Below are 57,671 nucleotides of genomic sequence, written 5' to 3'. Positions count from 1 at the left end.
GCGTTGCCACAGCGCCAGCGATACCCGCTGTTGCAGGGTATACAGGCTGTCGGCACCGGCCTTGGCGGACAGGTGATAATACTGCTGGCTGCAGGTACGCAGTATGCGTTGATTAAAATGGTTATCCAGCGCCAGCCAACGGTGGAAGTCATCGCGGGTGAGCTCCAGTAGACGCGTCTCGCGGGTGGCTTCGACCGAGCAAATATAGGGGCGCTGTTCAAATATTTCCAGCTCCCCCAAGATGTCTCCCTGGTGGTAGCGAGCCTGCTGATAACGGCGTCCGTCGTCAGCTTCAAAAAAGATGTCGGCCTCTCCCCGTAGTATCAGTCGGAAATGCTGGCAGATATCGCCCTGCCGGCAGATCAGTTCGTTCTGCGCGACGGTGCGCGCGGACCAGCGGCGCATGACGCTCAGCGGACAGTGTTTTACCCAATCGTAGAGGGCGGCGTTGGCGGTGACCTGCGCAATGATGGCCTGCCACGCTTCGCTGTGCATGCCGCAGTTAGCTTTGAACACTATAGATATTCCTTCGGTTACGGGACAGGACGGGCGTCCGGTGCGGCAGCGACGGGGGCGTAAAAACTGCCGACGGGCTCTGATATTACACACCCGCCCGGGACAAATGTCCCGGGCGGGTGTGTTGTGGCGGGATATGTGACGACGATCTCGTTTGGATGCGCCGCGGACGGACTCAGATCAGGACGATCAGCAGCAGCAGTCCCACCAGCATCACCGGCGCGGTGCGCTTGACCAGATCGAGCGGCGAGACGCCGACCATGCCGGCGACCACGATGGCGGCGGCGGAGAGCGGCGAGGCGGTGCGCCCCAGGTAGCTGGCGAAGGCGGCGGCGGTCCCCAGGCTGGTGCCATCCATGCCAAAGGCAGCGGCGTGGGGGGTTATGGCCTCGTTGAAGGCGTAGGCCGCTGCGTCGCCGGAGCCTATCACGATGGCCATCAGGAATGGGCCGACGGTGCCGCCGAAGCGGGCGGCCTGCGGGTAGTCGATCAGCAGCGTTTTGGCGGCATCGATAAGCCCTATGGCGCTCAGACCGGCCACGAAGACCCCGGCGCAGATGATAATGCCGAACACGTCGCTGTAGGCTTTGCCCATGCCGTCGAAGAAGGCCGGAATCGCTTTGCCCGGGTGGGTCCGAGTGACCAGCAGGGTGGCGAGGATCCCCCACATGACCGCCTGCGGCACCCCCATCTTCAGCCAACTGACGCCGCCGAAGGCGCCGAGCATCAGCAGGGTGACCGGCAGCAGCGGCATCAGCGCGGCCAGCAGGTTGATCGGCTGGTGGTCGGCCTGCATCTCGCTTTCCAGCGTTGAATGATAGCCGCGATGCTCACGGCGCAGCAGGGCGGTCAGCGTCATGCCGACCATGATCAGCAGCCCCAGCCACACCACGGTCATGGCGCGTGAACCGATGATGGTCATCACGTCGCCGCCGACGATTTTGGCCACCAGGGCCATGTGCGGACTGCCCGGATTGAGCAGGCTGGCGCCGAAGGTGCCCGCCAGCACCGCAGCGCCGGCCATTACCGGGTGGATACCCGCCGCCAGCTGCAGCGGAATCATGGTGATACCGGCGGCGGCGGCGGCCCCGGCGGCGCTGGGCAGCGCCAGCTGGACGAAGGTGGTCAGCAGAATGGTGCCGGGGATCAGCAGCAGGCCGACGCGCCGCAGCGGTACGCTCAGCAGGCGTACCAGGTGGCGGTCACAGCCGGTAAACTTCATCACGGTGGCGAAGCCGATGGCCGACAGAATCGCCTGGATCAGCCCCTCGGAGACCATCTTCTGGGCAAAGCTGTTCATCGCCGCCATCGGGTCGGCGGCCAGCAGGCACATCAGCAGGCCGGAGAACAGCAGCACGGTGCGGGTATCCTGGCGTTTGATCAGCAGGATCACCGTCAGGATCAGGATCACAATACCGGCAATAACTAACATGGTTTAGTCTCCCGAGACAGGGCGTTGGTAGATGACATGGCGCTGCGCATCGCAGGGCGGCTCCTGTGCCAGCCGAGCGCGCAGGGCATCGAATTCGGCCAGCCACTGGCTGCGCCAGCGCGCCTTGAGCGGCGCCGGCTGCCAGCAGGCATCGATGGCGTTGGCCAGCATGATTCGCACCCCGTCGAGATCGAAGCCGAACTCCTCCACCATGACCCGATAGCATTCGGCGCCGTTGGTGTCGTGCATATGCCAGTCGTCGGTGGCCGGGATCAGGTTGATGCCCGCCGCCGCCATGCGGCGGATCGGGTGGTGCTGGCGCCACGCGTCGCGATCGGGCCAGCGCGTGAGGAAGAAGGTGTTGCTGGGCACCACGGTAAAGGGAACGCCGTCGCGGGCGCAGCGCGCCATCAGCTCGGGGTTATCGACGATGCTGTAGCCGTGATCGATGCGATCGAGGTGCAGCAGATCCAGTCCACTCTCCACGTTACGCCAGTGCAGACCAAACTCGCTGCAGTGGCCGGTCAGGCGCAGCCCGCCCTGGCGCGCCAGGCGGTAGGCTTTCCAGAAGTGCTCTATCGGCGCATCGTGTTCGCGGTAGTCGATGCCGATGCCGGGCACCAGCGGGTGCGGGTGCGCTAGCACCGTCTCCACCATGCGCACGGCCTCTTCGGGGCTCTTTTCGCGGTTGATGGCCGGCAGGAACAGCGCGTGGATATCCCAGCGTTGGGCGGCGCAGGCCAGCCCCTCCGCCAGCGCGGCGGTGACCTCGGCATAGGGCAGCGCGGTGTCAGACGGGTTCCAGAACAGCTCCAGGTGGCGTACGCCAGTCGCCGCGGCGTCCTCGGCCACCTCCTGCATTACCCGGCAGTAATCCTGGGGGCGCGTCAGCAGCGGGTAGAGGAAGTTAAGGGCGGCGATGCCGCCTTTGACCTGACCGGTCTGAGCCTGATAGCGGCGGTAGAAGCTCTTGGCATCGCGTTCAGTGAGGGGCACGCCCGCCTGCTTCGCCAGGTCGCGCATCGTCTCCAGGCGAACGCCGCCCAGCAGGTGGTAGTGCAGATCCAGTTTGGGGAATTGGGCCAGAAAGTCCGGCCAGGTAATCGTTTGCGTCGCTGACATTGACGTATCCCGCGGCAGAAAAAGGGAAAGGCGCATCATAGGGGAGCGCACGTCGGGCGTGAAATGCTATTCCGGCATGGCTCAGGCCGATTCGGCACCGGGGCCGGTTTTCCGCCGGCGTGCGAAGCGCTTAGCGCGCCGGGGCGGGGGGCGGCCAGAAGGCGTGGCCGGCGTCGATGCGCTGCGCCAGTCGCTGCCAGAAGGCCTCGGCGCGCTGGTGCAGGCGGGCGCGGTTGCGATAGAGGCGGATCTGATAGGGGACGCGCCAGCGCTGGCGATCCACGGCCACCAGCCGGCCCTCCGCCAGCTCCGCGCCGATCTGGCAGTCGGCGAGCCAGGTCAGACCGTGGCCGCGCAGCGCCATCTGACGGTGCAGATCGCACAGCGAGGCCTCAAACAGCGGCTGGGCGGGGAAGGGATACTGGGGCATCAGACGCTCTACCATGCGGGCGCTGTAGGAGTCCGGGGTGTAGCGCAGCACTGGTACCGGGTGCTCCCCCGGCTGAAAGCGGGCCTGGCCGTTGGCATCGGGGGCGCTGACCAGCAGCAGATCGCCGCGTCCGAGCAGCAGGTTGTCAAACGGCGGCTGCAGCAGGGCATGGTTATCAAAGGCCAGCAGGAAGTCGCTCTCTCCCTCCATCAGCGCCTCGACGGCGAAGTCCACCCGCAGAATATCGACGCCGAAGGGTAAAGGCGCCGGGTCGTCCGCGGTGACCGCGGCGATCAGGTCGAGCAGAAAAGGGGAGGAGAGGCTGTGGGGGGCGCTGAAACGCACCGGGTGGAGTAGGGCCTGCGGGCGTCCGTTGATGTTGTTCAGCCCCTCGCGCCATTGGTTGGTCATCGCGTGGGCCAGCAGGCGAAACTGATAGCCGGCGGGGGTCAGGGTCACCGGCGTGGTGCTGCGATCGACCAGCTGCTGGCCGACGCTCTGCTCCAGCGCCCGGATATGGCGGCCAAAGGCCGGCTGAGTGATATTGCGGCTGGCGGCGGCGCGAGAAAAGTTACGCAGCTCTGCCAGTGCCAGAAAGTCTTCAAGCCAGCCTATCTCCATCTCTGCTCCCCTTCCGCGGTTTTCCGGATGCTCCCCCGCTATCCTGCCCTCTCGGCCAGTGGTATGACAACCCCGCCGCGCGATTCTCGGCGAATAATATATTTTTCCCGAACATATATGTAGGAAAAATAATTTGAGTGATAAATATGGAGATTAAATCATCGGTATTTACGATGTTATTAAGCTGTTCAATTCGAATTATTTGGTGATCGAAAGCGCAGAATTGTATCTCTGATAAGGGAATTACCGGAAATGTGAGGCATGTACTGCCTACTTATCCGATAGCTAAAATAAGATGTCATACAGAAATTGGCGTAATCACTTATTTGTTCAGACCAAAAGTAACACATATTCAACCAATATCAGGGAGCCTTGCTATATGAAACTGAAAACTTTTTCCCGTCATATCCTCTGCGCAGCCGTGCTTTCTCTGATCGCTGGCGGCGCACAGGCAGCAGAGAAAGTCACGCTGAAACTGGCTCATAACCTTGAGCGCAGCCACGTTGTGCACCAGGCCTTCGAGCAGATGGCGAAAGAGGTACAACAACTTTCTAACGGCAATATGCGCATCCGCATTTACCCCAGCAGCCAGATGGGCAGCGCCCGCGAAACCCTCGAACTGCTGCAGAACGGCGCGCTGGATATGACGAAAGGCTCCGCCAGCGATCTGGAATCATTCGATAACGTCTACGCCATTTATAATATGCCGTACCTGTTTAAGGATCAGCAGCACTTTGATAACGTCGTGTATGGTCCGGTCGGCAAAGAGATTATGGACTCCACCAAGGATAAGGGCTTCTTCGCCATGTCCGCCTACGTCGCCGGTACCCGCAGCTTCTATGCCAAGAAGCCGATCACCTCGCCTGCCGATCTGAAAGGGATGAAAATCCGCGTACAGGCCAGCCCGACCACCATCAAGATGGTGGAGCTGATGGGCGGCTCTCCGACGCCGATCTCCTTCGGTGAAGTGTATACCGCCATGCAGCAGGGCGTGGTGGATGGCGCGGAGAATAACGTGCCGTCCTGGGTGCAGACCCGCCACATCGAAATCGCCAACGTCCTGTCTGAAGATGAGCACGCCTCGATTCCGGACTACCTGGTCATCGCCACCAAAACCTGGGAGAAGCTGACCCCGGAGCAGCAGGACATCCTGACCAAAGCCGCCCGTAATTCTGAGGCCTACCAGCAGAAGCTGTGGGATCAGGTCGATGCCGAGTCCCGTGCGCAGGCCAAAGCGATGGGCGCTAGCATCGTCAGCGTAGACAAGGCACCGTTCCGCGCCGCCGTACAGCCGCTGTATGACGAGTTCCGTAAGGATCCGAAGCAGGCCGCGCTGCTGGACAAGTTTGAAGCCGCTGCGCAGTAATGCCGTTATGCGCGGGCGAGAGATACGCCCGCGCCGTTTCATCCCGCTATTTGGATAGACCGTATGATTCTCGATCGGATCAAAAAAATCGTCGACCGCAGTATCGCCTCGTTTGCGGTGGTGGTGATGGTGGCGCTGGTGGCCTGCGTCGTCTGGCAGGTGTTCAGCCGTTATGTGCTCAGTCAGCCCAGTACCCTGACCGATGAACTGGCGCGTTTTCTGATGATTTGGGTCGGCCTGCTGGGTGCCGCCTATACCGTGGGCGCCCAGCGCCACCTCTCTATCGATCTGCTGGCGATGTCGGTCAATGCCCGCACCCAGGCTGCGCTGAGCGTACTGGTCAATCTGCTGGTGATGGTGTTCTCGTTCCTGGTGATGATCGTCGGCGGACGGATGCTGATCGAAAAGACCCTGGAGACGGCGCAGCTGTCGGCGGCGATGCAGATCCCGATGGGGTATGTCTATTTTATTCTGCCGCTGAGCGGCGCCATCATCATTTTTTATAGTCTGTATTTTGTGATCAGCGGAATGAAGAAACTGGCCGGTCCGCAAGGAGTGAATAACTAATGGATAGCTATATCGCCCTGACCCTGTTTGGCAGCTTCTTCTTTCTGGTGTTTGTCGGCGTGCCGATCTCATTTTCTATCGGTATCGCCACCTTTGCCTCCATGCTGCTGATGTTCCCGTGGGAAATCGCCACCATTACCGTCGCACAGCGCCTGGCCAACGGGCTGGATAACTTTGCGCTGCTGGCGATCCCGTTCTTTATCTTTGCCGGCACCCTGATGAACAGCGGCGGCATCGCTATCCGGCTGATCAACCTGGCCCAGGTGATGGTGGGGCGCGTTCCCGGCTCGCTGGGGCACGTTAACGTGCTGGCCAACATGATGTTCGGCTCCATCTCCGGTTCGGCGGTGGCGGCGGCGGCGGCGGTGGGGGGCACCCTGCACCCGATCCAGACCCGCGAAGGCTATGATCCGGCCTTCTGTACGGCGGTGAACGTGTCGTCCTGTATCACCGGGCTGTTGATCCCGCCGTCCAACGTGCTGATCGTCTTCTCCCTGACCGCCGGCGGCGTGTCCGTGGCATCGCTGTTCCTGGCCGGCTATCTGCCGGGGATCTTGATGGGGTTGTCGATCATGGTGGTGTGTGCCTTTATCGCCAAGGCGCGTAATTACCCGGTCAGCGCGCGTCCGACCCTGCGTCAGGCGGGTAAAGCCCTGTGGGATGCCTGGCCCAGCCTGCTGCTGGTGTTCATCGTGATGGGCGGGATCCTCGGCGGCGTATTTACCGCGACCGAGGCCTCGGCGATCGCCGTGGTGTACACCTTTGTGCTGTCGGTGCTGATTTATCGCGAGGTGAAGTGGCGCGATCTGCCGCGGCTGATCCTGGAGTCGGTGGTGACGACCTCGATCGTCCTGCTGCTGATCGGCTTCTCCGTCGGCATGTCCTGGGCGATGACCAACGCGGATATCCCTTACATGATCAGCGATGCGCTGATGGGGATTTCGGAAAACCCGATCGTCATCCTGCTGCTGATCAACATTGTGCTGCTGATCGTCGGCATCTTTATGGACATGACCCCGGCGGTCCTGATCTTTACCCCGATCTTCCTGCCGATTGCGCAGGAGCTGGGGATGGATCCGGTACACTTCGGTATCATGATGGTCGCCAACCTGTGTATCGGTCTGCTGACGCCGCCGGTCGGGAGCGCGCTGTTCGTCGGCTGCTCTATCTCCGGCGTGAAGATCCAGCAGCTGATTAAGCCGCTGCTGCCCTTCTACCTGGCGCTGATTGTCGCGCTGATGATGATCACCTATATCCCGCAGATCTCCCTGTTTGTGCCGCGGTTGTTCGGCCTGATGTAAGCGGAGTCACCCCCCAAAAAGGCAGAGTTTATCTCTGCCTTTTTGCGTTCTGTCACCCGCCGTCGGATAGAAACATCCCGCGCGTCACGGAACAACGTGGGATAACGGGTCTGAGCGCCGACGCCACGCACGGTTACGGAGCACGCCCTCGTACCCTATAACGCCGGTATGTCAGCGAAATGACACGGCAGCGCGGTCGGGGGGCGAGGGGGGAAACGGACATGGTGATAGCCGGTTGGCGCGACCTGACGGGATGCTTCAGCAAAACCAGCGGGGGGCTTCGTTATCACCGAATTATCTGGTCTAGCAGCTCACAAAAAGTAGATTTAGCGACGCGGAGAATTGCGCCGTCGGCTGCCTGTGAGATAATGAGCCGGTTCGCGGGATTCGGCTAAAATTCCGCTGAACGACTCCCGATTCTGACAGATCGGGTTCAGAAAGCAGAGAGGCTCTCCCCCCTCTGCTTTCGCCTTTCTATCCCCTGTCGTCTTCCTCGCCGTCGCCCGTGCGTCGCGTATACATTCCACGTTTCTGCTCCGATGAACGTTCTCGTCCACCTCTGCGTTTATATCCGCCTCTCCCCCCACCTCCGCGCTCAACCCACCTCCGCGGCCTCTACCTTTACCTCTGCGCCTGCGTTATACGCGTGCGGGCATCGCCGATAGGGGACAGGCGCGTCGCGCCGCCGCCGCCCTGCGGTGTGGCGGCGATCACGTAGACTGCAACCGGTTTCTGAAACCGGTTGCAGGCTTTTTTTGTCACAGACTATACTGCGGATCGGGGCGCCCGCGGGGCGCAGAGCAAGCGATGGCGTGACGCCGAGGAGTAATGGTCATGGGATTTCCCGAGGGGTTTTTGTGGGGGCGGCGACGGCGGCTTATCAGGTTGAAGGGGCGCATGACGCCGACGGCAAGGGACTGTCCGTGTGGGACGTTTACTCGCATCAGCCCGGCACGACCTACCAGGGCAGCAACGGTGATGTGGCGGCCGACCACTATCACCGCTTTCGTGAGGATATCGCCCTGATGGCCGAGCTGGGGATGACCTCATACCGCTTCTCGCTCTCGTGGTCGCGGCTGCTGCCGGAGGGAACCGGGCGGGTCAATGAGGCGGGCGTGCGCTTTTACAGCGAGCTTATCGATGCGCTGCTGCAGCACAATATCCGCCCGATGATCACGCTATACCACTGGGATCTGCCGCAGGCGCTGCAGGATCGCTTCGGCGGCTGGGCCGATCGTCGTATCGTGGATGCCTTTGAGGAGTACGCCAGCCTGTGTTACGCCCGCTTCGGCGATCGGGTCGATCTGTGGTCGACCTTTAACGAAACCATTGTCTTTATCGGTATGGGGTACTTTACCGGCCAGCATCCTCCGGGGCTGAAGGATCCGCGCGTCGGTATTCAGGCCTGTCACCATGTATTTCTGGCCAACGCGCGGGCGGTAAAGCGTTTTCGCGAGATGGGCGTGGCTGGGCAGATCGGCTTCGTTAACGTGATGCAGCCGAACGATCCCATCAGCCAGCGTCCCGAGGATCTGCGCGCCTGCGCACTGGCCGAGGGGATCCACACCCACTGGCTGTTCGATCCGGTGCTGAAGGGCAGCTATCCGTCGGAGCTGCTGGCGATGGCGCAGCAGGCGTTTGGCGTACCGCAGTTTGCCCCGGGCGATGCGGCGCTGCTGCGGGAGAACACCGTCGATTTTATTGGGCTGAACTACTACAAACGCGAGATGATCGCCGCCAATGAGGATATACAGGGCTTTGATCTCAATACCAGCGGAGAGAAGGGCAGCGGTGGCGGCATGGGGTTTAAGGGGCTGTTTAAGATCGTACGCAACCCCGATGGCGTTTACTCCGACTGGGACTGGGAGATCTATCCGCAGGGGCTGACGGAGGCGATTGCGCGCATCCGTCGGCGCTACGGCGAGATCCCCATTTACATCACCGAAAACGGGCTGGGGGCCAAAGATCCCATCATCGACGATGAGATAGCCGACCAGCCCCGTATCGACTACCTGCGCGACCATATCGCCGCCGTCGAGCAGGCCATCGCCGAAGGCGCCGACGTGCGCGGCTACTACCCTTGGTCGTTTATCGATCTGCTCTCGTGGCTAAACGGTTACCAGAAGCAGTATGGCTTCGTGTATGTCGATCGGCAGCGGGATCTGGCACGGCGCAAGAAGCGCAGCTTCTACTGGTATCAGCAGGTGATCCGCAGCAACGGCGCTCAGCGTTAAATCCTGGCCTCCTGACGGCAGCGCCCGGCTGGTTTTTCCCGCCTCAGCGTTTATGATAAAGGGATAGGGCCGCCGTTGGCGGCAGACAGAGACGGTCGCGTTGCCGTCGCAGTGCAGGAGTGGTCTCTCAGTAACGATGAACGGACGGAGCAGAGGTTTCTTTGGCCTGATCCTGGCCCTGAGTGTCATGATCGCGGGCGGCGTGGCGCTGGCGCAGCACCCTGCGCGCGGGGTCAGCGATGAGCCGACGCAACAGACGGAAGCGTCGATCGAGCAGCTGACGCGCCAGGCACGGGTGGTGGCCTATCTTCAGGCGAACCAGCGGCTGCCTGACTACTATATTACCAAGCGTCAGGCGCGAGCGGCGGGCTGGGATCCCGCTCGCGGCAACCTGTGCCAGGTGGTGCCCGGGCGGGCCATCGGCGGCGATCGTTTCGCCAACCGCGAGGGGCGTCTGCCGCAGCAGGCGCACCGGATCTGGCGTGAAGCCGATATAAACTATCGCTGTGGCCGTCGTCAGGCGGATCGTGTACTGTACTCTAACGACGGTCTGATTTATGTCACCCGTGATCACTATCGACACTTTACCCGTATGGAGTGATCGCCATGCAAAAAGTCCAGTTTGATTTTAACCAGATAGCTGATTTAGCGGCGTTCTATCGCCAGTTTTCCCAGGCCTTTACGCTGGCGCCGAGGTTTGGCAATAACCTTGATGCGCTGTGGGATGTGCTGACCGGCGATATCGGGATGCCGCTGGAGATTACGTTCGTCAACTTCGACGCCGCGAAGAAGCGACGCTTTGCGGCGCTGGTGCTGCTGTTTGAAGCCGCCGAAGAGGAGCTGGAGGGCGAGCTGCGCTTTAACACCTACGATAGGGCGGCCTAGCGCGGTGGAAAACGGCGCTACCGGCCAAGCGGCCGGCAGGCGCGTTGTATCAGTCGTTCGTTTCTGCCAGCGTGCGCAGATATTGGAAGATCTGACGTGCGGATTTGGGGGGCTTGTTACCGTCCCGCTCTTTTTTGGCGTTGCGGATCAGGGCACGCAGCTGCTGGCGGTCGGCGTGGGGATAGAGGTTCAGAACCTCGGTGATCGTCTCATCGCCATCGTTGATCAGACGGTCGCGCAGCTGCTCCAGCTTATGGAACAGAGCAACCTGCTGATTGTGGCGGTTTTTCAGCTTATCCAGCGCCGTTTGGATCGGCTCGGGATCGCGCTGGCGCAGCAGTTTACCGATCAGCTGCAGCTGGCGACGACGCCCCTCTTTCTTGATGCGCTGCGCCAGTTCAATTGCGGCGCGCAGATCTTCATCCAGCGGGATGCGATCCAGCGCATTTTTCCCGAGGTCTACCAGTTCGGCCCCCAGGGCTTTCAGGGCTTCGGCATCGCGTTTGATTTCGCTTTTGCTGACCCAGATGATTTCATCATCATCTTCGTTCTCTTGTTGGCCTGGGATCTCGTCCAGCCACTCTTCGTCTGGATGTTTGTGCATGGCAGTTTCCTTAAAAAATGGCGCACATCCTAACAGGTGTACGCGCGCGTGTCGCGCAATTATCGGCCCGCGCCGACGCCGCGGCCGATGGATGACCCGTAAGACGGTTTCCCGTGCAGAAGTATATACCCGGCGCCCGTTTTACGGCAGGGAATGTTCGCCATCGTCCCCCGTGCGCCGCGCTGTGGCGACGAAAAAGAGCGCGTTACGCGTGGTCTGTCGCGCGACGACGAGGACGGCTCGACGCAGTGCGTTGAAATTAATTCTCTGATTAATAATACATATTAATATTTAATTGGCGGATTGTGATCTGATTGGGGATATATAATATTTTGCTAAATCGTTTTTTTTGATCTGTTAACGGTGGCGGAAAGAGGGACCGAACACGGAACGTCGGTCAGGGAAAATTAATTTGTCATAGGTTTTGACTCGAAAGACAATATAATTATAATGCCGCGGTCTAAATTAATATAGGTTAGTTATGTCAGATTTGTTGAAGTCACTGAATAATATTCGTACGCTGCGTGCCTATGCACGCGAAACCCAGATTTCCGTTCTGGAAGAGATGCTGGATAAGCTGCGCGCCGTGGTAAGCGAGCGCCGTGAAGAGATCGAGCAGGCTGAGAGCAGCCGCCGCGAGCGTGAAGAGAAGCTGAAGTCCTACCGCGAAATGCTGATGGCCGAAGGGATCTCTCTGGATGATTTGCTGGAGATGGAAAAGGTCACCGAGCGTAAAGCTAAGCGTGCGCCGCGTCCGGCTAAATATGAATATCTGGATGAGAACGGCGAAATTAAGCAGTGGACCGGTCAGGGCCGCATGCCGAAAATGATCAAGATTGAAGTTGATGCCGGTAAATCCCTGGATGATTTCCTGATCAAATAAATTCTCCGACCGTCATGATGCTCCCCGTTAGCGCAGGGGCATGACGGTCGCGCCGTTATTTGCGGCGGCTCCGCACGTCCCGTCTTTTCTTATCTCATCCTTTCGCCGGGTCGCGCTGCGCCTTCGGCACGGCGCCCGCACCGCGGTGGGTCTGCGCCGGGGCATGCGCTGGCAACGAAATTCGCTGCGCTTCCTGTTACACTCTTAGCTGCTGTTCCCTCATTGGGCGCCGTTGTCCCTGGGCGGTTGTCGGCGATCGCGCCGGCCTGTACCGCTGCCGGCTGTCCGCGGGAGATACGGCCCTGTATTACTCAGGCTGCGGCCTGTTGTCATAGCCGACGGCGCGGTGTCGTCCGGTTTAACCGTTTTGCAATCATGGCGGATTAATGAAAGTCATCAATCAGGTAGCAGAGCAGCGCAAGGCGCTGGAAGAGGCCGTGGCGCAGGCGCTGACGCTGGCGCAGGCCGGAGCGGATGCGGCAGAGGTGGCGGTGACCCGGACCACCGGCATCAGCGTCAGCACCCGCTTTGGTGAGGTCGAGAACGTCGAGTTTAACAGCGACGGCGCGCTGGGGATCACCGTCTACCATCAGCAGTGTAAAGGCAGCGCCTCCTCGACCGATCTCAGCCCGCAGGCCATCGCGCGTACGGTGCAGGCGGCGTTGGACATTGCGCGCTACACCTCTCCGGACCCCTGCGCCGGGCCGGCGCCGCGCGATCTGCTGGCGTTTGAGGCGCCGGATCTGGATCTGTTTCACCCGGCGGAGCTGAACGCTGAGCAGGCGATTGCGCTGGCGGCGGAGGCCGAGCAGGCGGCCCTGAGCGCCGATGCACGCATCACCAATACCGAGGGCGGTAGCTTCAACAGCCACTATGGCATCCGCGTCTTCGGCAACAGCCACGGCATGCTGCAGAGCTACTGCTCCAGCCGTCACTCTCTTTCCAGCTGCGTGATTGCCGAGCAGAACGGCGATATGGAGCGTGATTACGCCTATACCATCGCCCGAGATATGGACGATCTGCGCTCCGCGCGCTGGGTCGGCGAGGAGTGCGCCCGCCGAACGCTTGCGCGCCTGGCGCCGCGTCGTCTGCCCACCATGCAGGCGCCGGTGATGTTCGCCGCAGAGGCCGCTACCGGGCTGTTCGGCCATCTGGTCGGGGCCATTAGCGGCAGCAGCGTGTACCGCAAGTCCACCTTTTTACTCGACAGCCTGGGCCAGCAGATCCTGCCATCCTGGCTGACCATCGATGAGCAGCCGCACCTGCTGCGCGGTCTGGCGTCGACCCCGTTCGACAGCGAAGGGGTACGCACCACGCCGCGCCGCATTGTACAGGACGGCGTGCTGCAGACCTGGCTGCTGACCAGCTATTCGGCGCGTAAGCTGGGGCTGCATAGCACCGGTCACGCCGGCGGCATTCATAACTGGCGTATCGCCGGCCGCGGGCTGGGATTTGAACAGATGCTGCGGGAGATGGGGCGCGGATTCCTGGTCACCGAACTGATGGGGCAGGGGGTGAGCGCGGTGACCGGCGACTATTCGCGCGGCGCATCCGGTTTCTGGGTGGAGAACGGCGAGATCCAGTACCCGGTGAGCGAGGTCACCATCGCCGGCAATCTGCGCGATATGTGGGCCAACATGGTCACGATAGGCGACGATATTGAGACGCGTAGCAACATTCAGTGCGGCTCGGTGCTGCTGGACAGCATGCAGATCGCCGGGGAGTAAGGGGGATCTCATCGCCCCCGACGCTGCCGGGGGTTTGCCTCGCTGCGGACAAAAAAAACCGCATGGCAGGCGCCATGCGGTAGCGTGGGGCGACGTGTTTAGCGCGAGCCGATGTTGCGCAGCGATTTGCCGGCCATCAGATTACGCTCGATGTGCTCCAGGGAGATATTCTTGGTCTCCGGGATCAGCGCCAGGGTAATGAAGATGAAGATCAGGTTCAGGGCGGCGTAGACCCAGAAGGTGTGGGCGCTGCCCAGATTGTTCAGCATGGTCAGGAAGGTTGCCCCGACGATCATGTTGGCGATCCAGTTGGTGGCGGTGGAGCAGGTGATGCCGAAGTCACGCCCTTTCAGCGGCTGGATTTCGGAGCACAGTACCCAGATCAGCGGGCCGGCGCTCATGGCGAAGCCGACGATAAACAGCAGCAGCATAAAGATGGCGAAGTACTGCACCACGCTAGAGGTAATGCCGATGTGCATCATGGTGCCCAGTGTGCCCATCCCGATGGCCATGACGATAAAGCCCAGGATCAGCGTCGGCTTACGGCCCCAGCGGTCCACCAGGCCGATGGCGATGAAGGTGGCCAATACGTTGACCAGGCCGACGATCACCGTTCCCCACATCTGCTGTTCGGTGCTGGCAAAGCCGGCCAGATCGAAGATTTTCGGTGCGTAGTACATGATGACGTTCATCCCGGTAAACTGCTGCATTACCTGCAGCAGAATCCCCAGATAGACCGCCCGGCGAAAGTTGCTGTTCTGCAGGAACAGCGCCCAGCCGCTCTGCTTTAACTTCAGACTGTCACGAATATCGTTCAGCTCATCCTGGGCCTGCTGGCTGCTGTCGCGCAGCTTTTCCAGCACCTGACGCGCCTGCTCGTGGCGGTTACGGGAGGCCAGCCAGCGCGGGCTATCCGGCAGGAAGAAGACCCCCAGCAGCAGCACGATGGCCGGGATGGTGATCACCCCCAGCATCCAGCGCCAGGAGCCGGTATAGCTAAAGGCGGTGTCGGACAGATAGGCACCGAGGATCCCGATGGTGATCATCAGCTGGTACATCGAGATCATGCTGCCGCGGATGCGCTCCGGGGCGATCTCGGACAGGTAGATCGGCGCGGTGTAGGAGGCGATGCCGACGGCCAGCCCCAGCAGGATACGCGACAGGATCAGAATATCGACGTTAGGGGCGAAGGCGGAGCACAGGGAGCCGACGACGAACAGAATCGCCCCGATCATCAGGCTGTATTTACGCCCCATACGGTGGTTCATCCAGCCGCTGCCGACGGCGCCGACGGCGGCCCCGAACATCATCGAGCTGACGACCCACTCCTGCTGCGAGCTGGTGATGTTAAAGGTATCGGTAATAAACGGCAGTGCGCCGGCGATCACCCCGATATCCAGACCAAACAGCAGACCCGCTAGCGCGGCCAGAAAGCAGACAAAGAACGTCATGCCGGCGTTGGAACGGGCATGGGGTACGGCGGATGTATTGACGGTAGTACTCATACTGCCTCCAAACAGGATCATTTCTCTGATGTCGCCATGGTAAGAATTGCCCGCTGACTATAAAGTGCGCATGATCACATAAATGTAATCGTTTACATACGCCACGATAAATAATCATCATCAATGCACGTAGCCAGGCTGTTAATGACTCGCTTTGTTTGTGTTGTAACATGACGTTATTTCGCGGTTTTATCCCTATTTTGGCCAATGAAAAGCCGGCGTAAGCCTACGAATAGGCGGCGTGGCGCCGACGGGTGACGGTGCTGTATCGACGAAATGTAATCGTTTTCACTTTGGCTTGGCTTGGCTTGGCTTGGCTTGGCTTGGCTTGGATTGACTTGGCTTGGATTGGCGTCAGCGGCAGGGGGGCGGCGGGGGATAAAAAAAGGCAGGCCGTAAGGCCTGCCTTATGCAAGGGAGTTCGCGATTACTTCAGACCGGCGGCCTCGCGCAGCAGCGCGGCTTTGTCGGTTTTTTCCCACGGGAACTGCTCGCGGCCAAAGTGGCCGTAGGCTGCCGTCTGGCGATAGATCGGCTGGATCAGATCCAGCATCTGGATCAGGCCATACGGACGCAGATCGAAGAACTCACGAACCAGCTGGGTCAGCTGCTCCTGATCGACCTTCTCCGTGCCGAAGGTTTCTATCATGATAGAGGTCGGCTCGGCCACGCCGATGGCGTAGGAGACCTGGATCTCGCAGCGGTCGGCCAGGCCGGCGGCGACGATGTTCTTGGCCACATAGCGCGCGGCGTAGGCGGCAGAGCGGTCCACCTTGGACGGATCTTTACCGGAAAACGCACCGCCGCCGTGACGGGCAGCGCCGCCGTAGGTGTCGACGATGATCTTACGACCGGTCAGGCCGCAGTCGCCCATCGGGCCGCCGATAACGAAGCGGCCGGTCGGGTTGATGAAGTATTTGGTGCTGGCAGACAGCCACTCGGCAGGCAGAACCGGCTTGATGATCTCTTCCATCACCGCTTCCTGCAGATCTTTCTGGCTGATGGTGTCGGCGTGCTGGGTAGAGAGCACCACGGCATCGATACCGGCGATCTTGCCGTCGTCATACTGGAAGGTCACCTGGCTCTTGGCATCCGGACGCAGCCACGGCAGGGTGCCGTTTTTGCGCACCTGGGCCTGACGCTCCATCAGACGGTGGGCGTAGGTGATCGGCGCCGGCATCAGTACGTCGGTTTCGTTGGTGGCATAGCCGAACATGATGCCCTGGTCGCCGGCGCCCTGCTCCAGCGGATCGCAGCGGTCGACGCCCTGGTTGATATCCGGGGACTGCTTGCCGATGGCGCTCAGTACGGCGCAAGAGTTGGCGTCAAAGCCCATGTCAGAGCTGACGTAGCCGATGTCGGCCACGGTTTTACGGGTCAGCTCTTCGATATCGACCCAGGCGTTGGTGGTGATTTCGCCGCCGACCAGCACCATGCCGGTTTTGACGTAGGTTTCACAGGCTACGCGCGCCTTCGGATCCTGCTCGAGGATGGCATCCAGTACGGCGTCGGAGATTTGGTCGGCGATTTTATCCGGATGTCCTTCAGACACGGACTCGGAAGTGAAAAGGTGTTTAGCCATATGTGTTCTTTACCTTCAAAAGACGGGTTGATTCTACTGCGCTGCACAGCGCTGACGCTGCGTGCTGTTTGGGGGTAGCCATCAGGGGCACCCTCATCGTTATCCGCTGAGGACCTCTGGTGCCTGATGCTTCCTGCAACGCCCCTCAGGCAAAGCCGTTAAGCAGTTTATCGGTTAAAAAGTATAGATGGATTAACATCTGGACGGCTATTCTAGGCCAAGGCGGTGGGATTTTTCCACTCCTTTTTTGTCGGAAACGCACTCTGGGGGATCCCGCTGCGCACCCGGTGATCCGATTGCAGCCGGTGGATACAATTTCATTTTGCTTTTTTAGCCCGTTGTCGGTATAAACGGCGCGCGGCTTACCGGTGCATAACGCTTCAACCGGAGTGCTGCCGTTTTCCCCCTTCGCGGGTGGCGTAAAACGGGGCGTTTCGGGGCGGCTATGTGTCCCACTTCCGGCCGAGGAGGGTATGGCAGCGCCATACTGTCAGTTTTATCATGCTGTTAACTTTGAAGATCTGCCGTGTGATATGGCAGCGATGGAGGTGGTTCAGGTAATGATCCGTGCTAAGGCTGTGGTAAAACGTGCCGCTCCCTGCGGCGTACTGCGTCATCGCGACGCGTTTTGCGCAACGCGCCTTCCCTCCTTTTTATCCTCTTTTCTCGCATTTGCCCGATGTTACCCACTCTTGGGATGACGGCTTGGGTGTACCTCAGGATTCTTGCGCCGTTTACGGCATCTGATGACTGAACAAGGGTAGCCTGTGGCGTCCGGCCGCAGGGGTTTATTCATAGGGGATCGGCGATTCCAATGCGCTCCCCGACCCACGGAGTTAACGACGTGTTTTGTTCTTATACTGATATCGGCCCGGCATTATGTCCGGCGCTGAGCTTTGTGGTCACGCCAAAAATCCCGGCGTGTGGGTTGTTCTATGCAGATGATGCTGCAATAGTGGCTGGCGCAACGGTTGGCCACGCCGGAAAAGGAGCTGCCCGTGTCTGATCTGATTGCACAGTATCCGCAGGATTCGGCAGACAGCTCCCCTTTGCGTTCCATGCAGGAGGTCGCGATGAGCGATAGTAATGCCAGCAAGATGCTGAGCACCTACAACGTCGCCTACTGGGGTGGCAACTATTACGATGTGAATGAGCTGGGCCACATCTCCGTGTGCCCGGATCCCGACGTGCCGCAGGCGCGGGTCGATCTGACGGCGCTGGCGCTGCAGATCCAGGCCGATCGCCAGCAGCGCCTGCCGGCGCTGTTCTGCTTTCCGCAGATCCTGCAGCACCGTCTGCGCTCGATCAACGCCGCCTTCCGCCGTGCGCGCGCGTCGTTCGGCTACCAGGGGGATTACTTCCTGGTGTATCCGATCAAGGTCAATCAGCAGCGGCGGGTGATCGAGTCGCTGGTCAACTCCGGCGAACCGCTGGGGCTGGAGGCTGGCTCTAAGGCTGAGCTGATGGCGGTGCTGGCGCACGCCGGCATGACGCGTAGCGTGATCGTCTGCAACGGCTATAAGGATCGTGAATACATTCGACTGGCGCTGATCGGTGAAAAGCTGGGTCACAAGGTCTATCTGGTCATCGAGAAGCTGAGCGAGATAGACGTGGTGCTGGAAGAGGCCAAGCGCCTCGACGTGGTGCCGCGCCTGGGCGTGCGTGCGCGTCTGGCTTCCCAGGGCTCCGGTAAGTGGCAGTCCAGCGGCGGCGAAAAGTCCAAGTTCGGCCTGGCGGCGGTGCAGGTCCTGCAGCTGGTGGAAACCCTGCGTCAGGCCGGGCACCTTGAGAGCCTGCAGCTGCTGCACTTCCATCTGGGATCGCAGATGGCCAACATTCGCGATATCGCCACCGGGGTGCGCGAGTCGGCGCGTTTCTACGTCGAACTGCATAAGCTGGGGGTCAATATCCAGTGCTTCGACGTCGGCGGCGGCCTGGGGGTCGACTATGAGGGAACCCGTTCCCAGTCCGACTGCTCGGTTAACTACGGCCTAAACGAATACGCCAACAACGTGATCTGGGGGATAGGCGACGCCTGTAACGAGCACGGCCTGCCGCACCCGACGGTGATCACCGAGTCGGGCAGGGCGGTGACGGCGCACCATACGGTGCTGGTCTCCAATATCATCGGGGTGGAGCGCAACGAACTGCCGCCGCCGCAGCCGCCGGCCGCCGACGCGCCGCGTGCGCTGCAGAGCCTGTGGGCCACCTGGGAAGAGATGCAGGTGCCTAGCGGCCGTCGTTCGCTGCGCGAATGGCTGCACGATAGCCAGCTCGATCTGCACGACGTGCATAGCCAGTATGCCCACGGGATCCTCAGCCTGAGTCAGCGCGCCTGGGCCGAACAGCAGTATCTGGCCATCTGCAGCCAGCTGCAGACCCAGCTGGATCCCAGCAACCGCGCCCATCGTCCGATCATCGATGAACTGCAGGAGCGAATGGCCGATAAGCTGTACGTTAACTTCTCCCTGTTCCAGTCGATGCCGGACGCCTGGGGGATCGATCAGCTGTTCCCGGTGCTGCCTCTCAGCGGACTGGATAAGGTACCGACGCGCCGCGCCGTGCTGCTGGATATCACCTGTGACTCGGACGGAACCATCGATCACTACATCGATGGCGACGGCGTGGCGACCACCATGCCGATGCCGGAGTACGATCCGCAGGATCCGCCGCTGGTGGGCTTCTTCATGATCGGCGCCTACCAGGAGATCCTGGGCAACATGCATAATCTGTTCGGCGACACCGCCACGATCGATGTGTATGTGTTCGAGGACGGCAGCGTCGAGGTGGACGAATCCTACGACGGCAACTCCGTGGCGGAGATGCTGGAGTATGTGCAGCTCGACCCGCAGGTGCTGCTGACCCACTTCCGCGATCAGGTGCGCGCGGCCCATCTGGACGAGGCGCTGCAGGCGCAGTTCCTGGAAGAGTTTGAGGCCGGTCTGTACGGCTACACCTACCTGGAAGACGAGTGATCGACGCTCGGCGGCGCGTCGTCGTCGGGGCGATCCACCGGGCTTGCAGTTGCGGTGGGTTGTCGCCATAATCGGCGAAATGCACGGCCAAACGAACTGATAATCCCTTCCTCGTCGGGTTAACGACGCGGGAGGGATTTTTTTCATCGCGACTCCGTCAGCCTGGCCGACACGCGGCGCGGCGACGGGATTTATAGGAGGAGTGAGTATGTGTACTCTGGGGCATAAGCCTGATAACTCTCTGGTATCCAACGCCTTTGGCTTTCTGCGCCTGCCGTTGGACTTCATGCCGTATGACGGCGACGCCGACTGGGTGATCACCGGGGTGCCGTTCGATATGGCGACCTCCGGCCGCGCCGGTGGCCGACACGGGCCGGCGGCGATCCGTCAGGTTTCGACCAACCTGGCCTGGGAAGGCAAGCGCTGGCCGTGGAACTTCGACATGCGCGACCGCCTGAAGGTGGTGGACTGCGGCGACGTGGTCTTCAGCTTTGGCGACGCCCAGGAGATGAGCGATAACCTGCAGGCTCACGCCGAGCGTCTGCTGGCCAGCGGGAAACGCTGCCTGACCTTTGGCGGTGACCATTTCATCACCCTGCCGCTGCTGCGCGCTCACGCCAAGCACTTCGGTAAAATGGCGCTGGTGCACTTCGACGCCCATACCGACACCTATGCTCACGGCAGCAAGTTCGATCACGGCACCATGTTCTTCCATGCGCCGAACGAGGGGCTGATCGATCCGCACCATTCGGTGCAGATCGGTATTCGCACCGAGTACGATCATGACAACGGCTTTACCGTGCTGGACGCGGCGCAGGTGAACGATCGCAGCGTAGAGGATGTGCTGGCCGAGGTGAAGCGCATCGTCGGCGATATGCCGGTCTACCTGACCTTTGACATCGACTGCCTGGATCCGGCCCACGCGCCGGGCACCGGTACGCCGGTGATCGGCGGCCTGACCTCCGATCGCGCGCTGAAGCTGGTGCGTGGTCTGCAGGATCTGGACATTGTCGGGATGGACGTGGTGGAAGTCGCGCCGGCCTACGATCAGTCGGAGATCACCGCCCTGGCGGCGGCGACCCTGGCGCTGGAGATGCTGTATATCCAGGCTGCGAAGAAGTAATCTTCGCTGAGCGCACGAGGCCGGGCAGACGCCCGGCCTTTTTTGTGTCTTGAATCCCCCGGCTCGCCGGGAGACGGTTTATGCGCTGCGCTCACACCCCGCCGCTGTAGGAGGCGCGGGCCTGCCGGTAGAGCGCCAGACGCACTTCGCGCGCCTTCTCAAACTCCTTATTCATGATCAGCGGGCGGATCTCCTTCTGGTAGACCTGAATGCTGGTCTGCCCCTGGTGGTTATGGTAGCCGGGCAGGTGGCTGCGCCAGCGTCGGTCGATGATCGCCTCCTGGCTGTAGAAGGGATCGACCTGGTTGCGCACATACTCGTCGAAGCGGGCGCGCAGCGCCTGACGCTCGGTCTGGTGCGCCGGTGAGTGCGCCAGGTTACGCGTCTCTCCCGGATCCTGCTGCAGATCGTAGAGCTCCTCTTCCTCATTCTCTTTATACAGAATGTACTTGTAGCGCTCGGTGCGCAGCATGCGCGCCGGCTGTACGTCGACGTTGCGATCGGTATTCCACTGGGTAATGACCTCATCTCGCCACCCGTCGGGCTGCTCTCCGCGCAGAATAGGCATCAGGGAGCGGCCGTACAGGCCGGGCGGCGGCGTCAGACCCGCGTAGTCGCACAGGGTCGGCAGCAGATCGCACAGGGAGGTCAGGTGGCGGCTGCTGGCCTGGGGGCGGATGCCGGGGCCGGCGAAAACCAGCGGCACGTTGGTGGACTCCTCATAGAACCAGTTCATTTTGGCCACCAGGCGGTGGGCGCCCATGGCATCGCCGTGGTCGGCAAAGAAGACCACCAGGGTATCGTCCGCGTGGCCGCTGGCGCGCAGCGCGCTCAGCACCTGGCCGATGAAGCCATCGGCCAGTTCGGTGAAGTGATAGTAGGCCTTGAGATACTGGCGGAAGTTGAGCTCGTTCCAGTTGGCGGCCTGCATCACCCGGTTATGGGTGCAGCAGGCATATTGAATCGCCAGGGGTCGGTTGGGCAGATCGGCGGAGGTGTCAAAGTTATCCAGCAGCGGCGGCAGGGGGCCCAGACCGTCGATATCGCCGTGCGGGCCGGCAAAGGCCCCGGTCCAGCCATTGATGTTATGGGGATTATTGAACTCGATCGCCAGCATAAACGGCGCGTCGCTGTCTCGCCCCTTCAGGGTATCGATGTACTTCAGGCTCTCCTGCAGGCAGTAGACATCCTCACGGGTATCGTAATCGACCGGATAGGCGGCCGGGCTATCGTAGGGCAGCTCGACCTGGTCGGCGCAGGTGAACCCCTTGAGCGCGCCGTAGTCGTGGCGCTTGCCGAAGTGGCGGCATTCGTAGCCCGCCTGGCTGAACAGTTCGCCCAGCGTCACCATATCCTGCGGGACGTTGGGGCTGTCGTTGGCGATCACCCCGGTCTGATGGGGCAGGCGGCCGGTCCAGTAGCAGGCGCGCGACGGGGCGCACAGCGGGTAGGGGCAGTAGGCCTGTTCAAAGCGGGTGCCGCGGGCGATCAGGCTGTCGATGGCCGGGGTGTTGACCTGGGGATTGCCATAGCCTCCCACGCCGCGCCGCGCCAGCTGATCGGCGGTGATGATGACGATATTGCGCGGGGGCATCTTGGCGCCGGTGTCCGTACCGGCGGGGGCATCGCCAGCGGCCAGCGCCGGCGCACCGAGGGCGACCCCGGCCATCCCGCCGGCGGTTCGCTGTAAAAATTCGCGTCGAGAAAGAGACATAGTCGGTTCCTTTTTATTGTTCGAAAGCAAAGATAACAATTCGAAACAATGTTTCACCGCGATATCGATCGCATAATGCACAATCAAAAGAAAAAGAAAGGTTTTACGCGCTAAATGCGCGCGGCGGGGCGCGCGGTGAAAAATCAACCTTTGCGCAACGCAGGTCAAAAAAGGACGCTGATTGCGCAAACGCTGCGCGCCGCGGGGCGGGACGGCGTCGGTTTTGTGCTACCCTGCCCCGTCAGGCCATACTGTCCCGCGGCGCCGGGAGAAACGGTGTGAGTGCATATCATCGTGGATTTTGCGGCGCGGCTCCGTGGCGGCGCCGCGATTAAGGATTGCCGTTTTCACTCCGAGTCTGAGACAATATGGCGAACCCTTGTTTTCATACAATCCGACTTGGAGTAGAACATGTCCTCTCGTAAAGAGCTTGCCAATGCTATCCGTGCCCTGAGCATGGATGCGGTGCAGAAGGCCAAATCCGGTCACCCGGGCGCCCCGATGGGGATGGCGGATATCGCCGAAGTCCTGTGGCGTGATTACATGAACCATAACCCGGTCAACCCGCACTGGGCCGATCGCGACCGTTTTGTGCTGTCCAACGGCCATGGTTCCATGCTGATTTATAGCCTGCTGCACCTTACCGGCTATGATCTTCCGATGTCTGAGCTGGAAAACTTCCGCCAGCTGCACTCCAAGACCCCGGGTCACCCGGAGTATGGCTATACCCCGGGCGTTGAGACCACCACCGGTCCGCTGGGCCAGGGCATTGCCAACGCCGTCGGCATGGCCATCGCCGAGCGCACGCTGGGCGCGCAGTTCAACCGCCCGGGCCACGAGATCGTCGACCACTACACCTACGCCTTTATGGGCGACGGCTGCATGATGGAAGGCATCTCTCACGAGGTCTGCTCCCTGGCCGGTACCCTGAAGCTGGGCAAACTGATCGCGTTTTACGATGACAACGGTATCTCCATCGACGGTCACGTTGACGGCTGGTTCACCGATGATACCGCCAAGCGTTTTGAAGCCTACGGCTGGCACGTGGTGCGCGGCGTAGACGGTCACGACAGCGCCGCCATCAAGGCCGCTATCGAAGAGGCGCGCAGCGTCAGCGACAAGCCGTCCCTGCTGATGTGCAAAACCGTCATCGGCTTCGGCTCGCCGAACAAGGCCGGTACCCATGACTCCCACGGCGCGCCGCTGGGCGACGCCGAGATCGCGGCAACCCGCGCTCAGCTGGGCTGGAACTACCCGCCGTTCGTCATCCCGCAGGAAATCTACGCCGAGTGGGATGCCAAAGAGGCCGGTAAGGCCAAAGAGCAGGCCTGGGATGCCCGTTTCGCCGCCTATCAGGCCGCGTTCCCGCAGCTGGCCGCCGAGTTCAAACGCCGTATCAACGGCGAACTGCCGGCCAGCTGGGACAGCGAATCTCGCCAGTTTATCGAACAGCTGCAGGCCAACCCGGCCAAGATCGCTAGCCGTAAGGCGTCGCAGAATGCGCTGGAAGCCTTTGGCAAGCTGCTGCCGGAGTTCCTGGGCGGCTCCGCCGACCTGGCGCCGAGCAACCTGACCATGTGGTCCGGCTCCAAGGCGCTGAACGAAGACGCCGCGGGCAACTACATCCACTACGGCGTGCGCGAGTTCGGCATGACCGCCATCATCAACGGCATCGCGCTGCACGGTGGGTTTATCCCCTACGGTGCGACCTTCCTGATGTTCATGGAGTATGCCCGTAACGCCATGCGTATGGCTGCCCTGATGAAGATCCGTAACATTCAGGTCTACACCCATGACTCTATCGGTCTGGGCGAAGACGGCCCGACCCATCAGCCGGTCGAGCAGATGGCCAGCCTGCGCACCACGCCGAACATGAACACCTGGCGTCCGTGTGACCAGGTGGAGTCCGCCGTTGCCTGGAAGAAAGCCATCGAGCGTCTGGACGGCCCGTCAGCGCTGATCTTCTCCCGTCAGAACCTGACCCAGATGGATCGCAGCGCCGAGCAGCTGGCCAACGTTGAACGCGGCGCCTACGTTCTGCAGGACTGCGCCGGTCAGCCGGAGCTGATCTTCATTGCCACCGGTTCCGAAGTGGAGCTGGCGATGAACGCCGCGGCCAAGCTGAGCGCCGAAGGGCGTCAGGTGCGCGTCGTCTCCATGCCGTCGACCGAAGTGTTCGACAAGCAGGACGCCGCCTACCGTGAAGCCGTGCTGCCGTCTGCCGTCAGCGCCCGCGTGGCGGTGGAGGCCGGTATCGCCGACTTCTGGTTCAAGTACGTCGGCCTGAACGGCGCCGTCGTCGGCATGACCTCCTTCGGTGAGTCCGCGCCGGCCGAGCAGCTGTTCGTCGAGTTCGGCTTTACCGTCGACAACGTGCTGGCCAAGGCCCGCGCACTGCTGAAGTAAACCTTCCGCGGTAGAAAATGATGAACGGGGCGCCTGCCCCGTTTTTTTCTGCCAACGCGTCGGGCGCGATCTATGCACCGATTTCGCATCAAATTGTGATGCAATGCACGTTTCCATTCAAATTCACCGCCGTGCTTCCCGCTTTTTCTCTCCCGTGTTTTCTTTGCGCTGCGTTTGGTTTATTCTTGGCTGAAGCGTTTCAGTTGATGGGGAAAGCGGCGACGAATTGATGGGGCCAGTGGCGTTTTTGCTGCCGGAATCCGCCCCGACGTCGCGGGCATGGATTACTCTGAACGTCTGTTTGCCGGACGAGGAAAGAGTAAGATGACCATTCGTATCGCCATTAACGGTTTTGGCCGCATCGGCCGCAACGTACTGCGGGCGCTGTATGAGTCGGGACGACAGACGCAGATGCGCGTCGTCGCGATCAATGAGCTGGCGGCCGCCGAGGGGATGGCGCACCTGCTGCAGTATGACACCTGCCACGGCCGATTTGCCTGGCCGGTGCGTCAGCAGGATGACTGGCTGTGGGTCGGCGACGATCGCATTCGTCTGCTGCACCGGCCGCAGATCGCCGATCTGCCCTGGGAGGCGCTGCAGGTTGATGTGGTGCTGGACTGTAGCGGTGTTTATGGTAGCCGGGCTGATGGCGAGGCTCATATTTTGGCGGGGGCCGGTAAAGTGCTGTTCTCCCACCCCGGCGGCCATGACCTTGATGCCACCGTGGTCTACGGGGTGAATCAGGAGTGTCTATTGGCGGAGCATCGCATCGTCTCCAACGCCTCCTGTACCACCAACTGTATCATCCCGGTGATTAAACTGCTGGACGATGCCTTTGGCATCGAGTCGGGTGCGGTGACCACCATTCACTCGTCGATGAACGACCAGCAGGTGATCGATGCCTACCATCCGGATCTGCGGCGGACCCGAGCGGCCAGCCACTCGATCATTCCGGTGGATACCAAGCTGGCGGCGGGTATTGCGCGCGTGCTTCCCCAGTTTCGCGATCGCTTTGAGGCGATCTCGGTACGGGTGCCGACGCTGAATGTGACCGCCATCGATCTCAGCGTCAGCGTGCGTACGCCGGTGCGGGTCGACGAGGTAAACGGCCTGCTGCAAAAGGCAGCATCGACGGCATTTCATGGTATAGTTGATTACACAGAATTACCGCTGGTCTCGACCGACTTTAATCACGACCCGCACAGCGCCATCGTGGACGGCACCCAGACGCGGGTCAGTGGTCGGCATTTGATTAAAACGTTGGTCTGGTGTGACAACGAATGGGGCTTCGCCAACCGGATGCTGGATACTACGCTGGCGATGACCCGGGCAGTTTCTAATGCGTCGTAGCCGCGCGCGGCGACACAGCTTAAAGCAACTTTTAGAGAATCAATGAGAGGATTCACCATGTCTGTAATTAAGATGACCGATTTGGATCTGGCGGGTAAACGCGTTCTGATCCGTGCGGACCTGAACGTTCCGGTTAAAGACGGTAAAGTGACTTCCGATGCGCGTATCCGCGCGTCGCTGCCGACCATTGAGCTGGCGCTGAAGCAGGGTGCGCGCGTGATGGTAACCTCCCATCTGGGTCGTCCGACCGAAGGCGAGTACAACGATGCGTTCTCTCTGCTGCCGGTGGTGAATTACCTCAAAGATCATCTGAAGTCGCCGGTGCGTCTGGCCAAAGATTACCTGGACGGCGTTGACGTTGCCCAGGGCGAGCTGGTGGTGCTGGAAAACGTCCGCTTCAACAAGGGCGAGAAGAAAGACGACGAAACCCTGTCTAAGAAATACGCTGCCCTGTGCGACGTGTTCGTTATGGATGCGTTCGGCACCGCGCACCGCGCCCAGGCCTCTACCCACGGCGTGGGCAAGTTTGCGCCGATCGCCTGTGCCGGTCCGCTGCTGTCCGGCGAGCTGGAAGCCCTGGGCAAAGCCCTGAGCAACCCGGCGCGTCCGATGGTCGCCATCGTCGGCGGCTCCAAAGTCTCCACCAAGCTGACCGTCCTGGACTCCCTGTCCAAGATCGCTGACCAGCTGATCGTGGGCGGCGGTATCGCGAATACCTTCATCGCGGCGGAAGGCCACAACGTGGGTAAATCCCTGTATGAAGCCGACCTGATCCCGGAAGCCAAGAAGCTGCTGGGCACCTGCGATATCCCGGTACCGACCGACGTGCGCGTAGCCACCGAGTTCTCTGAGACGGCGCCGGCGACCATGAAGTCCGTCAGCGACATCAAAGACGACGAGCAGGTTCTGGATCTGGGCGATGCCTCTGCCGAGCAGCTGGCCGCTATCCTGAAAAACGCCAAGACCATCCTGTGGAATGGTCCGGTCGGCGTCTTCGAGTTCCCGAACTTCCGTAAAGGGACCGAGATCGTGGCCAATGCCATCGCCAACAGCGACGCCTTCTCCATCGCCGGCGGCGGCGATACGCTGGCGGCCATCGATCTGTTCGGCATCGCCGACAAGATCTCCTACATCTCCACCGGCGGCGGCGCCTTCCTGGAGTTTGTAGAAGGCAAGAAACTGCCGGCTGTGGTGATGCTCGAAGAGCGCGCCAAGCAGTAATGCCCGACACGGGAGGCCATCATGCCTCCCGTTGTTTTATCGCGCCCTGGCGCGGTAATGTTGATCCGATTGGAAAACACTCACGCCCACGAAACAGGACGATTAGACATGTCTAAAATCTTTGACTTTGTTAAACCGGGTGTCATCTTTGGCGATGACGTTCAGAAAGTATTCCAGGTAGCGAAAGAGAACAAATTCGCTCTGCCGGCCGTTAACTGCGTCGGTACGGACTCCGTCAACGCTGTGATGGAGGCCGCCGCCAAGGTACGCGCTCCGATCATCGTTCAGTTCTCCAACGGCGGCGCTGCCTTCATCGCCGGCAAAGGGCTGAAGCTGGAGGGCCAGCAGGCGGCTATCCTCGGCGCGATCTCCGGTGCGCACCACGTGCATCAGATGGCCGAATACTACGGTGTTCCGGTGATCCTGCACACCGACCACTGCGCCAAGAAGCTGCTGCCGTGGCTGGACGGGCTGCTGGACGCCGGTGAGAAGCACTTCGCCGCGACCGGCAAGCCGCTGTTCTCCTCCCACATGATCGACCTCTCCGAGGAGTCTCTGGAAGAGAACATCGAAATCTGCTCTCAGTACCTGGCCCGCATGTCCAAGATCGGCATGACCCTAGAGCTGGAGCTGGGCTGCACCGGCGGTGAAGAAGACGGCGTGGACAACAGCCACCTGGACAACTCCGCGCTGTACACCCAGCCGGAAGACGTGGATTACGCGTTCACCAAGCTGAGCGCCATCAGCCCGCGTTTCACCATCGCCGCCTCCTTCGGCAACGTGCACGGCGTGTACAAGCCGGGTAACGTGCAGCTGACGCCGGTGATCCTGAAAAACTCTCAGGAATACGTTTCTAAGAAACACAACCTGCCGCACAACAGTCTGAACTTTGTCTTCCACGGCGGCTCCGGCTCTACCGCGGCAGAGATCAAAGAAGCGGTCAGCTACGGCGTGGTGAAGATGAACATCGACACCGATACCCAGTGGGCAACCTGGGAAGGCGTGCTGAAGTACTACAAGAAGAACGAAGGCTATCTGCAGGGCCAGCTGGGTAACCCGGAAGGCGACGACAAGCCGAACAAGAAATACTACGATCCGCGCGTATGGCTGCGCGCCGGTCAGACCGGGATGATCGAGCGCCTGGAGCTGGCATTCAAAGAGCTGAACTGCATCGACGTGCTGTAATCGTCGTCAATCAGCAGAATAAACCCCGCATTGCGGGGTTTTTTTATGTCGGCGGCTCGCCGGGAAACACCGCCGCGATCGGTCATATGAATACGTGGTGTTAATTGGATTTAATTTTCAGATTTTTGGCGTTAATGAAATGTGGAGTCCAGCGCCGTAGTTGGGTTACCCTTACGGCGTTTTGGCCGCGATCTGCGGCCTGTTTTGCCTGTATCACCGGAGGCTCCGGTGAGAGAGTCAGGTAATAAAATAAGAGGGTAAACAATAAGATGAAAGACTTGGATGTAGTTGACGGCATTCAGAGCGCCGGCGGTTGGATCGTCCGTAACCAGGATTTGCTGCTGGGCTATGCCGTCAATCTGGTGGCGGCGGTGGTGATCCTGATCGTCGGTTCCCTGATCGCCCGCGGCATTTCGGCGACGCTGATTCGCCTGCTGAAGGCGCGCGGTCTGGACGTGACGGTAGTGCATTTCCTGGCGGCGATGGTACGTTACGGCATTCTGGCCTTTACCATTATCGCCGCGCTGGGGCGACTCGGGGTGCAGACCACCTCGGTGATCGCCGTGTTGGGTGCCGCCGGTTTGGCCGTCGGTCTGGCGCTGCAGGGCTCCCTGTCTAACTTTGCCGCCGGCGTTCTGCTGGTGCTGTTCCGCCCGTTCCGCGCGGGTGAGGTGGTGGATCTGGGCGGCGTAACCGGCACGGTACGCGAGGTGCAGATTTTCTCTACCACGCTGGCCACGGCCGACAATAAAGTGATCGTTGTGCCCAACGGCAAGATCATTGCTGGCAATATCATCAACTTCTCTCGCGAGCCGAAGCGCCGTATCGATATTGTCGTGGGCGTGGCCTACGACGCCGATATCGACGTGGTCAAGCGGGTGCTGGGCGATGTGGTGGCGGCCGATACGCGCATTCTGCACGATGACGGCGTTACTATCCGCCTGAACGAAATGGCGGCCTCGTCGCTCAATTTCGTGGTGCGAGTCTGGGGCAACAACGCCGACTACTGGGCCATCTATTTTGATCTGATGGAGAACTTCAAACGCGCGCTGGATGCCAATAACATCGGTATTCCGTTCCCGCAGATGGATGTGCATCTGTATCAGGCTGCCAAAGCTCGCGTCGAGTGATCTCTCCCCGTCTGGCCGGCGCGCCGGCCAGACGTCATAAGCCCGTCTTATCGGCGATAAGAAATCGCCATTTCCCCGCCGCCGCCCGGCTGTTTATGATGCTCTCCATCCGGCCATATGGCCGCCGTCCGCACCTCCTCTTCTGAAGGATCATCGTTATGTTTTCTGTTTTTGCACAGGGATTTGCCCTGGGCGCGGCGCTGATTTTGCCGCTGGGGCCACAAAATATGTTCGTGCTTAGCCACGGTATCCAGCGTCGCTATCACCTGACCATCGCCGCGCTGTGCGCCCTGAGCGATCTGGCGCTGATCTGTGCCGGGGTCTTCGGCGGCAGCGCGCTGCTGCTGCGTTCGCCGCTGCTGCTGCAGCTGGTGACCTGGGGCGGCGTGGTGTTTTTGCTGTGGTATGGCTGGGGCGCGTGGCGAACGGCGCTCCGCCCTGTGCAGGCGCAGCTGGACGACAGCCTGATGCAGCAGGGGCGCTGGCGGATCATCGTCACGCTGCTGGCGGTGACCTGGCTTAATCCGCACGTCTATCTGGATACCTTTGTGGTGCTCGGTAGCCTGGGGGGACAGCTGGTGGCCGACGCCCGACGCTGGTTTGCCTTTGGGGCGGTCAGCGCCTCGGTGGTGTGGTTCTTCAGCCTGGCGCTGCTGGCTGCCTGGCTGGCCCCCTGGCTGAGCCGGCCGCGCGCCCAGCGGGCGATCAACCTGGCCGTCGGCGGGGTGATGTGGTTTATTGCGATCGCGCTGGCGCGTCAGGGGCTGGCCATGTAGGGAATATCCGATTCACGTCGCGCCATCGGCGCGCTATGCTAACAATGCATTCGTCGGCGATCGGTCGGCGGGAGAGGGCCGGACCACAGGGTCCGGCGCGTGGCAGAGGGGAAGCCCCTGGCAACGTGGTAGTGAACCGGAGGATAACCGTGAAATTAACAGTATTGGCCTTGGCTGCAATGATGGGAGTCGGTGGCATGGCCGCCAGTGTTCAGGCGGCGGAAGTCCCGGAGGGGCCGCACGTCGTGACGTCGGGTACCGCCAGCGTGGACGCCGTTCCCGATATGGCTACCCTGACCTTTCAGGTTAACGCCAGCGCTAAAGATGCCGCCGGTGCCAAGTCGCAGGTCGATCAGCGGGTGGCCAAATATTTTGATTTTCTCAAGCGTAACGGCATCGACGCGCAGGATATCAGCGCCGCCAATCTGTATACCATGCCGGAGTATGAGTATCAGAAAGACGGGAAAAGCCAGCTGAAGGGGTACCGCGCCGTGCGTACCGTACAGGTGACGCTGCGCCAGCTGGATAAGCTGAACAGCCTGCTGGACGGGGCGTTGAAGGCCAACCTCAATGAGATCCGCTCCGTCGAGCTGGGCGTTGCCAAGCCTGAGGTGTACCGTGACAAGGCGCGTCAGATGGCGATCAAGAACGCCATCTCCCAGGCGGAGTCTCTGGCGCAGGGGTTTGGGGTGACGCTGGGGCCGGTCTACAGCGTCCGTTACCATGTCTCCAACTTCCAGCCGGAGCCGGTGACGCGCATGTACGCGGCGGCGCCGTCCGCCAATCAAACCTCGGCGGCGCAGACCTATGAGCAGCAGACGATTCACTTCGACGATCGGGTTGAGGTGGTATTTAACCTGAGTAAATAACGGCTCGATGGCGGGCGGGATCGATCGCCGATCCCGCTCTGTCGGGGCGCGCGCTCCGCGCGTAGGGGGCGCCTAGTCCTGACGCAGTACGTCGTGGCCGTGGCTTATCAGCGCATCGGTGACCCGACGCATCAGGCGGCTCTCCGGGGCAAAACGGTGCCAGTACAGCATGCGGCGCTGCACCATACCCGGCGTCAGATCGATCAGCACCCCTTCACGCAGCTCGCGCTCAACCTGCAGGTGCGGCAGCATACAGCAGGTGGTGCCCTGCAGCGCCAGCTGCACAAACGCTTCCGATGAGTTAACGATATGGCAGGGCACACTGCCCGGCGGCAGTTCGAAGTTTTGCTGCAGGAATGCCTGATGCATGTCGTCCAGGTGGTCGAAGGCGACCGCCGGCGCTTTAAGCAGCGATGAGCGGGTGACTCCGTTGGGGAAGTAGCGAGCGGCAAAGGCGGGAGAGGCGCAAAACAGGTAGTCCAGCGCGCCCAGACGATCCACCAGGCAGCTCGGCAGCGGCTGGGGCTGCAAACTCACCGCGCCGACCACTTCACCGCGGCGCAGCCGCTCCTGGGTGCGGCTTTCGTCCTCGACCTGCAGATTCAGGCGCAGCGGCGAGTCGGCCAGCACCGGCTTCAAGGCCGGCAGCAGCCAGGTTGCCAGGCTGTCGGCGTTGACCGCCAGCGACAGTAGCAGGGGGCCATCGCTGCTGCTGTCATTGCCCAGCCACTCCTCCTCCAGCAGTTCGACCTGGTGCAGCAGCGCCAGCAGACGCTGTCCCTGCTCGGTCGGGCGCGGTGGCACGGTGCGCACCAGCAGCGGCTGACCAAACAGGTTTTCCAGCTGCTTGATGCGTTGGGAAACCGCCGACTGCGTGATGCAAAGTTTTTGTGCGGCGCGCTCAAAACCACGTTCGCGGATGACGGCGTCCAGTGCCTGCAAGGTCCGGTAGTCCGGGCGTTTCATTATGGTATTTGTCCCCTTGGTTCCATTTTTGTTATGTATAAAACGTTATTGCTCACGTCGGGAAAACGGCGCGAACGGCCCGCCCCCCGGCGGGGGAGCCCTGTTCAGGCGCCGCGTGGCGGCTGGAGGCGCTACCGTTATCGCAATATGCCACATTTTGGCGGACGTCGCGGAGAAAATACGCGGGTGCAACGGGAAAAAAACGGAGAGTAGGCGTAAATTTACGCCGCTGCTGTGGGGTATTTACGCGGGCTGCTCTATAATAACGCACACGTTTTCGTAGCAAAGTCCATAGGATACGATATGACGCAGGATGAATTGAAAAAAGCAGTGGGTTGGGCAGCGCTGAAGTATGTGCAGCCTGGGACCATTGTCGGGGTAGGCACCGGCTCCACCGCCTCTCACTTTATTGATGCGCTGGCGACCATGAAGGGCCAGATCGAGGGCGCGGTCTCCAGCTCTGATGCCTCCACCGCCAAGCTGAAAAGTCTGGGGATCCCGGTCTTTGACCTCAACGAGGTGGATGCGCTGGATATCTACGTGGATGGGGCCGATGAGATCAACGGCGCCATGCAGATGATCAAGGGCGGCGGCGCCGCGCTGACGCGTGAGAAGATCGTGGCGGCGGTGGCCAAGAAGTTCGTCTGCATCGTCGATGCCTCTAAGCAGGTCGATATTCTGGGTAACTTCCCGCTGCCGGTCGAGGTGATCCCGATGGCGCGCGCCTACGTCGCCCGTGAGTTGGTGAAGCTGGGCGGACAGCCGGTGTATCGCCAGGGCGTGCTGACCGATAACGGCAACGTGATCCTGGATGTACACAACCTGCAGATCATGGAGCCGTGCAAGCTGGAGAACGCCATTAACGCTATCGCCGGCGTCGTGACGGTGGGGCTGTTTGCCAACCGTGGCGCCGACGTTGCGCTGGTCGGCTGCGCCGATGGGGTCAAAACGCTGACCCTGTAATCGTCGCTGGGCGCCTCGCCGATGCGGGGCGCCGTGCCCGCGGCGGACACTTTTTTCCGCAGTGGTGAAATTCGGTGACATCTATCACGGAGTTTCGCTGATTCAATTTTTCCCGCTGATACATCCCATCTTATTAATATTTTTTGCCAGTTTATGCCCATCGCGCTATCGCCCTGACGATGCCCGTTGCCCGCCCGTGGCTTGTCGCGAGTGTAATTTTTGTTATGTTGATAAGGTGGCATCGCGCTGCCGTGGGCGCGCGATGCCGCCGCAGACGCGCCGGAACAGCGCACTTGCACACCATTTCCTTTCGGACAGTAGGGCAGATCATGGCAAAAGTTTCTTTGGACAAGGATAGAATCAAGTTTTTGCTGGTGGAGGGGGTGCATCAAAGCGCCGTCGATACGTTGCGCGCCGCCGGTTATAACAACATTGAATACCATAAGGGGGCGCTGGATGACGATGCGCTGCGCGAGGCGATCCGCGACGCCCACTTTATCGGCCTGCGCTCGCGCACGCAGCTGAGCGAGGCGATGTTTGCCGCGGCGGAAAAGCTGGTGGCGGTGGGCTGCTTTTGTATCGGCACCAACCAGGTCGATCTGGCTGCGGCGCAGCGCCGCGGCGTTCCGGTGTTCAATGCGCCGTTCTCCAACACCCGTTCGGTGGCGGAGATGGTGCTGGGGGAGACCCTGCTGCTGCTGCGCAATATCCCGCAGGCTAACGCGTGCGCTCACCGCGGTGAGTGGAGCAAGCAGGCGGTGGGCTGCTATGAGGCGCGCGGCAAGAAGCTGGGGATCATCGGCTATGGCCACATCGGCACGCAGCTGGGGATCCTGGCGGAAGGGATCGGGATGGACGTCTATTTTTATGACATCGAGGGCAAGCTGCCGCTGGGCAACGCGACTCAGGTGCGCCATCTCTCCGAGCTGCTGAACATGAGCGACGTGGTCTCGCTGCATGTGCCGGAGACGCCCTCCACCCGTAATATGATTGGCGCGGCGGAGCTGGCGCGAATGAAGCCCGGCGCGATTTTGATCAACGCCGCGCGCGGTACGGTGGTGGATATCGATGCCCTGTGTCAGTCTCTGGAGAGCCGTCACCTGAGCGGTGCGGCGATCGATGTCTTTCCGACGGAGCCGGCGACCAACAGCGACCCCTTCACCTCGCCGCTGTGCCGCTTTGACAACGTCCTGCTGACGCCGCACATCGGTGGTTCGACCCAGGAGGCCCAGCAGAATATCGGCGTTGAGGTGGCAGGCAAGCTGGCGAAGTACTCCGACAACGGCTCGACCCTGTCGGCGGTGAACTTTCCGCAGGTCTCCCTGCCGATGCATGAGGATCACGTTAGCCGTCTGCTGCATACCCATGAAAACCGCCCGGGGATGCTGAATGCTATCAACCAGATTTTTGCCGAAGAGGGGGTGAATATCGCCGCTCAGTACCTGCAGACCACCCCGACCATCGGCTATGTGGTGATCGACGTGGAGACGGAGACCGAGCGGGCGGAGGCGGCGCTGCAGCGCATGCGCGAGATCCCCGGCACCGTGCGTGCTCGCCTGCTGTACTAAGCGGCGCCGGCGTCGGGCCAGCGGTAGTGGGCCTGCGGGGTGATGATCTCCGGCAGCGGCACGTCCCAGGCGGCAACGGGCAGGGCCGCGACGCGTTGGCAGTCGTGGGCCAGACCGATGGGGTAGGGGCCGGTGCCGAGGCAGTGGCGCTGCTGCCACCCCTGCAGAGTGCGATCGTAAAAGCCGCCGCCCATGCCGAGCCGGTGTCCCCGTTGGTCGAAGGCCACCAGCGGGGTCAGGATCAGATCCAGCCGGGACAGGGGAATAATCCGGGTGACGTCCAGGCGCGGCTCGGCGATGCCAAAGCGGTTGTGGCACATCGGGGTATCCGGGGTATATTCCAGAAACAGCAGGTGCCCGGGGCTGAACGGATGTAAACGCGGCAGGGCGATCCGGTGGCCGCGCTGCCACAGGGCGTGGATCAGCGGCTGGGTATCCGGCTCGCCGTCAAAGGGTAAATAGAGCGCGATGTGTCGCGGCTGGCTCAGTCGCGGCAGCATTAGCAAGCGATCTTTGAGCGCAAGGGCGGCCTGATTCTGCTGATCGTGGGAAAGCGAACGGCGCAGCGTGCGCAGACGATGGCGAAACTGATGACGGGAAGAGAACGCAGATTCCTGGAACATGGAGCTGACTCCGCGGCAGGACTGGCGTTTTAGGGAATCTCCGAGGTGCCGTAGCAGGCTGTAACCCTTGAACCCGGGGTTCAAGGTGAACATAACGTCACAACTTTAAGGCTTCTCGGAGACCGAGCCTGCTCACCGGTTGTGGAGCGCCACATTCTTAAGGTTTGAAATATCGGCTCAGGGGACTGGCCCGCGCACGAACACCTCAGAGAAATTTGAAATCTTGCTGCTTTGTTACTGTTTATACTAACACAACTTTCGCTTTATGGAACGGCTTTCTTTGTAAATATTGTTGTATAATCAGTAAGTTAATTTTTACTCAAAAGAGGTTCCGGGACGCTCGGTAATGCGTCCTTGCTCCAGCAACGCCTGCTCTATCGTCTGCTGCAGCATGCGGATCCGTTGCTCCATATTGGCGGCATAATCGCGGGTTTTCAATCGCTCTTGCGCCAGTTCGTGACATACGTTCAATGCCGCGATAAAGACCAACTGCTCCGTATTGGTGACTCTAGTGCGAACTTTCAGATCTTGCAACCGCTGATTCAGATCCTCTGCGGCCTGGTTTAAGGCATCCAGTTGTTCTGGCGGACAATTAACACGCAGTGCGCGGCCAAAAATTTGAATATCTACCGGTTGTGCAGACATACTATCTTCCTGCTAGGTTTTGCGCCGCGTTCCACTGTAGAACGCTGTGGGCGCTAACTATATATACCCCGCTATGCAGTGACAAGCCCTCGGCTTGCGATACGGCCCTTTCTGGTATAGCGACTCATCTTGGTGGTAGCATAACACGAACTTTATCAGCCAACGATGACCAATACGTATGTCTACAGAGAATAGCCCGGCGGATTACGCCACCCTGACGCAGGCCCTGCAACAGCAGGGCGTGGCGCTGACCGCCGCCGAAATGCACGGATTGCTCAGCGGTCTGCTGTGCGGCGGCAACCGCGATGACAGCTGGCTGACGCTGGTGCACGATCTGACCAACGAAGGCACGGCGTTTTCGCAGAGCCTGTCGCAGCCGCTGCAGGCGCTGTATGGGCAGACGCGCAGCGCGCTGGAGGGCGATGAGTTCGCCTTTCAACTGCTGCTGCCGGGAGAGGATGAGGCCTCGGTATTCGTCCGCGCCGATGCGCTGGCCGGGTGGGTGAACCATTTCCTGCTGGGGCTGGGCATGATGCAGGCCAAGCTGGGGCAGGTTAAAGGCGACGTGGGCGAATCTATCGACGATCTGCGCAGCATCGCTCAGCTGGGCTACGATGAGGATGAAGATCAGGAGGCGCTGGCCCACTCTCTGGAGGAGGTGGCGGAGTATGTCCGCATGGCCGCCATGCTGTGCCACGGCGAGTTTAGCCGCCGCGAGGCGCCGGCGTCCGAGGCTCCGCGTCTGCACTGATCGACGTGGCTTGACGGATGACCGTCGGCGGAGCGCCGCCGCTGTGGATGCGTATTGATCGCGCGCATTATTGCGGGATACGGCCTGGACGTATCCCGTTTTAATAACCGGTTTGTGTTATGGAGACAGGGTGCAGCCGCTGGGCTGCCCTGCCGTTTGACCCGCCTATAGTCAGGAGATGGATATGACCCCGCAAGAGTATCAGCGTCGCCGTCAGGCGCTGCTGGCCAGAATGCAACCGGGCAGCGCCGCGCTGTTTTTCGCGGCGCCGGTGTGCTGCCGCAATGCCGAAAACGAATACCCCTATCGCCAGAACAGCGATTTCTGGTACCTGTGCGGGTTCAACGAGCCGGAGGCGCTGCTGGTGCTGATCAAAAGCGCCGACAACCACAGCCACAGCGTGCTGTTCAATCGGGTGCGCGACGTCACGGCCGAGGTTTGGTTTGGCCGTCGCCTGGGACAAGAGGCGGCGCCGGCGCGGCTGAATATCGATCGCGCTCTGCCGTACGGCGACGTAGAGGAGCAGCTGCCGCTGCTGCTTAACGGTCTGGACGTGGTGTATCACGCGCAGGGCATGTATGACTTTGCCGATGCGATGCTTTTTTCTGCGCTGGAGACGCTGCGCCGCGGCGCCCGCCAGAGCCTGCGCGCGCCCGCGACCCTGACGGATTGGCGCCCCTGGGTGCATGAGATGCGGCTGTTCAAGTCGGCGGAGGAGATCGCCGTCATGCGACGCGCCGCCGAGATCACCGCACAGGGCCATACCCGGGCGATGGAGAAGTGCCGTCCGGGGATGTATGAGTATCAGCTGGAGGGCGAACTGCTGCACGAGTTCAACCGACACGGCGCGCGCGCGCCCTCCTTCAATACCATCGTGGGCAGCGGCGAGAACGCCTGTATCCTGCATTACACAGAAAACGAAAGTGAAATGAAAGAGGGCGATCTGGTGCTGGTGGATGCCGGCGCCGAGTTCCGCCACTATGCCGGCGATATCACTCGAACCTTCCCGGTCAGCGGCCGCTTTAGCGAGCCCCAGCGTCAGATTTATCAGCTGGTGCTGGCGTCGATGGCGGCAGGGCTTGAGCACTACCGCCCCGGCAGCAGCCTGCGTGAAGCCCAGGAGGCCACGGTGCAGGTGATGGTGAACGGCCTAGTGGAGCTGGGGATCCTGCAGGGAGAGGTCGAGCAACTGATCGCGGAGCAGAAGTATCGGGCGTTCTTTATGCACGGGCTCGGGCACTGGCTGGGGCTGGATGTCCACGACGTTGGCGACTACGCGACGCCGGCGCGCGATCGTACGCTGGAGCCGGGAATGGTGCTGACCTGTGAGCCGGGGCTGTATATCGCGCCCGATGCCGATGTACCGCTGGCCTATCGCGGTATTGGGGTACGGATTGAGGATGATGTGCTGATCACCGAGGCGGGCTGCGAGATCCTGACCGAGGGCGTCGTGAAATCGGTCGAGGCGATCGAGGCCCTGATGGCGGCGGCGCGGGCGCGGGAATGAGCATCATCATCGCCGGCGGCGGCATGGCGGGCGCGACGCTGGCGCTGGCGCTGTCGACGCTGAGCGGCGGACGCTGTGCGGTAACGCTGGTGGAGGCAGTCGCTCCCGGTGCCGAAGCACACCCCGGCTTTGACGCCCGCGCCATCGCGCTGGCCCACGCTACCTGTCAGCAGCTGGCGCAGATTGGCGTCTGGCCGGCGCTGGCCTCCTGCGCGACCGCGATCCGTCAGGTGCAGATCAGCGATCGCGGCCACGGCGGAGCGCTGTGGCTGGACGCCGACGCGTACGATCTCCCCGCGCTGGGACAGGTGATCCCGCTGCATCAGGCCGGCGCCCGTCTGTTTCGGCTGCTGGCGTCGGCCCCAGGCGTGACGCTGCTCTGTCCGGCGACGCTGGCGCGGGTGGAGCGTCGCGTCGACGGCGTGACGGCCTGGCTGGCGGATGGTCGCTGCTTACAGGGACGGCTATTGGTGGCCGCCGACGGTGCCTCGTCGCCTCTGGCGCAGATGTGTGGCATGCGCTGGCATAGCGAGGCGTATGCGCAGACGGCGCTGATCGCCACGCTGGCCACCCGTGAGGCGCACCGTGGACGCGCCTTTGAGCGTTTTACGCCGGACGGGCCGCTGGCGCTGCTGCCGATGGCGGAGGGGCGGAGCACGCTGGTCTGGTGTCTGCCGCCGGCCCAGGCAGAGCAGGCGATGCAGTGGGATGAGGCCTCGTTTTTGCATCATCTGCAGCAGGCCTTTGGCTGGCGTCTGGGGCGCTTTACGCACTGCGGTCGGCGCGATAGCTATCCGCTGAGCCTGCGTCGGGCGCACGGACATATCGGTCACCGTCTGGCGCTGGTCGGCAATGCGGCGCAGACGCTGCACCCGATTGCCGGTCAGGGATTTAACCTGGGACTGCGCGATGTGATGACGCTGGCGGAGACCCTGAGTGATGCGCTGCGGCGCGGGGACGATCCCGGCGCCTATCGGACGCTGGCGCGCTACCAAGGGCGGCGTCAGCCCGATAGCGAGGCGACCGTTGCGCTGACCGACGGTTTGGTGCGGCTGTTCGCCAACCGCCTGCCGCCGCTGGCGGTCGGGCGCAATCTGGGACTGATGGCGCTGGCGCCGCCGCTGCGCACGCCGCTGGTGCGGCGCACGCTGGGTCAGGTCGCCCGTTAGTCGGCCGTTGCTGGGGAAACAGGAAGCTATGCAATCATTCGATATTATTGTTGCCGGCGGCGGTATGGTCGGTCTGGCGCTGGCCAACGCCCTGTCCGGCAGCGGGCTGCGCATCGCCATGGTCGAGCCGCAGGCGCCGACGCAGGTGTCAACGGCCGTGCGGCGGGTGTCCGCGCTGAATATCGCCAGCGAGCGTCTGCTACAGCAGCTGGGCGTCTGGCCTCAGATCCTGGCGCAGGGCGCCGCGCCCTGCCGCGGTATGGCGGTATGGGAGGCGGACAGCTTTGGCCGTATCGCCTTTGACGCCGCGGATTATGGGCATCTCCACCTGGGCCACATCGTGGAAAACCAGGCGGTACAGACGGCGCTGTGGCAGCGGGCCGAGCAGGATAAGGGGATTACCCTGATGACGCCGGCGACCCTTGCGCAGGTGGCTTGGGGAGAGAATGAGGCGTTTGTGACGCTGGATAACGGGACGATGCTCAGCGCACGGCTGCTGGTCGGCGCCGACGGCGCTCACTCGGCCCTGCGCCGCCAGGCCGACGTGCCGCTGACGTTCTGGGACTACCAGCATCATGCGCTGGTGGCGACGATCCGCTGTGAGCAGCCCCATGACCATATCGCGCGTCAAATCTTTCGTCCGCAGGGGATCCTGGCCTTTTTGCCGCTGCAGGATCCCACCCTGTGCTCTATCGTGTGGTCGCTGCCGCCGCAGGAGGCGCAGCGCATGTACGCGGCCGCGCCGCCGCTGTTTGAGCGCGCGCTGACCATCGCCTTCGATCATCGGCTTGGCCGCTGTCAGTGCGTCGGCGAGCGGGCGCTGTTTCCTTTGCAGGGGCGCTATGCCCGCAGCTTTGCCGGACACCGCTTGGCTCTGATGGGGGATGCGGCGCACACCGTACATCCGCTGGCCGGTCAGGGGGTGAATCTGGGGCTGATGGATGCGGCGGAGCTGGCGGGCGAGCTGCGTCGCCTGCAGGCCCAGGGCAAGGACATCGGACACCATCTGTATCTGCGCCGCTACGAGCGTCGGCGCAAGCACAGCGCCGCCGTGATGCTGGCGGCGATGCAGGGGTTCCGCGATCTGTTCGCCGGGGCTAATCCGGCGAAGAAGCTGCTGCGTGACCTGGGGCTGACGCTGGCCGATCGCTTGCCGGGGGTGAAGCCTCAGCTGGTACGCCACGCCATGGGGCTGGCGGATCTGCCGGCGCTGCTGCAGGCGGCGCCGTCGGACGAATAAAGGTCGAGCACCTCACCCGCGGAGGCCCTCCGCGGGTGAAATATTCTAATCCTCTCCCCGCCGTTTGAATTAGTTTTTCTCATCTCTCCGTTTTTTATATCTGCTGTTTTCTGCTTTCCTGAATCCGTTCAGGTTATACGCAGGCAATAAAAATGCAGCAAGTATGTTAATTTTGTGCTGATGTGCGCATTTTTACAGCAAGATATTCTGCATTATCATCCCATCGTCCCGGCGGACTTCGCGTTGTTACGCCTATTTTATCTTATGGTTAATCCCCTGTTTCAGTGATACCGTCGGGCAGAGAGGTATCGATTGCGCGCCGTGGAGGGTCCGCGGCGGCGCGAGCGCGGCGGCTGACGGCCGCATACTCAGGCGAGGATGAGAATGGCAAAACAGACGGTGCTTTATGATCAGCATGTGGCCGACGGGGCGCGCATGGTGGATTTTCATGGCTGGATGATGCCGCTGCACTATGGCTCCCAGCTGGAGGAGCATCATGCGGTGCGCAGCGATGCCGGGATGTTCGATGTTTCCCATATGACCATCGTGGATCTGCACGGGGTTAAGGCGCGGGACTTTCTGCGCTATCTGTTGGCCAACGATGTGGCGCGCCTGACGCAGCCGGGCAAGGCGCTGTACAGCGCGATGCTGAACGCCAGCGGCGGGGTGATCGACGATCTGATCGTCTACTTTCTGGCGGATCAGCATTTTCGCCTGGTGGTCAACTCGGCGACCCGCGAGCGTGATTTAGCCTGGATCGGCGAGCATGCGCCCGCCTTTGGCGTTGAGCTGCGCGAACGTCGCGATCTGGCGCTGATCGCGGTACAGGGGCCAACGGCCCGTCAGCGGGTAGATGCGCTGCTGACGCCGGCGCAGCGTCAGACGGTCGCCGGGATGAAACCCTTCTTCGGCCGTCAGGCGGGATCGCTGTTTATCGCCACCACCGGCTACACCGGGGAGGATGGCTACGAGATAGCCCTGCCGCAGGATGAGGCGGTGGCCTTCTGGCAGCGCCTGGCGCAGGCGGGCATCAGGCCCTGCGGGTTGGCCGCCCGCGACACGCTGCGTCTGGAGGCCGGAATGAACCTGTATGGTCAGGAGATGGATGAAGGGATCTCGCCGCTGGCGGCCAACATGGGCTGGACCATCGCCTGGGCGCCGCCGGAGCGTGACTTTATTGGCCGGGCGGCGCTGGAGCGTCAGCAGAGCCAGCATCCTGAGCAGCTGGTCGGGCTGGTGATGCGAGAGAAAGGGGTGCTGCGGGCAGGCATGACGATCCGCTTTTGCGATGAGCAGGGTAACGCCCGTCAGGGGACGATCACCAGCGGCTCGTTTTCGCCGACGCTGGGGTGCAGCATCGCGCTGGCGCGGGTGCCGCAGGGGATCGGCGGCGAGGCGTGGGTCGAGATCCGCGGTCGCGAGCTGGCGCTCAGCGTGGTGAAACCGGGCTTTGTCCGTCACGGCCACAGCCTGATCCCGTCCGTCGATACGGCGGCGGTAGGCAACTAACCAAGTGAAGCAACACATAACTCCAGGAGAGGATGGCGATGAGCAATGTGCCGACAGAGTTGAAGTATACCGCGTCCCATGAGTGGGTACGCGCAGAGGCAAACGGGGTCTTTTGCGTCGGGATCACCGACCATGCCCAGAGTCTGCTGGGCGACATGGTGTTTGTGGATCTGCCGGAGGTGGGGGCGCATATCGATACCGGCGCGGAGTGCGCGGTGGCCGAGTCGGTCAAGGCGGCGTCGGATATCTATAGCCCGCTGGCGGGGGAGGTCGTGGCCGTAAATGGCTCACTGGAGGAGGCGCCGGAGCAGGTCAACGCGGCGCCCTATGATGAGGGCTGGCTGTTCCGTATTCGGGCCGACGATCCCGCCGAGTTTGCGGCGCTGCTCAGCGCCGAAGGGTATCTGGCCGCGCTGGACGAATAAGCGTGTGACCGCCGGGCCGCCCCTGTGGCGGCCTTTTCGTATGATTTGCCGGGCGCCGGGCTGCGGCGCGATCCAGGAATGCGTAAGCCATGACTCAGACCCTTACCCAGCTTGAAAACAGTGACGCTTTTATTGCCCGCCATATCGGCCCCACGCCGGAGGAGCAGCAGCAGATGCTGGCGCAGATTGGCGCACCGGATCTCGATACGCTGCTGGCGCGCATCGTCCCGGCGGATATTCAGCTGCCCGCCGCGCCGCCCATCGGCGCCGCCTGCAGCGAGCAGCAGGCGCTGGACGAACTGCGGGCGATCGCCGCGCAAAACCAGTGCTACAGATCGTTTATCGGCATGGGCTATTACGGCGTGCAGACGCCGCCGGCCATCCAGCGCAACATGTTGGAGAACCCCGGCTGGTATACCGCCTATACCCCCTATCAGCCGGAGGTATCCCAGGGGCGTCTGGAGGCGCTGCTTAACTTTCAGCAGATGACGCTGGATCTGACCGGGCTGGATCTGGCCTCGGCGTCGCTGCTTGACGAGGCGACCGCCGCCGCCGAGGCGATGGCGCTGGCGCGGCGCGCCAGCCGCCTGAAGCAGGCCAATGTGTTCTTTATCGCGCAGGATGTGCACCCCCAGACTATCGACGTGGTCTGTACCCGGGCCGAGAGCTGCGGGATCGAGGTGATCATCGATGACGCCCGGCGGGCGGCGGATCACCGCGATCTGTTCGGGGTGCTGCTGCAGCAGGTCGGCACGCAGGGCGATCTGCATGACTATCGTGCGCTGATGGATGCCCTGCGCGAGCGCGGGGTGATCACCTGCATGGCGGCCGATCCGCTGGCGCTGGTGCTGCTGGAGGCGCCGGGGCGCCAAGGGGCCGACGTGGTGTTTGGCTCCGCTCAGCGCTTTGGCGTGCCGATGGGCTACGGAGGCCCTCACGCCGCCTTCTTTGCCTGTCGCGATGCGTTTAAGCGCGCCATGCCGGGGCGGATTATCGGCGTCGCGCGCGATGCCGCCGGGGAGCCGGCCCTGCGCATGGCGATGCAGACGCGTGAACAGCATATCCGGCGAGAAAAGGCCAACTCCAATATCTGTACTTCGCAGGTGCTGCTGGCCAATATTGCCGGTATGTATGCGGTGTATCACGGTCCGCAGGGGCTGCGTCGCATTGCCGAACGGGTTCACCGCCTGGCGGATATTCTGGCGCTCGGCCTGCAGCAAAAGGGGATGACGCTGCGCAACCACCGCTGGTTCGATACCCTGACGGTGGCGGTGCCCGATAAGGCGGCGGTGCTGGCGCGGGCCCTCGGCTTTGGCATCAACCTGCGCGGTGATCTGGATGGTGCGGTCGGCATCAGCTTTGACGAGTGCAGCACGCGTGACGATCTGGAGGCGCTGTTTACCATCCTGCTCGGTGACGGCCACGCGCTGGATATCGATACCCTGGATACGCTGGCCCAGGAGGCCAGCGAGGGCAGTATTCCGACGGCGCTGCTGCGCCGCGAGCCGATCTTGACGCATCCGGTGTTCAACCGTTACCACAGCGAAACCGCGCTGATGCGCTATATGCACGGGCTGGAGCGGCGCGATCTGGCGCTGAATCAGGCGATGATCCCGCTGGGCTCCTGTACCATGAAGCTGAACGCCGCCGCCGAGATGATCCCGATCACCTGGCCCGAATTCGCCGCGCTGCACCCGTTCTGTCCGCCGGAGCAGGCGCAGGGCTACCGGCTTCTGCTGAGCCAGCTGGCGGAGTGGCTGGTGCAGCTGACGGGGTATGACGCCGTCTGCCTGCAGCCCAACTCGGGCGCGCAGGGGGAGTATGCCGGTCTGCTGGCGATCCGCCGCTATCATGAAAGCCGGGGCGAGGGGCAGCGCACCCGCTGCCTGATCCCGGCCTCGGCCCACGGCACTAATCCGGCCTCGGCGCAGATGGCCGGGATGGAGGTCGAGGTGGTGGCGTGTGATGAGCAGGGCAATATCGATCTGCACGATCTGCGTGAACGTGCGCAGCAGGCGGGGGAGCGCCTGGCGGCGATCATGGTGACCTACCCCTCGACCCACGGCGTATATGAAGAGACCATCCGCGAGGTGTGCCAGATAGTGCATCAGTACGGTGGGCAGGTGTATCTGGACGGCGCCAATATGAACGCGCAGGTCGGGATCACCACGCCCGGCTATATCGGCGCCGATGTCTCGCACCTGAACCTGCATAAAACCTTCGCCATCCCACACGGCGGCGGCGGGCCGGGAATGGGGCCGATCGGCGTTAAGGCTCACCTGGCGCCCTTTGTTCCCGGCCACCGGGTGGTGCAGCTGCCCGGCCTGACCCCCCGTCAGGGTGCGGTCAGCGCCGCGCCGTTTGGCAGCGCATCCATTCTGCCCATCAGCTGGATGTATATTCGCATGATGGGGGCCGAGGGGCTGCGCGGCGCCAGCGCGGTGGCGATCCTGAACGCCAACTATATCGCTCGCCGTCTGGGGGCGGTTTACCCGGTGCTGTACCGCGGGAAGGGGGGGTATGTGGCCCACGAGTGCATCCTGGATCTGCGCCCGCTGAAGGCGCGCAGCGGCATCAGTGAAATGGATATCGCCAAGCGTCTGATCGACTATGGCTTCCACGCGCCGACCATGTCCTTCCCGGTCGCCGGTACGCTGATGGTTGAGCCGACGGAGTCGGAGAATAAGGCCGAGCTGGATCGCTTTATCGCCGCCATGCTGGCGATTCACGATGAGATCGCGCGCGTCGAGGCCGGTGAGTGGCCGCTGCAGGATAACCCGTTGGTCAATGCGCCCCATACTCAGCGTGACCTGGTGGGCGAGTGGCATCACCCCTATGGGCGTGAGCTGGCGGTGTTTCCTACGCCGCAGACGCGGGAGAACAAGTACTGGCCGGCGGTGAAGCGCCTGGACGATGTCTATGGCGATCGTCATCTGCAGTGCTCTTGCCCGCCGCTGAGCGACTGGGCATAGGTCATCCCCCACGGGCGGGCGATCGGTGACGGTCGCCCGTCTGCTTTTTCTGCGCGTGTCCCGCGGGTCGGAGCGACGGCGCACCCGGTTTTCCGGGGCGCGCTCGCGTTTTATGACCATTTTATGTATGAAATATTCTAATTCATTATCCGGCGGATAGCGAACGGAGTGTCCGGCGCTTTTGTATTAAAATTGGTTTAAAATCATATTGTTGTATTTTGATTGTTTGTTATTACTTGCGCTAATCATCACTTTTATTCATGCGTTGTTCGGCAATTTCCCCGGCTGGTCAGGGGGGTAAAGTGTGATAGAGTTCTCATCGTGAAATGTTGCCATTGCGGAGAGGCGTTTTTCTCCGCCCGCCGGCAGCGTACCGCTCCCGCGTTTATCCGGTTTATGTTACCGCGCCCGTTTGCCGGGCGACGGCGGCATGCTATTTCCGTTTAAGCGCCCAATACACCGACAGGCAAAAATAAAAACGGGTAATGTCAGGTATGGAACTTTTGGCACAGTGTGTGAACCGCATCAATAGTCTGTTGTGGAATGAGCTATTGATTTTTTTACTCTGCGGCACGGGGATCTATTACACCCTGCGTCTGGGCTTTATTCAGATCCGTCATTTCGGCTCCGGCTTTCGCGCGCTGTTCGGTGGTATGTCTCTGTCTGGCGATAAGGCAGACAAGCAGGGAATGAGCTCATTTCAGGCGGTCGCTACGGCCATCGCGGGCCAGGTGGGTACCGGGAACCTGGCCGGTCCAGCGACGGCGATCGTCGCCGGGGGGCCGGGCGCTATTTTTTGGATGTGGGTTTCCTCATTTCTGGGGATGGCGACGATTTATGCCGAGGCCATTCTGGCGCAGAAATATAAGTCTTTTGATAAACAGGGGCACGTTGTCGGTGGTCCGGCGTATTACATTGAGAAAGGGCTGAACTGTAAATGGCTGGCCGCACTGTTTTCCGTACTGATTATTTTTGCGCTGGGCTTTATTGGCAATATGGTGCAGTCCAACTCGATCGCCGCCGCTTTTGAGGGGTCGCTGGGCGTTCCGGGCTGGATCGTCGGGGTGGTTCTGGCCGTGCTGACCGGCGGGGTTATCATGGGCGGGCTACGCAGTATCGCCTCCTTCACGGAGAAGGTGGTACCGACCATGGCGGTCTTTTATCTGGTCGGGGCGCTGCTGATCCTGGGCCTGAACGCTCACTATATTCTGCCGGCGTTTAAGGCCATCTTCGTGGCGGCGTTCAACCCACAGGCGGTGCTGGGCGGTGGCGCGGGGATCGCTATCCAGCAGGCGATGCGTTTCGGTATTGCCCGCGGCCTGTTCTCGAACGAGGCCGGGATGGGGTCAACGCCGCATGCCCATGCGGTGGCCAAAGTGAAGCACCCGGAACAGCAGGGCTTTATCGCCATGATGGGGGTGTTTGTGGTGTGCGTGATCGTCACCCTGACGGCGCTGGTGATCATCACCTCTGGCATGGCGATGTGGCAGCATGGCGGGCAGGCGCAGGCCTCTTTCCTCGGCGTATTTTCAGGCCAGGGGATAGCCGTGACGCAGCAGGCGTACTCCTATGTTTATGGCCACTTTGGCAGCCTGTTTATTTCCGCCTCACTGTTCTTCTTCGCGTTTTCGACCATCATTGGCTGGTACTACTATGCGGAGACCAACGTGCGCTATCTGTTTAACTCGCAGAAAGCGGTGCGGGTGTATCAGATGCTGGTAGTCGTCTTTATCTTCATCGCCTCTTTCTTCCACGTGGAGTTAGTGTGGAATATGGCCGATATGTTCAATGGCCTGATGGTACTGCCGAACCTGGCTGCGCTGCTGCTGCTGTCGCCGGTGGTGATCCGTCTGACTCGAGAGATCGGCCAGCGCCGTCACGGTAGCGCAGTCGCCGAAGGCGAATGACAACGTCGGGCGTTAGCATCACGGCGGCAGGGGGCTCCCCTGCCGCCGTTTTACTTAGAGGTACAGATAGATAGCGAAGAAGTGACAGGCGCTGCCGCCGAGGACAAAGGCATGCCAGATGGCATGATTGTAGGGAATACGCCGGCAGACGTAGAAGATAACCCCCAGGGTATACACGATCCCCCCCAGCGCCAGCAGCGTGATCCCCGCGCCGGAGAGGCGCATCGCCAGCTGATAGATAACGATCAGCGATAGCCAGCCCATGGTCAGATAGGTGATCAGCGATACGATCTTAAAGCGGTGGGCGAAGGCCAGCTTAAACAGGATCCCCAGCAGCGCCAGCGTCCAAATCACCGCCATCAGCCCGCGCGCCAGCGGCGAATCCAGTCCGATCAGTAAAAAGGGGGTATAGGTTCCGGCGATCAGCAGATAGATGGCGCAGTGGTCAAAGACTTTAAGCCAGCGTTTGGCCGCCCGGTTGGGGATGGCGTGGTAGAGGGTTGAGGCCAGAAACAGCAGGATCATGCTGCCACCGTACAGGCTATAGCTGGTAATCGCCATCGCGCTGGCGCCGCTGCCGATGGCCTGTACCAGCAGCAGAACCAGCCCGACGATCCCCAGAATAAAACCGATGCCGTGGCTGATGCTGTTGGCGATCTCTTCGGTCAGAGAGTACCCCGGTTGCAGCGGGGAAGCGGTTGTCATCATCGTATGATCTCACGCAGCGAAGCCCGACCCGCGCCGGGCTTGGGTAAGCCGGGAAAACGTCGCCCGACTCTAGGTCATTCCGCCAGCGACGGAACGACCTAGAGTAGCTGAGAATGATTCCAGTGTACACGTGTACGCTAAAAAAGCGGCGCGGCGCGCGGCCATATAGTGAGAGTTGATGTGCTTAAAATCACAAATAATCACCGTGATTATTACTTTTACAACAGCGGATCGCCGCCGTCAGGGCCACTTTTTGCCGCTGCGCGGGGGATTGTCGGGGGTTATGGCTATCTTGTTGAATTTACTAAACTGATTTTTAAACAAAAAAGAGATCTTCTGCACGGAAAACGTCCAACTTATTAATTTGATGAGAATCTCAATTAATGTATTATTCCTGCGTCGTTTTTCTCCGCAATCGTGAACGCAATCGATTACGCTTTTAAAAAACTCTTACTTGATCACAGTTTTCTGTATCCGTTTATTTCTATAATGCGCCAGGCCAACGAGCGGGCGTTCGCGCGAGTGATGGCTGATTTGTGGCGATGTTGACATGTTGTCGTTGTCTCCCTCTGCGCGGGGAGCTTTTTAAGGTAAGTGGCACTCATATGAAAAAAACAATTTTAGCTGCGGGCGCTCTGCTGTCCTGTCTCTCCACCAGCGTCACGGCAACGGCGGCGGACAATAACGGCGAGTATCTTTCCGACTGGTGGCATCAGAGCGTGAACGTGGTGGGTAGCTACCATACCCGCTTTGGGCCGTTCCGTACCAATGATGTGTACCTGGAGTATGAAGCCTTTGCCAAGAAGGACTGGCTCGATTTTTATGGCTATGTTGACGTACCGAAGTTCTTCGGCGCCGGCAACACGGTCGATAAGGGGATCTGGGATAAAGGCTCCCCGCTGTTTATGGAGATCGAGCCGCGCTTCTCTATCGATAAGCTGACCGGCTTGAACCTGGGCTTCGGTCCGTTCAAAGAGTGGTACTTCGCTAACGACTATGTCTTTGACATGGGGCGTAACAGCGATAGCCGCCAGAATACCTGGTATATGGGTCTGGGGACCGACATTGACACCGGTCTGCCGATGGGCCTGTCGCTGAACGTGTACGGCAAGTACCAGTGGGAAAACTACGGTGCGGCCAACGAAAACAGCTGGGACGGCTACCGCGTGAAGGTGAAATACTTCGTGCCGTTGACCGAGCTGTGGGGCGGCAACCTGAACTATATCGGCTTCACTAACTTTGACTTCGGCTCCCGTCTGGGCGACAAGTCCGGGGTTGGCAGCAACGGCAATCAGCTGCGCTCCAATAACTCCATCGCCTCCAGCCATATTCTGGCGCTGAACTACACCCATTGGCACTACTCCGTGGTGGCCCGTTACTTCCATAACGGCGGTCAGTGGAAAGAGGGCGCCGCGCTGGGCGACGATCTGCATCCGACCGGCTGGGGTTACTACCTGGTGGTGGGTTACAACTTCTAATTCCACGCCCTGTGTGCATCAAGGCCCCGCTGCGACGGGGCCTTTTTCATGGCTAAAAAAGAGGAAGGCGCGTAGGAAAACGAGCCGTTTTTCTGTGCCGCGTTTTGCGCCATGATGTCGGGACTGTGCGGCGAACTTTTCTGGCCTAAGGAGCTATCATGACCCGACACCTCAGCAAGGATACCCAACTGTGCATATCGCTGGCGGCGCGCCCGGGTAACTTCGGCACCCGCTTTCATAACTATCTGTATGACGCGTTGGATCTGGATTACCTGTATAAGGCCTTCACCACCCGCGATATTGTCGCCGCCATCGGCGGCGTCAGGGCGCTGGGCATCCGCGGCTGCGCTATCTCCATGCCGTTTAAGGAGGCAGTGATCCCGCTGGTGGATGAGATGGATGCCTCGGCGGTCGGGATCGGCTCGGTGAATACCCTGGTGAATACGGAGGGCTGGCTGAAGGCCTATAACACCGACTATATCGCCATCGCCCAGCTGCTGCGCCAGTATGCGCTCGATCCCGCCATGTGCTTTGTCCTGCACGGCAGCGGCGGCATGGCCAAGGCGGTCGCCTGCGCGCTGCGGGACGCGGGGTTTACCCGTGGCTATATCGTGGCGAAAAACGCCGAGTCCGGTCAGCGTCTGGCGGCGCAGTATGGCTATACCTGGTGCCATGAGCTGCCGGCGCAGGCGCCAGCCGATCTGCTGATCAACGCCACGCCGGTGGGGATGCTCGGCGGCGAGTTTGCCGACGCGCTGTCGTTTCATCCCGCGCGTATCGCGCAGGCTCACGCGGTGTTTGAGGTGGTGGCGCTACCGATAGCGACGCCGCTGGTTCAGGCGGCGCGGGCGGCGGGGAAAACGGTGATCACCGGGGCCGAGGTGTTCGCCATTCAGGCGGTGGAGCAGTTTGTCCTGTATACCGGCATTCGACCGGAGCACGGGCTATTTTTGCAGGCCGCCGCCCACGCCCGGGGAGAGTGACGCCCGGCCGCGGGGGAGAGGCTGTGCCGGGCGCGGCGGGGGTTACTCCGGCTGATCTGCGATGCTATAGGGCAGGGGCGACAGCGTCAGCTGGCTCCGCGCATCGTCGCGTACCCGCAGTACGCTGTCTGCCGGGAGATCGCTGCTCAGCACCGCCTGCAGGTAGACGTCGCCGTCGGCCAGCCGCTGCGCCGCCAGCACCGTACCGCTGCGTCGCCAGCTGTCGCCCAGGCGCAGCTCCAGATCTTCGCTGGCGTGCGGCAGTCGCTCTGCGCTACCGCGCAGCCAGAACAGCGCCCGTCGGTTGGCGCCGCGGTATTTGGCGCGCGCCACCATCTCTTGGCCGCTGTAGCATCCTTTGCTAAACGAGATCCCGCCGAGCGCCTGCAGGTTTACGGCCTGGGGGAGGAACCGATCGCAGCTGGGCTCATCGATGAGCGGGATCCCGGCTTCGATATCCAGCGCCAGCCACTGGGCGCTGTCCGCCAGGCGCGCGTGCGCGGCCAGCGGGGTGCAAATCCGCTCCGCTTCATCCGCATCATCGCAGATCAGCAGGTAGCGCGGCTGCGGCCAGGCCAGATAGAGCAGATGGCTACGGCCGTCCTGCAGCAGCGGCGCGTCGGCGTCCGGCAGGTGCGGGAAGATGGCGCCGAGGGCCTCGCTTGCCTGCGCCCCGGCGACGCCCAGCAGCACCGCCGCCTCGTCGCTGGCGATGCTGACCTTGGCAAATACCGCATACTTTTTCAGCTCCAGCGTCTGCAGGGTGGCCACGCTGCGGCGCAGCAGGTAGGTGAAGCCATCGCCGCGGCGCAGCAGGCGTAGGCTGCTCCACAGCTTGCCTTGGGCATCGCAGTGGCCGCACAGCGTGTGCTGCGTGGCGGCCAGCGCGGGCACGTCGGCGGTAAGCTGCCCCTGCAGGTAGCTTTGCGCATCCGGGCCGCTGACGTTGATCGGCAGCCAGTCATCCAACCGCATCAGGGTCAGGGGAAGGTACTCTGCGGCCAGAGGCGGCTGCGGGGAGAAGGGGGCGTTAAGGTTCATGAGAGTTCCCTGTAAGATCATACCGGACGTAGTGACCATGGTAAGAAAGGTCGCCCACAATGCCAATGGTTAATTGCGCTCGATGTGGTCAGGTTTAGAAATAAGACGCTCTCGGCGTGAGGTGTTGCGTAACACATTGCAAATCCTAAATAAAAAAGCACGTATAACAAATATTATCCGTGGCAGAGCGGGCAAAATATGACAGAGTGTTAAGGGATTTTCTAAATCAAACGGGTTTTCGCGCTAGAATAGAGTCACATTGGCGCGGGACGCCGCCAGCGACGTCGGCGTGTGAGCCTGCGTCCCGTCAGTTACCAAATAGAAACCGAAGCCGGAGTGGATGAGTCATGGATATCAATAATAAAGCGCGGGTTCACTGGGCGTGCCGCCGCGGAATGCGCGAGCTGGATATCGCCATCATGCCTTTCTTTGAACATGAGTATGATGCGCTTAACGATGCCGATAAACAGACCTTTGTCCGCCTGCTGGCCTGTGACGATCCTGAGCTATTTAAATGGCTGATGAACCAGGGTAAGCCGGATGACGCCGATCTGGCCCGCATGATTACGCTGATTCAGACGCGAAATAAAGAACGTGGTCCTTTGGCGCTGTAATGTTCACGTCTCCTGGCGTACCCAGGTGATGTTTCTGCTGGGGCACGGCGCGCTGGTACTGGCGATCCTGCTGGCGCCCTGGCCGGAAAACTACAGCGTATTCTGGCTGATTCTGCTGGTGGCGGTGATCTTTGAGTGTATCCGCAGCCAGCGCCGGATTGCGCGTAACCGCGGTGAGCTGCAGCTGCTGGCGCCGCAGGTGTGGCACTGGCAGCTGCGCGAGTGGCGCCTGGCCCGACGCCCTTGGGTTAGCGATCTGGGGGCGCTGCTGATCCTGCAGAGTACCCATGGTGCGCCGTGCCGCCGCCGTCTGTGGCTGGCGGCCGACAGCATGAGCCGCGAAGAGTGGGGGCAGCTGCGCCGCACGCTGCTCGATGCGGGCGACGATCGCGCATAGCGGGGCGCCCCGTCGGCGCGGCCGCTATAGCAGATCGGCGGTTTCTAGCATGATCTGCTGGCACCAGCGCTGGAGCCGCGCCTCGCTGAGATCGAACTGATTAACCTCGTCCAGCGCCAGGCCGGCAAACAGGCGCCCGTCGTCCAGCGTTGCCCGCGATGCGGTGAAGGTATAGCCCGCCGTCGGCCAGTAGCCGATCGGGCGGGCGCCGAGCGTCATCAGGCGATCGTGCAGCATGCCGAGCGCGTCCTGAAACCACTCTCCATACCCCAGCTGATCGCCCATGCCATACAGCGCGACGATTTTTCCTGGCAGCGGCGGCAGCGCGTCCCACGCGGCCTGCCAATCCTCCTGCAGCTCACCGAAGTCCCAGGTGGGGATCCCCATGATCAGTATGTCGTACTCCGTCATCAGCGCGGGCGGGGTGTCGCGGATATTGTGCAGGGTGACCAGATCGGCGCCCAGAATGTCGCGAATGCTCTCGGCGGCCATCTCGGTGTAGCAGGTGCTGGAGCCATAAAAAAGACCGATTTTCATTGTGCATTTGCCATGATTGCCCAAGCGGATACGGGCAGTGTAACAGATTTGAAACCACTGACCGCATCATGTAGGCTGGCCGTCGATAAGGCGCCGCACGCAGCGTGCAGGCGGGATACCAGACAGCGATACGATGGATAAGGAGTCGGGGTGCACGAGCAGGATCAGGCGCTGATCGAACAGTTTTTGGACGCGCTGTGGCTGGAGAAAAATCTGGCGGAAAATACCTTGGCCTCCTATCGCCAGGATCTGCGCACGCTGGCCGAATGGCTGGCCTATCACGATCTCACCCTGCTTACGGCGGCGCACGGCGATCTGCAGGACTTTTTCGCCCAGCGCATGGACGGGGGCTATAAGGCGTCCAGCTCGGCCCGCCTGCTCAGCGCGCTGCGCCGCTGCTATCAGTATCTGTACCGAGAGAAGCTGCGCAGCGACGATCCGAGCGCGCTGCTGGCTTCGCCCAAGCTGCCGCAGCGGCTGCCGAAAGATCTTTCTGAAGCCCAGGTGGATGCCCTGCTACAGGCGCCCGCCATCGATACGCCGCTGGAGCTGCGTGATAAGGCGATGCTGGAGCTGCTGTACGCTACCGGTCTGCGGGTGTCCGAACTGGTGGGGCTGGCGCAGGAGGATATCAGCCTGCGCCAGGGCGTGGTACGGGTGATCGGCAAAGGCAATAAAGAGCGCATGGTTCCCCTTGGGGAGGAGGCGATCTACTGGATTGAGTACTATCTGGAGTATGGCCGCCCGTGGCTGGTGAACGGCCAGACGGTCGCGGCGCTGTTTCCCAGCAATCGCGCCCGCCAGATGACGCGCCAGACCTTCTGGCACCGGATTAAGCACTATGCTGTCCTGGCGGGGATCGATGCGGAGCGTCTGTCGCCGCACGTGCTGCGCCATGCGTTTGCCACCCATCTGTTGAACCATGGCGCCGATTTACGTGTCGTACAGATGCTTTTGGGGCACAGCGATCTTTCTACGACCCAGATTTATACCCATGTAGCGACAGAGCGTCTGAGACAGCTACATCAACAGCATCATCCCCGCGCTTGAGCGGAGGGCAATTCAAAGGAATTCATTATGAAGAAAAGCGTGATTTGGTTGGCATTACTGGCGGCATCCGTCAGCGGCCTGGCCCGGGCAGATGATGCCGCGATCCAGCAGTCCCTGAAGAAGCTGGGGATCCAGCAGGCGCAGATCCAGGCGTCGCCGGTGGCCGGTCTGAAGACGGTCTTCAGCGAGGGCGGCGTGCTGTATGTCACGGACGATGGTAAGCATATCCTGCAGGGGCCGATGTATGACGTCAGCGGCGCGGTGCCGGAAAACGTCACCAATCAGCTGCTGATGAAGCGCCTGGACGCGCTGGCGCCGGAGATGATTGTCTATAAGGCACCGAAGCAGAAGTATGTGATCACCGTCTTTACCGATATTACCTGCGGCTACTGCCATAAGCTGCACTCCCAGATTAAGGAGTACAACGATCTGGGGATCACCGTGCGCTACCTCGCCTTCCCGCGCCAGGGGCTGGACTCCAAGGCGGAGAAGGATATGCAGTCGATCTGGTGTATGGCGGATCGCCGCAAGGCCTTCGACGACGCTCTGAAGGGGGAGGCGATTTCACCGGCGACCTGTGATGTGAACATCAAGTCTCACTATGAGCTGGGCGTGCAGTTTGGCATTCAGGGGACGCCGGCGATCGTGCTGAGCAACGGGATGGTGATCCCTGGCTATCAGGGGCCGAAAGAGATGCTGGCGATGCTGGATGCCCAGGCGCAGATGAGCCAGAAGAAAGGTTAATGTTTTGACGATTAAGACACGGCTTTGCCGGCGAGAGGCGGCGGCGGAGTGTCAGCTGCCGGACGAGATACCGCCGCTGCTGCGCCGTCTGTACGGCAACCGCGGCGTGCGCAGCGCCGCCGAGCTGGAGCGCGGAGTGAAGGGGCTGCTGTCATATCAGCAGCTGAACGGTATTGAGCGGGCGGTGACGCTGCTGCAGGAGGCGCTGGCGCAGCGTCTGCGACTGGTGATCGTCGGTGATTTTGATGCGGACGGCGCGACCAGCACCGCGCTGTCGGTGCTGGCGTTGCGCGCCATGGGCTGCGATAGCGTGCAGTACCTGGTGCCCAACCGTTTTGAGGATGGCTATGGCCTGAGCCCAGAGGTGGTCGAACAGGCCGTCGCCATGGGGGCGGAGCTGATCATGACGGTGGATAACGGCGTGTCGTCGCACGCCGGGGTCGAGGCGGCCCACGCGCGCGGGATCCGCGTGCTGGTGACCGATCACCATCTGCCGGGAGAGACGCTGCCGGCGGCGGAGGCTATCGTCAACCCGAATCTGGCCGACTGCGATTTTCCCTCCAAGTCGCTGGCCGGCGTCGGCGTCGCCTTCTATCTGATGCTGGCGCTGCGCCGTCACCTGGTCGAGCAGGGCTGGTTTGAGCAACTGGGGCGCCCTGCGCCCAATCTGGCCGATCTGCTGGATCTGGTGGCGCTGGGCACCGTGGCGGACGTGGTCGCGCTGGATACCAACAACCGTATCCTGGTGCACCAGGGGCTGAGCCGTATTCGCGCCGGGCGCTGTCGTCCGGGGATCCGCGCGCTGCTGGAGGTGGCCAAGCGCGACGCCCTGCGCCTGACCGCCAGCGATCTCGGCTTTGCCCTGGGGCCGCGCCTCAACGCCGCCGGGCGGCTGGACGATATGTCGCTGGGGGTGGCGCTGCTGCTGAGCGACGATATGCCGCAGGCGCGTGCGCTGGCCTGTGATCTGGATACGCTAAACCAGACGCGCCGCGAGATAGAGCAGGGGATGCAGAGCGAGGCGCTGGCGATCTGCGCCGGGCTGGAGCGTACCCTGACGCAGCTGCCCTATGGGCTGGCGCTCTACCATCCCGAATGGCATCAGGGCGTCGTGGGGATCCTGGCTTCGCGCATCAAAGAGCGCTTTTACCGTCCGGTGATCGCCTTTGCTCCGGCCGGAGAGGGGCTGCTAAAGGGATCGGGGCGCTCGCTGCCGGGGCTGCACATGCGCGATGCGCTAGAGCGCCTGGACACCCAGCACCCGGGGCTGATGCAGAAATTTGGCGGCCATGCAATGGCGGCGGGGCTGACCATTGAGGCGACGCGCTTTGACGACTTCCGTCATCACTTTGATGAATTGGTGGGCGAATGGCTCGATCCGGCCCAGCTGGAAGGGGTAGTGTGGTCGGACGGGGCGCTGAGCAGCGATGAGCTGACGCTGCCGGTGGCGGAGCTGCTGCGCGACGGTGGGCCCTGGGGACAGGCGTTTCCGGAGCCGACCTTTGACGGTCAGTTTCGCATTCTGCAGCAGCGTCTGGTCGGGGAGCGCCACCTTAAGCTGATGCTGGAGCCGCTGGGCGGCGGCCCGCTGCTGGACGGCATTGCGTTTAATGTGGATACCGCCCTGTGGCCGGACGCCAGCGTGCGTGAGGTGGAGCTGGCCTATCGGCTGGACATCAATGAGTACCGTGGCAATCGCAGTGTACAGTTAATGATCCAACACCTCTGGCCGCGCTGAGGCAGGGTCAGCAAAATCATGTATTGTAGAGGGGTAACGAAAGTTACCCCTCTTGTTTATTAGCATAATTAATAACTGGGGCGCGCAGATTAGTAAATTCGTTGAACTTCCGCGTTAAGTGCCGGATTTTACAGCAACAGTGCAGGATCTCTGCGTAGGGTCTGCCATTTCTGCAAACGAGTTGCTATAGTCTGTAGGGGTAATGGGATGGGGATTTAAGTTATGCCTTTGCCAGCGTGTGGCGCGATATCCCGTTACTTTGCGTTTGTCCTTTTGGCCGGGGGGCCGTATGACGGCACCGTGTTTCCCGACCGTTGCACTTTTAAAGAAGATAACAATCTATGTTTGAAATTAATCCGGTAAAACACCGTATTCAGGACCTGTCTGCGCGGACAGATGTTCTGAGGGGGTATCTTTGACTACGATGCCAAGAAAGAGCGCCTGGAAGAAGTAAACGCCGAGCTGGAACAGCCGGATGTCTGGAATGAACCGGAGCGTGCGCAGGCACTGGGCAAAGAGCGCTCCTCCCTGGAAACCATCGTCAACACCATCGATGAAATGCACCAGGGGTTGGAGGATGTATCCGGATTACTGGAGCTGGCGGTAGAGGCC

48 protein-coding genes, 1 other RNA gene and 1 pseudogene (2 of these 50 cut by a window edge) are annotated in these 57,671 nt (G+C 61.4%); 35 read left to right on the top strand and 15 right to left on the bottom strand.

Going from position 1 to position 57,671, the window contains the following annotated elements; genetic code table 11:
* The 4 genes from BRD58_RS15480 to BRD58_RS15465 all read right to left on the bottom strand — a co-directional run.
* On the bottom strand, positions 1 to 516 hold the 5' portion of the coding sequence (locus tag BRD58_RS15480) for a Crp/Fnr family transcriptional regulator (protein ID WP_073383576.1). It extends 186 nt beyond the left edge of the window; the window shows 516 of its 702 coding nt (coding positions 1–516); its start codon is at positions 514 to 516; the stop codon falls past the left edge of the window.
* Positions 517 to 691: 175 nt separating this feature from the next.
* Positions 692 to 1,948, bottom strand: coding sequence for a C4-dicarboxylate transporter DcuC (gene dcuC / locus BRD58_RS15475; RefSeq protein WP_012849802.1), 1,257 nt, complete (start codon positions 1,946 to 1,948; stop codon positions 692 to 694).
* A gap of 3 nt (positions 1,949 to 1,951) precedes the next feature.
* The gene (locus tag BRD58_RS15470) at positions 1,952 to 3,070 is read right to left on the bottom strand and encodes an adenosine deaminase family protein (RefSeq protein ID WP_012849801.1); all 1,119 of its coding nucleotides are present in this window, start codon (positions 3,068 to 3,070) and stop codon (positions 1,952 to 1,954) included.
* 130 nt (positions 3,071 to 3,200) lie between these two features.
* A complete protein-coding gene (locus tag BRD58_RS15465; protein WP_015462298.1) occupies positions 3,201 to 4,121 on the bottom strand; it encodes a LysR family transcriptional regulator in 921 nt (306 codons plus the stop codon).
* Between the two features lie 379 nt (positions 4,122 to 4,500).
* Here BRD58_RS15465 and BRD58_RS15460 point away from each other — a divergent pair, with 379 nt between their 5' ends.
* From BRD58_RS15460 to BRD58_RS15435, 6 genes and pseudogenes are all read left to right on the top strand, one after another.
* The gene (locus BRD58_RS15460; RefSeq protein ID WP_012849799.1) at positions 4,501 to 5,487 is read left to right on the top strand and encodes a TRAP transporter substrate-binding protein; all 987 of its coding nucleotides are present in this window, start codon (positions 4,501 to 4,503) and stop codon (positions 5,485 to 5,487) included.
* Positions 5,488 to 5,550: 63 nt separating this feature from the next.
* Positions 5,551 to 6,054 carry a TRAP transporter small permease gene (locus BRD58_RS15455; RefSeq protein WP_012849798.1) on the top strand — a complete coding sequence of 168 codons (504 nt, stop codon included), beginning with the start codon at positions 5,551 to 5,553 and terminating at the stop codon, positions 6,052 to 6,054.
* On the top strand, positions 6,054 to 7,355 hold the full coding sequence (locus tag BRD58_RS15450) for a TRAP transporter large permease (protein ID WP_012849797.1): 1,302 nt from the start codon (positions 6,054 to 6,056) through the stop codon (positions 7,353 to 7,355). Before BRD58_RS15455 ends, BRD58_RS15450 begins: the two co-directional genes overlap by 1 nt.
* Positions 7,356 to 8,189: 834 nt before the next feature.
* Positions 8,190 to 9,589: pseudogene (locus BRD58_RS15445) on the top strand (GH1 family beta-glucosidase).
* A gap of 136 nt (positions 9,590 to 9,725) precedes the next feature.
* Positions 9,726 to 10,190, top strand: a complete 465-nt coding sequence (locus BRD58_RS15440; protein WP_069579316.1) for a ribonuclease domain-containing protein — start codon at positions 9,726 to 9,728, stop codon at positions 10,188 to 10,190.
* Between the two features lie 5 nt (positions 10,191 to 10,195).
* Positions 10,196 to 10,474 (top strand): barstar family protein, encoded by a 279-nt coding sequence (locus tag BRD58_RS15435; RefSeq protein ID WP_012849793.1) that lies wholly within the window; start codon positions 10,196 to 10,198, stop codon positions 10,472 to 10,474.
* A 49-nt stretch (positions 10,475 to 10,523) separates the two neighbouring features.
* Here BRD58_RS15435 and yjgA read toward each other — a convergent pair whose 3' ends face one another.
* Positions 10,524 to 11,078, bottom strand: a complete 555-nt coding sequence (yjgA, locus tag BRD58_RS15430) for a ribosome biogenesis factor YjgA (RefSeq protein ID WP_012849792.1) — start codon at positions 11,076 to 11,078, stop codon at positions 10,524 to 10,526.
* A gap of 481 nt (positions 11,079 to 11,559) precedes the next feature.
* Here yjgA and BRD58_RS15425 point away from each other — a divergent pair, with 481 nt between their 5' ends.
* Entirely contained in the window at positions 11,560 to 11,961 is a 402-nt protein-coding gene (locus tag BRD58_RS15425) for an H-NS family histone-like protein (protein WP_012849790.1), read from the top strand.
* A 386-nt stretch (positions 11,962 to 12,347) separates the two neighbouring features.
* On the top strand, positions 12,348 to 13,688 hold the full coding sequence (pmbA, locus tag BRD58_RS15420) for a metalloprotease PmbA (RefSeq protein WP_015462295.1): 1,341 nt from the start codon (positions 12,348 to 12,350) through the stop codon (positions 13,686 to 13,688).
* 98 nt (positions 13,689 to 13,786) lie between these two features.
* Here pmbA and BRD58_RS15415 read toward each other — a convergent pair whose 3' ends face one another.
* Both BRD58_RS15415 and metK read right to left on the bottom strand, forming a co-directional pair.
* A complete protein-coding gene (locus BRD58_RS15415) occupies positions 13,787 to 15,193 on the bottom strand; it encodes a sugar porter family MFS transporter (protein WP_015462294.1) in 1,407 nt (468 codons plus the stop codon).
* Positions 15,194 to 15,620: 427 nt separating this feature from the next.
* Positions 15,621 to 16,775, bottom strand: coding sequence for a methionine adenosyltransferase (metK, locus tag BRD58_RS15410; protein WP_012849786.1), 1,155 nt, complete (start codon positions 16,773 to 16,775; stop codon positions 15,621 to 15,623).
* Between the two features lie 1,058 nt (positions 16,776 to 17,833).
* On the opposite strand from metK, the gene speA reads away from it, so the two are divergent.
* Complete coding sequence (gene speA / locus BRD58_RS15400) at positions 17,834 to 19,750, top strand: biosynthetic arginine decarboxylase (RefSeq protein WP_226064258.1); 1,917 nt, start codon at positions 17,834 to 17,836, stop codon at positions 19,748 to 19,750.
* Between the two features lie 208 nt (positions 19,751 to 19,958).
* A complete protein-coding gene (gene speB, locus BRD58_RS15395) occupies positions 19,959 to 20,873 on the top strand; it encodes an agmatinase (protein WP_012849784.1) in 915 nt (304 codons plus the stop codon).
* A gap of 91 nt (positions 20,874 to 20,964) precedes the next feature.
* Here the strand turns inward: speB and BRD58_RS15390 are convergent, their stop codons facing one another.
* Positions 20,965 to 22,587 (bottom strand): sulfatase family protein, encoded by a 1,623-nt coding sequence (locus BRD58_RS15390; RefSeq protein WP_073383571.1) that lies wholly within the window; start codon positions 22,585 to 22,587, stop codon positions 20,965 to 20,967.
* A gap of 411 nt (positions 22,588 to 22,998) precedes the next feature.
* On the opposite strand from BRD58_RS15390, the gene tkt reads away from it, so the two are divergent.
* The 7 genes from tkt (at position 22,999) to BRD58_RS15350 (ending at position 31,524) form a co-directional block, all read left to right on the top strand.
* Complete coding sequence (gene tkt / locus BRD58_RS15380) at positions 22,999 to 24,993, top strand: transketolase (protein ID WP_012849781.1); 1,995 nt, start codon at positions 22,999 to 23,001, stop codon at positions 24,991 to 24,993.
* A gap of 324 nt (positions 24,994 to 25,317) precedes the next feature.
* Complete coding sequence (gene epd, locus BRD58_RS15375) at positions 25,318 to 26,343, top strand: erythrose-4-phosphate dehydrogenase (protein ID WP_069579314.1); 1,026 nt, start codon at positions 25,318 to 25,320, stop codon at positions 26,341 to 26,343.
* Between the two features lie 57 nt (positions 26,344 to 26,400).
* Entirely contained in the window at positions 26,401 to 27,564 is a 1,164-nt protein-coding gene (gene pgk, locus BRD58_RS15370; RefSeq protein WP_015462290.1) for a phosphoglycerate kinase, read from the top strand.
* A 108-nt stretch (positions 27,565 to 27,672) separates the two neighbouring features.
* Entirely contained in the window at positions 27,673 to 28,749 is a 1,077-nt protein-coding gene (gene fbaA / locus BRD58_RS15365) for a class II fructose-bisphosphate aldolase (RefSeq protein ID WP_012849778.1), read from the top strand.
* 269 nt (positions 28,750 to 29,018) lie between these two features.
* Complete coding sequence (mscS, locus tag BRD58_RS15360) at positions 29,019 to 29,879, top strand: small-conductance mechanosensitive channel MscS (protein WP_012849776.1); 861 nt, start codon at positions 29,019 to 29,021, stop codon at positions 29,877 to 29,879.
* A 158-nt stretch (positions 29,880 to 30,037) separates the two neighbouring features.
* Positions 30,038 to 30,655, top strand: coding sequence for an arginine exporter ArgO (gene argO / locus BRD58_RS15355; RefSeq protein ID WP_069579313.1), 618 nt, complete (start codon positions 30,038 to 30,040; stop codon positions 30,653 to 30,655).
* A gap of 149 nt (positions 30,656 to 30,804) precedes the next feature.
* Complete coding sequence (locus BRD58_RS15350) at positions 30,805 to 31,524, top strand: oxidative stress defense protein (protein WP_012849774.1); 720 nt, start codon at positions 30,805 to 30,807, stop codon at positions 31,522 to 31,524.
* Positions 31,525 to 31,596: 72 nt separating this feature from the next.
* On the opposite strand, the gene BRD58_RS15345 is transcribed toward BRD58_RS15350, so the two are convergent.
* The gene (locus BRD58_RS15345; protein ID WP_012849773.1) at positions 31,597 to 32,490 is read right to left on the bottom strand and encodes a LysR family transcriptional regulator ArgP; all 894 of its coding nucleotides are present in this window, start codon (positions 32,488 to 32,490) and stop codon (positions 31,597 to 31,599) included.
* Between the two features lie 303 nt (positions 32,491 to 32,793).
* On the opposite strand from BRD58_RS15345, the gene rpiA reads away from it, so the two are divergent.
* Together rpiA and serA are read left to right on the top strand one after the other, a co-directional pair.
* On the top strand, positions 32,794 to 33,453 hold the full coding sequence (rpiA, locus tag BRD58_RS15340; protein WP_012849772.1) for a ribose-5-phosphate isomerase RpiA: 660 nt from the start codon (positions 32,794 to 32,796) through the stop codon (positions 33,451 to 33,453).
* A 329-nt stretch (positions 33,454 to 33,782) separates the two neighbouring features.
* A complete protein-coding gene (serA, locus tag BRD58_RS15335; RefSeq protein WP_073383566.1) occupies positions 33,783 to 35,021 on the top strand; it encodes a phosphoglycerate dehydrogenase in 1,239 nt (412 codons plus the stop codon).
* On the opposite strand, the gene BRD58_RS15330 is transcribed toward serA, so the two are convergent.
* The 3 genes from BRD58_RS15330 to zapA form a co-directional block, all read right to left on the bottom strand.
* Positions 35,018 to 35,644 carry a 5-formyltetrahydrofolate cyclo-ligase gene (locus BRD58_RS15330; RefSeq protein ID WP_073383563.1) on the bottom strand — a complete coding sequence of 209 codons (627 nt, stop codon included), beginning with the start codon at positions 35,642 to 35,644 and terminating at the stop codon, positions 35,018 to 35,020. The two genes, serA and BRD58_RS15330, sit on opposite strands and share 4 nt — an antisense overlap.
* A 33-nt stretch (positions 35,645 to 35,677) precedes the next feature.
* Positions 35,678 to 35,859: non-coding RNA, 6S RNA (ssrS, locus tag BRD58_RS15325), on the bottom strand.
* A gap of 100 nt (positions 35,860 to 35,959) precedes the next feature.
* A complete protein-coding gene (gene zapA / locus BRD58_RS15320) occupies positions 35,960 to 36,289 on the bottom strand; it encodes a cell division protein ZapA (RefSeq protein ID WP_005282128.1) in 330 nt (109 codons plus the stop codon).
* Positions 36,290 to 36,467: 178 nt separating this feature from the next.
* Between zapA and BRD58_RS15315 the strand changes: the two genes are divergently transcribed.
* From BRD58_RS15315 to BRD58_RS15280, 8 genes are all read left to right on the top strand, one after another.
* Positions 36,468 to 37,040 (top strand): YecA/YgfB family protein, encoded by a 573-nt coding sequence (locus BRD58_RS15315; protein ID WP_012849769.1) that lies wholly within the window; start codon positions 36,468 to 36,470, stop codon positions 37,038 to 37,040.
* 184 nt (positions 37,041 to 37,224) lie between these two features.
* Positions 37,225 to 38,547 (top strand): Xaa-Pro aminopeptidase, encoded by a 1,323-nt coding sequence (pepP, locus tag BRD58_RS15310; RefSeq protein ID WP_015462285.1) that lies wholly within the window; start codon positions 37,225 to 37,227, stop codon positions 38,545 to 38,547.
* The gene (gene ubiH, locus BRD58_RS15305; RefSeq protein WP_073383558.1) at positions 38,544 to 39,716 is read left to right on the top strand and encodes a 2-octaprenyl-6-methoxyphenyl hydroxylase; all 1,173 of its coding nucleotides are present in this window, start codon (positions 38,544 to 38,546) and stop codon (positions 39,714 to 39,716) included. The genes pepP and ubiH overlap by 4 nt, the downstream gene beginning before the upstream one ends.
* A 28-nt stretch (positions 39,717 to 39,744) precedes the next feature.
* Positions 39,745 to 40,956, top strand: coding sequence for an FAD-dependent 2-octaprenylphenol hydroxylase (gene ubiI / locus BRD58_RS15300; protein WP_069579309.1), 1,212 nt, complete (start codon positions 39,745 to 39,747; stop codon positions 40,954 to 40,956).
* A 384-nt stretch (positions 40,957 to 41,340) separates the two neighbouring features.
* Positions 41,341 to 42,465: a glycine cleavage system aminomethyltransferase GcvT gene (gcvT, locus tag BRD58_RS15295; protein ID WP_015462283.1), complete on the top strand. Its 1,125-nt coding sequence runs from the start codon at positions 41,341 to 41,343 to the stop codon at positions 42,463 to 42,465.
* A gap of 38 nt (positions 42,466 to 42,503) precedes the next feature.
* Positions 42,504 to 42,890: a glycine cleavage system protein GcvH gene (gene gcvH / locus BRD58_RS15290; RefSeq protein ID WP_015462282.1), complete on the top strand. Its 387-nt coding sequence runs from the start codon at positions 42,504 to 42,506 to the stop codon at positions 42,888 to 42,890.
* A gap of 89 nt (positions 42,891 to 42,979) precedes the next feature.
* Positions 42,980 to 45,862 carry an aminomethyl-transferring glycine dehydrogenase gene (gene gcvP, locus BRD58_RS15285; RefSeq protein ID WP_069579307.1) on the top strand — a complete coding sequence of 961 codons (2,883 nt, stop codon included), beginning with the start codon at positions 42,980 to 42,982 and terminating at the stop codon, positions 45,860 to 45,862.
* A 494-nt stretch (positions 45,863 to 46,356) separates the two neighbouring features.
* Positions 46,357 to 47,769, top strand: a complete 1,413-nt coding sequence (locus BRD58_RS15280) for an alanine/glycine:cation symporter family protein (RefSeq protein ID WP_069579305.1) — start codon at positions 46,357 to 46,359, stop codon at positions 47,767 to 47,769.
* Between the two features lie 54 nt (positions 47,770 to 47,823).
* Here BRD58_RS15280 and trhA read toward each other — a convergent pair whose 3' ends face one another.
* Positions 47,824 to 48,477 carry a PAQR family membrane homeostasis protein TrhA gene (gene trhA / locus BRD58_RS15275; RefSeq protein WP_373693964.1) on the bottom strand — a complete coding sequence of 218 codons (654 nt, stop codon included), beginning with the start codon at positions 48,475 to 48,477 and terminating at the stop codon, positions 47,824 to 47,826.
* Between the two features lie 605 nt (positions 48,478 to 49,082).
* Between trhA and BRD58_RS15270 the strand changes: the two genes are divergently transcribed.
* Together BRD58_RS15270 and BRD58_RS15265 are read left to right on the top strand one after the other, a co-directional pair.
* On the top strand, positions 49,083 to 49,955 hold the full coding sequence (locus BRD58_RS15270) for a nucleoside-specific channel-forming protein Tsx (protein WP_012849758.1): 873 nt from the start codon (positions 49,083 to 49,085) through the stop codon (positions 49,953 to 49,955).
* A 158-nt stretch (positions 49,956 to 50,113) separates the two neighbouring features.
* Entirely contained in the window at positions 50,114 to 50,938 is an 825-nt protein-coding gene (locus BRD58_RS15265; RefSeq protein ID WP_069579303.1) for a shikimate 5-dehydrogenase, read from the top strand.
* Positions 50,939 to 50,980: 42 nt separating this feature from the next.
* Here BRD58_RS15265 and ygfZ read toward each other — a convergent pair whose 3' ends face one another.
* Complete coding sequence (gene ygfZ, locus BRD58_RS15260) at positions 50,981 to 51,979, bottom strand: tRNA-modifying protein YgfZ (protein WP_069579301.1); 999 nt, start codon at positions 51,977 to 51,979, stop codon at positions 50,981 to 50,983.
* 347 nt (positions 51,980 to 52,326) lie between these two features.
* Here ygfZ and sdhE point away from each other — a divergent pair, with 347 nt between their 5' ends.
* Both sdhE and BRD58_RS15250 read left to right on the top strand, forming a co-directional pair.
* Positions 52,327 to 52,593, top strand: coding sequence for an FAD assembly factor SdhE (gene sdhE, locus BRD58_RS15255; protein WP_012849755.1), 267 nt, complete (start codon positions 52,327 to 52,329; stop codon positions 52,591 to 52,593).
* Positions 52,574 to 52,990, top strand: coding sequence for a protein YgfX (locus BRD58_RS15250; RefSeq protein WP_034167931.1), 417 nt, complete (start codon positions 52,574 to 52,576; stop codon positions 52,988 to 52,990). The genes sdhE and BRD58_RS15250 overlap by 20 nt, the downstream gene beginning before the upstream one ends.
* Positions 52,991 to 53,014: 24 nt before the next feature.
* Here BRD58_RS15250 and fldB read toward each other — a convergent pair whose 3' ends face one another.
* Positions 53,015 to 53,527 carry a flavodoxin FldB gene (gene fldB / locus BRD58_RS15245; protein ID WP_012849753.1) on the bottom strand — a complete coding sequence of 171 codons (513 nt, stop codon included), beginning with the start codon at positions 53,525 to 53,527 and terminating at the stop codon, positions 53,015 to 53,017.
* A 150-nt stretch (positions 53,528 to 53,677) separates the two neighbouring features.
* Between fldB and xerD the strand changes: the two genes are divergently transcribed.
* From xerD to prfB, 4 genes are all read left to right on the top strand, one after another.
* Positions 53,678 to 54,577, top strand: coding sequence for a site-specific tyrosine recombinase XerD (gene xerD, locus BRD58_RS15240; RefSeq protein WP_073383553.1), 900 nt, complete (start codon positions 53,678 to 53,680; stop codon positions 54,575 to 54,577).
* Positions 54,578 to 54,604: 27 nt separating this feature from the next.
* Positions 54,605 to 55,321, top strand: coding sequence for a bifunctional protein-disulfide isomerase/oxidoreductase DsbC (gene dsbC, locus BRD58_RS15235; RefSeq protein WP_015462274.1), 717 nt, complete (start codon positions 54,605 to 54,607; stop codon positions 55,319 to 55,321).
* Positions 55,322 to 55,325: 4 nt separating this feature from the next.
* The gene (recJ, locus tag BRD58_RS15230) at positions 55,326 to 57,059 is read left to right on the top strand and encodes a single-stranded-DNA-specific exonuclease RecJ (protein WP_069579299.1); all 1,734 of its coding nucleotides are present in this window, start codon (positions 55,326 to 55,328) and stop codon (positions 57,057 to 57,059) included.
* 341 nt (positions 57,060 to 57,400) lie between these two features.
* Positions 57,401 to 57,671, top strand: a protein-coding gene (gene prfB, locus BRD58_RS15225; protein ID WP_107775223.1) for a peptide chain release factor 2 whose coding sequence is annotated in 2 segments (ribosomal slippage) — positions 57,401 to 57,475 and positions 57,477 to 57,671 — 1,098 coding nt in all; it runs 828 nt beyond the window's last position. Because the reading frame shifts where the segments join, the coding sequence is not laid out codon by codon here.

Source organism: Edwardsiella piscicida, from assembly GCF_001896205.1.
Classification (GTDB): Bacteria; Pseudomonadota; Gammaproteobacteria; order Enterobacterales; family Enterobacteriaceae; genus Edwardsiella; species Edwardsiella piscicida.
The sequence above is the reverse complement of the archived record's forward strand: the minus strand, read 5'-3'. Positions and strand labels throughout refer to the sequence as shown.

Bases quoted from the DNA above. Each gene is read 5' to 3' on its own strand.
- dcuC (WP_012849802.1), bottom strand. From the start codon at position 1,948: ATGTTAGTTATTGCCGGTATTGTGATCCTGATCCTGACGGTGATCCTG.
- BRD58_RS15470 (WP_012849801.1), bottom strand. From the start codon at position 3,070: ATGTCAGCGACGCAAACGATTACCTGGCCGGACTTTCTGGCCCAATTC.
- BRD58_RS15465 (WP_015462298.1), bottom strand. From the start codon at position 4,121: ATGGAGATAGGCTGGCTTGAAGACTTTCTGGCACTGGCAGAGCTGCGT.
- BRD58_RS15460 (WP_012849799.1), top strand. From the start codon at position 4,501: ATGAAACTGAAAACTTTTTCCCGTCATATCCTCTGCGCAGCCGTGCTT.
- BRD58_RS15455 (WP_012849798.1), top strand. From the start codon at position 5,551: ATGATTCTCGATCGGATCAAAAAAATCGTCGACCGCAGTATCGCCTCG.
- BRD58_RS15450 (WP_012849797.1), top strand. From the start codon at position 6,054: ATGGATAGCTATATCGCCCTGACCCTGTTTGGCAGCTTCTTCTTTCTG.
- BRD58_RS15440 (WP_069579316.1), top strand. From the start codon at position 9,726: ATGAACGGACGGAGCAGAGGTTTCTTTGGCCTGATCCTGGCCCTGAGT.
- BRD58_RS15435 (WP_012849793.1), top strand. From the start codon at position 10,196: ATGCAAAAAGTCCAGTTTGATTTTAACCAGATAGCTGATTTAGCGGCG.
- yjgA (WP_012849792.1), bottom strand. From the start codon at position 11,078: ATGCACAAACATCCAGACGAAGAGTGGCTGGACGAGATCCCAGGCCAA.
- BRD58_RS15425 (WP_012849790.1), top strand. From the start codon at position 11,560: ATGTCAGATTTGTTGAAGTCACTGAATAATATTCGTACGCTGCGTGCC.
- pmbA (WP_015462295.1), top strand. From the start codon at position 12,348: ATGAAAGTCATCAATCAGGTAGCAGAGCAGCGCAAGGCGCTGGAAGAG.
- BRD58_RS15415 (WP_015462294.1), bottom strand. From the start codon at position 15,193: ATGAGTACTACCGTCAATACATCCGCCGTACCCCATGCCCGTTCCAAC.
- metK (WP_012849786.1), bottom strand. From the start codon at position 16,775: ATGGCTAAACACCTTTTCACTTCCGAGTCCGTGTCTGAAGGACATCCG.
- speA (WP_226064258.1), top strand. From the start codon at position 17,834: ATGCAGGAGGTCGCGATGAGCGATAGTAATGCCAGCAAGATGCTGAGC.
- speB (WP_012849784.1), top strand. From the start codon at position 19,959: ATGTGTACTCTGGGGCATAAGCCTGATAACTCTCTGGTATCCAACGCC.
- BRD58_RS15390 (WP_073383571.1), bottom strand. From the start codon at position 22,587: ATGTCTCTTTCTCGACGCGAATTTTTACAGCGAACCGCCGGCGGGATG.
- tkt (WP_012849781.1), top strand. From the start codon at position 22,999: ATGTCCTCTCGTAAAGAGCTTGCCAATGCTATCCGTGCCCTGAGCATG.
- epd (WP_069579314.1), top strand. From the start codon at position 25,318: ATGACCATTCGTATCGCCATTAACGGTTTTGGCCGCATCGGCCGCAAC.
- pgk (WP_015462290.1), top strand. From the start codon at position 26,401: ATGTCTGTAATTAAGATGACCGATTTGGATCTGGCGGGTAAACGCGTT.
- fbaA (WP_012849778.1), top strand. From the start codon at position 27,673: ATGTCTAAAATCTTTGACTTTGTTAAACCGGGTGTCATCTTTGGCGAT.
- mscS (WP_012849776.1), top strand. From the start codon at position 29,019: ATGAAAGACTTGGATGTAGTTGACGGCATTCAGAGCGCCGGCGGTTGG.
- argO (WP_069579313.1), top strand. From the start codon at position 30,038: ATGTTTTCTGTTTTTGCACAGGGATTTGCCCTGGGCGCGGCGCTGATT.
- BRD58_RS15345 (WP_012849773.1), bottom strand. From the start codon at position 32,490: ATGAAACGCCCGGACTACCGGACCTTGCAGGCACTGGACGCCGTCATC.
- rpiA (WP_012849772.1), top strand. From the start codon at position 32,794: ATGACGCAGGATGAATTGAAAAAAGCAGTGGGTTGGGCAGCGCTGAAG.
- serA (WP_073383566.1), top strand. From the start codon at position 33,783: ATGGCAAAAGTTTCTTTGGACAAGGATAGAATCAAGTTTTTGCTGGTG.
- BRD58_RS15330 (WP_073383563.1), bottom strand. From the start codon at position 35,644: ATGTTCCAGGAATCTGCGTTCTCTTCCCGTCATCAGTTTCGCCATCGT.
- zapA (WP_005282128.1), bottom strand. From the start codon at position 36,289: ATGTCTGCACAACCGGTAGATATTCAAATTTTTGGCCGCGCACTGCGT.
- BRD58_RS15315 (WP_012849769.1), top strand. From the start codon at position 36,468: ATGTCTACAGAGAATAGCCCGGCGGATTACGCCACCCTGACGCAGGCC.
- pepP (WP_015462285.1), top strand. From the start codon at position 37,225: ATGACCCCGCAAGAGTATCAGCGTCGCCGTCAGGCGCTGCTGGCCAGA.
- ubiH (WP_073383558.1), top strand. From the start codon at position 38,544: ATGAGCATCATCATCGCCGGCGGCGGCATGGCGGGCGCGACGCTGGCG.
- ubiI (WP_069579309.1), top strand. From the start codon at position 39,745: ATGCAATCATTCGATATTATTGTTGCCGGCGGCGGTATGGTCGGTCTG.
- gcvT (WP_015462283.1), top strand. From the start codon at position 41,341: ATGGCAAAACAGACGGTGCTTTATGATCAGCATGTGGCCGACGGGGCG.
- gcvH (WP_015462282.1), top strand. From the start codon at position 42,504: ATGAGCAATGTGCCGACAGAGTTGAAGTATACCGCGTCCCATGAGTGG.
- gcvP (WP_069579307.1), top strand. From the start codon at position 42,980: ATGACTCAGACCCTTACCCAGCTTGAAAACAGTGACGCTTTTATTGCC.
- BRD58_RS15280 (WP_069579305.1), top strand. From the start codon at position 46,357: ATGGAACTTTTGGCACAGTGTGTGAACCGCATCAATAGTCTGTTGTGG.
- trhA (WP_373693964.1), bottom strand. From the start codon at position 48,477: ATGATGACAACCGCTTCCCCGCTGCAACCGGGGTACTCTCTGACCGAA.
- BRD58_RS15270 (WP_012849758.1), top strand. From the start codon at position 49,083: ATGAAAAAAACAATTTTAGCTGCGGGCGCTCTGCTGTCCTGTCTCTCC.
- BRD58_RS15265 (WP_069579303.1), top strand. From the start codon at position 50,114: ATGACCCGACACCTCAGCAAGGATACCCAACTGTGCATATCGCTGGCG.
- ygfZ (WP_069579301.1), bottom strand. From the start codon at position 51,979: ATGAACCTTAACGCCCCCTTCTCCCCGCAGCCGCCTCTGGCCGCAGAG.
- sdhE (WP_012849755.1), top strand. From the start codon at position 52,327: ATGGATATCAATAATAAAGCGCGGGTTCACTGGGCGTGCCGCCGCGGA.
- fldB (WP_012849753.1), bottom strand. From the start codon at position 53,527: ATGAAAATCGGTCTTTTTTATGGCTCCAGCACCTGCTACACCGAGATG.
- dsbC (WP_015462274.1), top strand. From the start codon at position 54,605: ATGAAGAAAAGCGTGATTTGGTTGGCATTACTGGCGGCATCCGTCAGC.